Source organism: Streptomyces sp. NPDC028368 (assembly GCF_055565615.1).
Genome location: NZ_JBVHTY010000026.1, coordinates 1 through 54157 on the forward strand (window position 1 = coordinate 1; position 54157 = coordinate 54157).

A 54157-nucleotide genomic window follows, 5' to 3' on the forward strand; every position below is an offset into this window, starting at 1 on the left:
TCGGTCTGCTCCGCCGTCTTGACGTCGCGGCTCTTGGAGGCGTCGGCGGGCAGGACCTCGACCGTGGTGTCGGCCCGGTCGGCGGCGATGAACCGGATGTGTCCCGCGGGGATGTCGAGGACGGCCGAGATCGGGGTGGGGGTGGGGAACTTCTGCATCGTGCTCTCCTGCTTCCGCATCGTGCGCTCCTTCGGTGCGCTGTTTCTGATGATGGAAACGCTACGTTGCGTTCATGAGTTCGACAACGTACTCGTTGCGCGTAATCACCATTAATGCAGGTGAGAGCCGTGAATTCATTGCAATGGTCTTGAGCTTAATGCAACAATCTCCACCCGTTCGTTGCAATGAATTGGAGGTGAACGCTATGCTGGAGACATCAGGGGCCACGTATGGAGGTCTCGGCGTGCTCCCGTCCGGGCCGGTCAGGGCACCGTCCTTGCCGTAGCGCAGCATGGTGTTCGCCGAGTTCCGGTTCTCCACCACCTGCAGCCCGCCGTGGATCTCCCAGCGGGTCGGGTGGGTCATCGTCCGGGCGGTACAGCCGGATGCTGCCGATGTTCTTCAGCCGGGGCAGCAGCCGGAAGTTCAGCGGCTCGGTGAAGGCGAACCTGACCACGGACGCGCCGTGCGTGTCGACGGAGTGCGACTCGATCCCGGCGTCGGTGCAGTGCCGCGGCAGCCCCTCGATCATCGCCGCGACCTCGGACGACGAGCAGGACTTCAGCTGGGAGTAGATGGCGCCACGCCGCCCCTGAGAGGGAAAAGGGCCTCGGCACAAGCCGCAGACGATGAGGGTGAGTGAGAACAGGCGGGGTGGCGACGCAGGGCACCGCCTCACCACCCCGGCGGCGCCGGGAAGGCTTAGGCCAGCATGTTCGCGACGAGGTCGGCGGCGCGCGAGGTGCCGCCCTCGGCCCGTGCATCGGCACGTAACCGTGCCGAGCAGGCCGCCGAACAGTTCATGAACGCCGACCGGCTCGTGGAACTGCGCGTGGCCCGCCGCATCGACACCGGCACGGCGATCATCGGGACGCCTGCCAGCAGTCCTTCGCCGAAGCAGCCCATACCGGTGTGGGTGACGAAGGCGTTCGCCTGCTCCAGGATCGCCCGCTGCGGGACCCAGGAGTGCATCTCGATGTTGGGCGGGATGTCGCCGAGTTCCCGCGGGAGGGCCGGAGAAGGCGTCCACGTCGGTGGTGGACACTCCGCAGTCGGCGAGCCACGGCGCGAACTTCGCCCGGTAGGCGTCGGCGCCCGGCAGTTGCCGCAACTGTGCCGCGACGTCCTGGTCGTAGCCGTCCCAGGCCACGAACGTCGGCGACAGCTGCATGAGGGGCCGGTCCTGCGATTCGGCGAGGGCGCGCGCGGCGTGGGCGCCGATGTACGTGCCGATGCACCCGCACGGGAACTCCCGTGCCTCTCCTATACCTCAGGGGTGTCCGGGGCAGCGGCTTCGAGATCGGCGATGCTGCCCGACATGATTGTCCGCACGTGGTCGGTGATGTGCTCCGCGGGCCAGTCCCACCAGGCCACCGCCAGCAGCCGGGTGATGTCCTGGTCGCTGTAGCGGGTGCGGATGAGGCGGGCAGGGTTGCCGCCGACGATCCCGTAGTCGGGCACGTCTGTGGTGACCACGGCGCCGGAGCCGATGATCGCGCCGTGTCCGATCCGTACGCCGGGCATGATCGTCGTGCTGTGGCCGAACCAGACATCGTTGCCGACGATGGTGTCCCCTCGGTTCGGCAGGCCGGTGAGCAGGTCGAAGTGTTCGGACCACGAGCCGCCCATGGTGGGGAAGGGGAACGTCGACGGGCCGTCCATGCGGTGGTTGGCGCCGTTCATGATGAACCGCACTCCCGTGCCCAGCGCGCAGAACTTGCCGATGACCAGCTTCTCCGGCCCGTAGTGGTAGAGCACGTTGCGCGTCTCGAACGCCGTCGCATCATCGGGGTCGTCGTAGTAGGAGTACTCCCCGACCTCGATCAGCGGGGACTTCACCAGCGGCCTGAGCAGCACCACCCGCGGCTGCGCGGGCATCGGATGGAGGACCGTCGGGTCGGCAGGCACAGGCATGGCGAGTGATTCCTTCTGGATTGCGTGTCAGTATCCGCTCCATGATCGCGGTACTGCGCCTGCCAGGGCACCGATTTACGCCTGCAAGAACAGGAGCCTGGGTGCCCGTGGCGGGCGGGTGCGTCCGACGGGCAGGTTCCGGTCCGGACGCGGCGGGTTGGGGCGGGCGTCTCGCCGCGACATCGGGCCTGCTGGGCGGCCGTCACTGATGCGGGATGTCGATGCCGGCTGCGCGCAGGTTCGCCTCAACCAGCGCGTTCAACCGGGCGATGGACGGCTCCTGGTCTTCCCGATGGTGGTTGACCAGTCCGTACCGGGCGGCGGCGTCGGATTGGTTCTGAGACCCGGTCGGCATCGCCAGCCGCGCGCGGTCGGCCAGCAAATTGTCGGCCAGCTCGGACGCCAGCTCCTCGATCCGCGGGTCGTCGGGATCCCAGGACCTCGCATCCAGACCGCGCTTGGTCAGCTCGACGAGCTCGGGATCGTCAAGTCCGTGTTCGAGCCGGGTCAGGAAACTGTCGAAGACCTCCGGAACCAGCGCCCGGGCCAGCACCAGAGCCTCCCGTTGAGTGGCCACGTACTCGGGGCTGAAGCCGAGATCGGCGAGTCGGTCCAAGACCGCGCAGGCCCGGTCGGGCAGCAGGGCCCGGTCGCCATCGGCGAGCCGCTGCAGCGTGTCACGCCGCGCGGTCAACTCCTCGATCCGTTCGGTGAGCTGCCGCTCGACGTCGGCGAGCGTGGCGGCGAACAGCGCGGCGTCGGCACCGAGCAGGGGACCGGTCTCGGCCAGCGGCACCCCGGCGGCGGCCAGCGTCCGGACCTGCACCAGCCGCAGCAGCTCGGCCGATCCGTACCGCCGGTAGCCGGAGCTGTCGCGTTCCGGCTCCTCGACCAGGCCGAGCTTGTGGTAGTGCCGCACCGTCTTCACCGTGACGCCGACGAACTGCGCCGCCTGCCCGATCGTGAGTCCGTTCCTCATTTGCTCAGTCTGCCTTGTGCTCGAGCTCGGCGACTGCGCACACCGCAGCCGAGCAGGTGGACGGGCCACGCCGGGCTCGTTGAGCTCAGCGTGGCCCTGGGTCGCGTTCTGCCTGATGTACGACCGGAGGGGGTTGGCCCTCGATACGTACGGTCACGGGTGCTCAGTCCGTCGGCCGAGCCGGATCGGCCTGCACACCGCCGAACACCTCGTTGAGGAGCCTTTGCTGGGCGTTCTGGAATGCTGCTGCGATGGACAGGTCGGCGTCGTCCACGCAGTTGAGCGCGGCGGTCAGGGTCTTGCTGCCGTCGGGTGTGCTGTACATCAGCGCCGCGTGGCCCACGGCGGCTCCGTTGTGGGAGATGACGGTGCCGCCGCCGTCCGTGCTCACCACGAACACTCCCAGGCCGTAGTCCATGTTCGGGATGCCCGTCGGGTGCGGGGTGCACATCTCTTCCAGCAGCGGGGCCGGCAGGAGCTTGCCGCCCATCAGCGCGGAGATGAACGTCTGAAGGTCCTGGATGGTCGAGATCATGTCACCGCCGGCGGAGATCCAGGAGGGGTTCTGGCGGGTGATGTCGACCGTCTTCCGCTTGCCGGCGTCCTCATACCGGTAGTACGCGTGGGCGTGCGGCTCGGGGATCTCCGGTGAGGCGTCCGGCACCACGGTGCCCGTCAGGCCGAGCGGCCCCAGGATCCGCTTCTGCGTCTCCTCGGCGACCGAGCGGCCGGTGACCCTCTCGATCAGCAGCCTGGCCAGCACGTAGTTGGTGTTGGAATAGCTCCAACCTGTCCCCGGCTCGAACCGCGCCGGCTTGGACAGCGCCAACTCCACCAGTTCCTGCGGCCGGTAGGTCTTGAACCGGTTGTTCATCCACTCCTTGCCCGCGGGGCCGTAGGGCATGGGGATTCCCAGCACCATCGTCCCGTCGTCGTAGACCTCGCCGGTGAAGTTGAACACCCCGCTGGTGTGCTGCAGCAGCATCCGCACGGTGATCCGCTCGTCCAGCCCGAACTCGGGCAGGTACTCCGCCGCCGGGGTGTCCAGCCCGATCGTGCCCTCGGCCACCAGTTGCAGCACCAGGGTCGCGGTGAAGGTCTTGGTGTTGCTGCCGATCCGGACGTGCCCGTTGGTCGGCGGCTTCGCGGTCCCGCCCAGCTCGGCCGCCCCGGCGCTGCCGCCCCACTCGCCCCGCTCGTCGTGCACGCGCAGCGACACCCCGGTGAAACCGGAATCGATGATCTCCTCGATGGCCTTCTGTAGCTCCGGGCGATCCTGCCCGGTAGCAGCCGTCGGCGCGGCCCCGCTGTCCGCGGTGGCCGCCCCGGCGGCGCCGAGGGCGGCGGTGATCTTGCGGGCCATCTCGGCCGTGGTGGTGCTGGGCTTGTCCGGGTGGACCTGGGCGGCTTCGATGGCGAGGAGGATGGTGCTGCGGAAGTTGTCGGCTTCTGCCGGGGCGTGCTTGCCGAGCAGCTTCATGGCTGCGGTCAGGGCCGGCAGTACCCGGTCGGCGAGTTCGGCGACGGTCTTGCCCTTCGGTTCGATGTCCTTGGCCTTCGCGGCGAGCACGTGCCCGACCAGGCCGGTCGCCGACGTCAGGGCGATGGAGGCGTTCGTGGCGGCCTTGCGGGGCGAGCCGGAGGCGGCGGCCATCAGCGACAGGGCGCCGTACGCGGCGGTCCGCAGGGTGCTCTTGTCCTGGTCGGAAAGGGTGATGGGCATGGTGGTGTGCTCCTTCAAATCTGCTGTGCCGGGTCGGCGTCGTGCCGCTGCGGCGAGCATTCACCCTGACCCAAGGTCAACCTCAACTGTGATCTAGCTCACAGCTCCTTCTTGGAGGGTTGGGACGGCTTCGGGAGCGGGGCGCCGTCCCCGTCGGGTGGGAGTGGTGCTGACCATGACGAATTCGACCGCTGCGCACGCAACATGGAGCAGTCGGCGGCGTTCGCCGAGTTCCTTGCCCGTCAGCCCCCGGTCGGCGAGTAGTAGGGGCTGTGGCTGGTGCTGGTTCCGTGCACCGGCCTGCCGTCGCGGGGCGGGCCGTCGGCAGGTTCGGCGGGGTTGTGGACGCCCAGTCGCAGCGACAGGGCTTGTTCGGTACGAGGCTGCCCGGCCACGGGGACGACCGCGAACGCGGCGTGCTTGCCGGGCCCTGCCGCGTCGAACGACCCGTGCAGGATCCGCAGGGCCACCTCGGACTGCCGCCTGCTGGGTGATGCCCCGTATTGGGCCGGCGAGTCTTTCACCGACGATGCGGCGGGTGCCCGGATCGAGGTGCTGAGCGCCGACGGGTACGGCGAAACCGCGCGCATCACCAGTCAGTCTTGGCCTGACGCGGGCGGTTGTGCCCGGTTCCCTTCTCCGGGGGCCGGGCACAACTGTGCTCAGGCCGCTTCAGGATGCATCGGGGAAGTGGCAAGCCACCTGCCGTGCCTCGCCCGGCACGGTGTTCGCAGGGAGGGCGCCTCGACGGATTCAGATCCGGGACCGGTCTGGCCTCCTCCCGCCCTGATCGTCACCCCAACGCGCAAGCCTCGGTTGCTCACGCCTGTGGCTCGCGTGCCGCCGCCACGATCGTTTCCAGGGTCGAGGCATGCCGTTGAAATGCCTGCCGCCCGTGTGCGGTGAGCCGGAGGTGGGTGTGGTGTCCCGTGCGGTTCCGCGTTTTTGCGCACTTCCACGTAGCCGGTGTCCGCTAACGCGGCGACCCGTTTGGACAGGGCTGAGTCGCTGGTGCCGACGGTGTCCCGTACGAAGCCGAATTCCCCCCAGTCGGCCGGAGCCGGCAGTGCGACGACCGAGAGCCGGGCCTGAACGTGCAGGAATTCATCGAAGTCCGGGTCCATCCATCAGCCCTGGTCGTCCCTCTTGATGATCCGCTTGACGATCGGGCGGGTCGCATACGTGGCCGGCAGCGTCGCAAGGGCGGTGACAGCTGCGGCGGCCATGGAGGGATGTGGCAGATGAATCAAGCGGGCGGCAATCACTGCCGCGATGAGGACCGCGACAACAACTGCCGTCGGCCACACAGTGAACAGCACCTCCGCGCGGGATTGCTTCCTGCGTACGCGGGCCTGGCGGTATTGCACGAGCAGTCCGCCCGCGAGCAGTCCGGGATCGCTCTTGATACGGCGCAGGAGGAACGGCGCGAGTAACTGGTCACGGCAGGTCAACCATGGTCGATCTCACCGATACTGACTGTTCCATTGGTCCAACCGGGGCCGGGGCCGGGACCGGGGCTGGTGTCGGCGGGTTGTCGGCGGTGGACGGTGGCCTGCCGGTGAGCTGTCGGTGTGCTGTCGATGGCTGCCGGGACATTGGAGCTGGCTGGCGCCGGCTCAACGGCACCAGCCACCAGCATCGCATCGTCCCGGCTTACTGGAACGGCGCTCCAGGTGTGACCTGCCGGGTGTCCGCCCAGCGGTCCACGATCAGGAAGGAAGCCCCCATGACCACTGACGTCACGATCATCGGCGCCGGGCTCGGCGGCCTCACGCTCGCCCGCGTCCTGCACATCCACGGAATACCGGCCACGGTCTACGAGGCGGAGCCCTCCCCGGCTGCGCGTTCGCAGGGCGGGATGCTCGACATCCACGACTACAACGGGCAACTCGCCCTAGAGGAAGCCGACTTGATGGACGAGTTCCGCGGCCTCATCCTGGAGGGCCGCCAGGCAATGCGGGTCCTCGACCCGGACGGGACCGTCCTGTTCGACAAGGCCGACGACGGCACGGGTGGACGCCCCGAGGTGCAACGCGGCGAGCTGCGACAGATCCTGCTCGACTCACTGCCCGTCGACACCGTCCGGTGGGGGCGCAAGGTCAGCAGCACCCGTGCCCTCGGCGAGGGCCACCACGAGGTGACGTTCGTAGGTGGCGGCACCATCGTCACGAGCCTGCTGGTCGGCGCGGACGGCGCGTGGTCACGGGTCCGGCCGCTGCTCTCCACCGCCACACCCGAGTACGTCGGCAAGTCGGTCGTCGAGACCTACCTGTTCGACGCCGACACCCAGCACCCCGCCGCCGCGAAAGCGGTCGGCGGCGGGTCGATGATCGCGCCCACGCCGGGCAGGGAGATCTTCGCTCACCGGGAAAGGGACGACACCCTGCACGCCTACGTGGGGCTGTCCGAGCCGCAGGACTGGTTCGCCGCCATCGATTTCACCGATGCCGCCGTGGCCACCGCGAGGGTCGCGCAGGAGTGCGACGGCTGGGCGCCGGAGCTCACCGCGCTGATCACAGACGGCGACATCGCGCCGGTCCTGCGCCCCCTCTACGCTCTGCCGACCGGGCACCGGTGGGACCGGGTACCAGGGGTGACTCTGGTCGGCGACGCCGCCCACCTCGCGGCCCCGAACGGCGAAGGCGCCAACCTGGCCATGCTCGACGGCGCCGAACTCGGCAGGGCCCTCGCCGCGCACCCAGACGACATCGAGGCCGCGCTCACCGAGTACGAGCAGGCCATGTTCCCCCGCAGCAGCGAGGCTGCCGGCTTCCGGGATCATTGTGTTGGGAGTTCTTAGTCGCGGCCGGTTGTTCGTGCTTGGTTTGCGTCCCTGGCCCCGGTCGTCGTTGTCACAGCGATGCTGGTTGCGGCGAGGACGGTGATAGCGGTGGCGAAGATGATGGCCGCGGTGTTGAGGGTGGTGGCCGTGACGAGGAGGCCGACGCCGATGGCGGGAACGGCCAGGCCGAGGTAGGCGGCGACGAAGTAGCTGGAGACCAGTTCGCCGGCGCGGCCCGGTGGGGCTTGGCCCACCACCATGGCGAGCCCGGAGCGGAAGGCCACCCCGCCGCCGGCGCCGGCCACCGCCGCACCGAGGAGGAAGAGGAGGAGGGAGGCGGCGGGCAGGGCGGCGACGATAGCGGCCAGACCGAGCGGGACGACCACCATGCCGCAGAGGGCACCGGCGCGTGGTGTCAGGCGGACGGCTGCGAGTTGGGCCAGGCCGGCCGAGCCGAAGGCGCAGAAAACAACCGTTCCGGCCATGACGGGACTGGTGTTGTGCAGCCCCTCGGCCAGGAACTTGCCCGCGAGGGCGGCCAGCAGGCCCAGTACGGCGAAGGAGCCGAAGACGGCAACGGCGGCTGCCGTGAAGGTGGGGCGGGCGGCGACGGGGATGGACAGGCGTTGGGGACGGAGGCGGGCAGGCTCCGTCCCCCCGGTGCGTACGGTCTCGGGGAGGGCGAGGATGAGGGCGCCGGGCAGGAGGAGCGCGGCCAGCGCGGCGTACGGGGTGACCAGGGGGTGGGGGACATGGGCCACGAGCAGGCCGGAGAGCAGAGGGCCGACGCCGAGGCCGGCCATGTTGGTGACGGCGGCGATGAGAGCGGCGCGGGCCGGGCGGGGGTGCAGTTCGCCGAGGTAGGCGGTGGCCGCTCCGGTGGTGAGGCCGACGGAGATGCCGGAGAGGATGCGGCCGGTCAGCAGGCCGGGGAGGGTGGGGAAGGCCGCGAAGACGACGCAGCTGAGCAGGCCGATCGCGACGGCGGGGACGAGTACCTTGCGGCGGCCGACCTGGTCGGAGAGGCCGCCGGCGAGGAGCAGAGGTATGAGGATGCCGAGGGCGTAGGCGGCGAAGACCAGAGCCACCAGGAGCGGGGAGAGGCCCAGGCGTTGGGCGTAGAGCCTGTACAGGGGGGTGGGGAGGGTGCCGCCGAGCATGACGGTGAAGAGGAGGTAGGTGACGACGAGGAGGGCCGCGTAAGGGGGTTTGCATGGTGCGGGGGGTGCGGGGGCGTGGGCGGTAGTCGGGGTTTGCATCGTCATGAAGCGGTTCCTGGTGGCTGGGCTGGGCTGGGCTGGGCTGGGCTGGGCCGGGCTGGGCCGGGCTGGGTGATGTGGTGAGGGGACGGATCACACGAGGTGCCGTCCGCCGTCCACCATCAGCACCTCGCCCGTGGTGTACGCGGCGTGAGCCACCGCGTAGACCGCCTCGGCGACATCATCGGGTGTGCCGACCCGGCGCTGAGGGGTGTGGGCGGTGATCCAGTCCCTCGAGCCCTCCCACGCCTCTGGGGCCTCGTCGTACCAAGGGGTGTCCACGAGACCGGGCGCCACCGCATTGACCCTGATGTCGGGGCCGAGGGTGGCGGCGAGGAGCCGCGTCATATGGTCGACGGCGGCCTTGCTGACGGCGTAGGGGATCGAACTGCCCATGGCTCGGCTGCCGGAGACCGAGGATATGTTGACGATCGAGCCGGCCCCGGTGGCCTTCAGATGCGGGACGGCGGCGGTGGTCACCTGCCAGGTGCCGATGACGTTGACGTCGAAGATGTCCCGCCAGACCGCGCCGTTGGCGGCGTCCAGATCGCTGAGCGGAATGAAGCGGGTCCGGCCGGCGTTGTTGACCAGGATGTCGAGTCGGCCGAACTGGTCGATCGCCGTGTCGACGAGTCGCTGGGCGTCGACCGGGTTGGAGATGTCGCCCTGGACGTAGACCGCGTCAGGCAGCGTGGCCGCAAGTGCCTCTCCGGTTTCGACGGATGAGGCCGAGTTGACGACCACACGCAGTCCGGCATCCGCCATACGACGGGCCACGGCAGCACCGATCCCGGAAGACGAACCGGTGACAAGGGCGACGCGTTCTTCACTCACACGGACCTCCACACAACTGGCTTCTGAAGCAGGTGCCTTCGACATCCTGGGTCGCCGTCCGGCTGCGTGTAGGGATCAGCGCCGGCGGCCCATGGAGTGGCGCCAGAGTATCATTCTATGGAATTTAACTTCCATGATACGGAATGCGAATGAAGTAGGGAAGGGGATCCGGTGCGGCCTGCCGCGACATTGACGCCCTCGGCCGCTGCACGGCCCTGATCGACTCATCTCTTCCAAGTGGGCTGACCCCCGCGCCGCCAGAAGAGCCACCCGCTGGGAGGTAGTGCGCTGCGGCCGCCTGAGGGTGGCTCGGGGGTCCGGGGCTGGAGGTGTGGCGCGAGGCGTGAGGGAACGACTCAGTGCAGCTCGGCGCCGATGAACGGACGGGCGCAGGCGGTATGCCGCTACGTGGCCCTGGAGTTCGGTTTCCCGCCCCGCGCACCAGGGGGCTGCCCTAGGGTCGCCAGAATGGATCAGGCGGCTGCAGGACTCGTAGGTGCGGCTATTGGTGTCTCCGGAACGGCGCTGACCGCGTTCGTTTGATGGCCCGCTCGACGGTGTTGCGGTCGCGGTCGCGATAGAGGTCGGTGTCGTGGGTGACGGGCCTGCCGCCCCGGCTGCCCGTCTTCTTCGATCAGCGGACGATGCACTCGTTCAGTGTGCGCGTCCGTGGACGCGGACGATCCGCCACGCGCTCACCGAGGCGCGGGGCTGATGGCGTCGGCCCGGCAGGCTCCGCAGATCTGTGCGGGGCCGCCTTCCGTACGCACCAGGGCAGCGGCGGCGGCGACGAAGGCGCGGATGCGGGCGTTGTCCGCCACTGTCCGCCATACCGCACCGAACTCGGCGGGTGGCGCGTCCGGATAGCGGACAAAGGCGATCGTCGGACGGGTCTGGTACACCGCTGTCTGGCTCGGGACGGGATGGACGCCATGGCCGGCGCCGACCCGGGCCAGCGTCTCCTGGAGCGAGCCGGCCGGCAGCACGCTCTCGCCGGCGAGGTCGCCTTCGCCGACCGCGTCGCGGCGGGCCAGCCGGTGGCGGGCGGGAACGGCGAGCATCACGGCGTCGGATATCAGCACCGGCCCGGCCGTCAAGTCCGTTTCGCTGACGGGGAATCGGACGATCGCCAGATCGGCCTCGCCGGACCGGAGGGGCCCATACGGATCCCCTTCGGGGACCTCAAGGAGTCGGACCTCGCACTCGGGGTTGCCGGCGCGCAAGGCGGCCTGGACGGAGAGCACCAAGTCACCCTGGAGCGCCCCGGAGAAGCCCACACGCAGCGGCCCGGCAGTACCCCGGCCGGCCTCGGTCGCACGCGCGATGCCTTCCTGGATACGTACGAACGCCGGGCCGATGTCGTCCCGGAGGCGACGGCCTACCGGGGTGAGGGCGACCCGCCGGCTGGTCCGCTCGAACAGCGCGGTGCCGAACCGCCGCTCCAGCTTCTTGATGGTCTGGCTGACCCGGGCCTGCGAGACGAGCAGCCGCTCGGCGGTGCGCGCGAAGTGCAGTTCCTCGGCGAGGGTCAGGAAGATCTCGATCTCACGGCTTTCCATAACCCTCAGGTTATCGATCGTTGCGGGGTTCGGCATTGTTCGGAAGTCGTCGCACGAGCAGGGTTGATGACGTCACCTCCGGAGGTCCCGCCCGGAGGCAGTATCCAGAAGTCATGAGGAATGGAGCACACCATGGCACAGCCGCTCATCGTCATCACCGGCGCCGGTTCGGGCATCGGCGCGGCCACCGCACGCGCCTTCGCCGACCGCGGTCACCCGCTCCTGCTGCTCGGCCGTCGCCTCGACCGGCTCACCGGCCTGGGCCTGCCCCGCGCGCTGGCGCGGGCGGTGGACGTCACCGACCGCTCCGCGGTGGCGGCCGCGGTCGCCGAGGCTGAGGCTGCCTTCGGACCCGCCGACGCGATCGTGAACAACGCCGGGACGATGCTGCTCGGCGAGGTCGCCGCCCAACCGGCCCAGGAATGGGACCAGATGGTGGACGTGAACGTGCGCGGCCTGCTCAACGGCATCGCCGCGGTACTGCCCGGCATGGTCGACCGCGGAAAGGGCACGGTGATCAACATTGGCTCGGTGGCAGGTCTCAAGAGCTACCCGAAGCACACCGTCTACAGCGGCACCAAAGCCGCGGTGCACACGATCTCGGAGAGCCTGCGCGAGGAGGTCGCCGCGCACGGAGTGCGGGTGGTGACCATCGCCCCGGGAGCGGTCCGTACGGACCTGCTGTCGCACACCACCGACGAGGCCGCCAAGGCCGATTACCAGGCGTTCAAGGATGCCGTGGAACTGCCGACGGCCGATGAGATCGCGGAGGCGATCCGTTGGGTCTACGAGCAACCACAGCGGATCACCGTCCGCGAACTGGTACTGGCCGCGACCGGACAGGCCGCGTGACAGGCCAGGAGGGGATCCGCCGAGCGTGCGGCGCAAACTCCCCGTGGGTATGCCGCACCCTCAGCCAGGGATAGGGACTGTCTTCAGGCGTGCGGTGGGCTGTGCGATCGTCCAACGCGTAGGTAATGAGTGGGGAATGGTGTTGTCATGTTCAGTCAACGCGCGTAGCGCTCGGGTCGGGGTCCGCGGTTTGCTGGAGTGTCTCTCCAACCCCCCACACTTCTGGAGACCTTCATGCGCCGTGCCGTCCTCGGCCCCGCCACCGCTCTCGCCTTCGTCGGCCTCACCGCCGCTCCCGCGCTCGCCGAACCGCCCGCCCCGCCCAGCCAGTCGACCGCCCGTGCCGAACTCGCCGCCCTCACCGTCGCCGCCCCGCACTCCATGGACGGCTACGCCCGCGACAAGTTCGACATATGGGCCAAGCAGCCCGACGGCTGTACCACCCGCCAGGACGTCCTTGCCCGCGACGGTAAAGACGTCGTCGACGGGCCCAGCAAGTGCCAGCCGACAAGCGGAAAGTGGTACTCCGTCTACGACGACACCACCGTCACCAACGTCGCCCAGGCCACCATCGACCACATGGTCCCCCTCGCCGAAGCCTGGCGCTCCGGTGCCGACACCTGGACCGCCGACCAGCGCAAAGCCTTCGGCAACGACCTCAAAGACCCCCAGCTCGTCATCGCCTCCGAGTCCTCCAACAGCTCCAAGAGCGACAGCGGCCCGGCCGACTGGAAGCCGACCAACCACGCCTTCTGGTGCACCTACGCCGAGGACTACACCCACGTGAAGTCCGTCTTCAAACTCACCACCACCGACAGTGAGAAGACAGCCCTGGCCTCCATGCTCGACACCTGCACCAACTAGGCCCTGTCCTGGTTGGGATCTAGATCTACGGCTTCTGCCCCCTCTTCACGGTTGGGCAACCCCCGCTTGAGGAGACAGCTCAACGCCTGCTATCGAGGGCGACTGGAACCGGGATCTCCGGGCCGCGGCATGCTCTTGCCGCGGCCCGGCGCGCAGCCGACACCACCGGGCCGGGAAGGTCGGCCCGGAGGGGGCGCTGGTGGATGATCAGCCGAAGTTGGGAGCCGGGGCCGTGGCGTTGAGCGCCGTCACGATCGTCTCCTCCTCGTACCTGAAGTGGGACTCCAGCTGGTTCGCCAGCCGCTCCAGGTCGGCGCGCAGCTGTACGGGGTCGGTTTCACCGGGTACGAAGCTGTCGACGAGCTGCTGGATGTCGTCCTGCAGCCGCGCCACCACCTTGTGCTCCTCGCCGAGCTGCGCCAGCGCCGGAGCGAGTGCGGGGAACTGCTTGGCCAGCATCGGGAACATGGCCATGTCCTCGCCGCCGTGGTGCTTCTTCAGCGCCCCGCAGAAGTTGAGGCAGTGGGTGCGCATCTGCTGGGCGAGGTCCGGCGGCGTCCGCTCGATCGTGTCCGCGCCGCCCTCGATCACCTGGTCCGCCTGGGCGCGGAGCGTCTCGAGCTCCTTGCGCAGCCAGTCGTGCACCTCGACGATCCAGTCGCCCATGCCTTTGACCCGCTCCTCGCCGGCCTTGGGGCCGATCCGGTGCAGTACGACGACCGGGATCTCCCGGGTTGTCTTGGCCTGGTGGTCGGCGTACCCGGGTGCCTCGATGATCACGCGGTCGAAGAGCTTGTCACGCTCCTGGCCCGGCGGGATGGCGGCGATCGCCTGATAGGTGTCGGTGCCCGTCTCGACCGTCACGATCGGGTTCTTGCGGATGTTGTGGTGCCACGCCGGGTGTTTGTCGGCGCCATATGCGGACGCGACGACGATGCCTTTTCCGTCGAATTCGAGATACCCCAGGACGCTCTCCCGGCGCAGGCCGCTCTTGGCTCCGACGGTCGTCAGCACGGCCAGCGTCCAGCCCTCGAACATGCCGCTCATCTTCCCGTTGTTCGCCCGAAACTCGGCGATGACCTGACGCTGGAACTCATTGACGTCGAAGCCCGCCCAGGTCTCGGCCTGCTCTTCCCAGGTCTCGGCCTGTTCCTTGCTCATGCACTGCCTTTCCGTGTCGATTGATCGCGAAGGAGGGCCACGTCATGCCACGTAACCGGAAATCGACACAGAAATACCCCGCATGCCTACGCAGTGAAGATGGGCGCAGCAATCCCAGGAAAGAGATTGACAAGCTGCGAGAGACGGACCGTGCCGATCTCTGTAATGGCTGAGTAGCCGCTACCTCCATGCGTAGGCCCATACGGGGCTCATTCAGACCGTAACACCGTCCCCGCTGATCGAGCAACGTCACCTCGGCGGGTGCAACCGGGAGCCGATGGACCGAAGTTGGGCCCGATCTCGAGTCAGCCCCTGGAGATCACCCGGTGGGCCGGAGACTGCGGATCCAGTGGGGCCGCACAGGCGATGAAGGCCGTTTCGCTCAGGTGGCAGCGAGGAACAAAGCCGCGTTCACCAGCTGAATGGCTTTGTTCACGAGTTCCGGCTGTGGCCCAGCTTCTGTGGAGCTGCGCCGGCCACCACTTCCGCTCCACCCGCGAAGCCGACAAAGACCCCGGCCTGGACATGCCGTGCCTCGAGGAGTGGCGGAAAGAGCACACCGCCCTCCCCGCGGACTTCGCCCTCACCCCAACCGAAACGGCGAGGTTGAACTCCGGCTCATGTCGACCCCTCACGAGCCCGGCCCCGCCCCCACGGCCACCCGCGTCCCTCTCGACGCCCCCCGCGGTCTCCGTGCGGGGTCCGCCGTCACCGCCATGGTCGGCGTGCTTGCCATGGTCGGCGGCGTAGCGCTCGGCGGGGCCTGGATCGTGGCCTTCGTCATCGGCCTGCCTATCGCCGTCTTCGGGCTCGGCTTGCTCCGCTACGACTGGGTGCACCGGAACGACCCGAGCTCGTTCGTGAGCATTGATGCCACCGGCTTGTGGCTCACCAACAGAGCCGGCCAGAACGTCATCGCCTGGCACTCCCTCGCCGGCGTCGGCCTGCACTGGAGCCCGGCGAACGGGTCGGCGAGCTACACCCTCGAACTGTGCCCGGGCGGCCCCATCGACCGCGACGACCCGGTCCTGTGGCCCATGGTCCGCGACGACGAGCCCCTGCGCCCCGACCTGCCCCGACTGCGCTACCGCCTCGGCGCCAACGGCGATTGACGAGCGCCTCTTGCCGAGGCGGTCCAACGGTACGCACCCCACCTGTGGTTCGGCGAGACCGAGCGCGAGCGGGGCTATGGGGGCCTGCCCGACGCCAGGGGGCACCGGGAGCGCAGCGGCGTCCGTACGCGCTGAGTTGTGGCCTGATGGAGCTGTGCCCCGGTGGGGGGAGGGCGGTTGCTGAGGTCCTGGAGGAGCCGCAGTCGGCCCCCGCCTTGCGCACTGGTCGCGTCGTGAGCGAGGCGATCCCATGCCCGGTAAGTGCGGCGCGCGCCTCCTTGGCGGTCGCCATGCCGCCCGTTGGCTGGGCCTGCGCCGGGTCGGCCGGGAGCGGGAAGGAACGGAGAGCCGGCGCGTACCGGAAGTCCTAAGAGGGCATCCGATGTCGGTAGTTGGTGTTCTGGGATGCTCTTGTGGCTGCTGGTGATGATGGTCGTTGCACGCCGTGTGAGTGCTCGTCGTCCGTATCGCAGTGACATATCCGATGCCCGATGGGCCCTGATCGAGCCCGTCCTCACAAAATGGCGCGCACGGCGGACCGGGCCGGGCACGGCTGCTCGGGTGCACGACTTACGGGAGATCGCGAACGCGATCCTGTACGTCAACCGGACGGGCATCCCATGCGAGTACCTGCCGCACGACTTCCCGCCGTACAAGACCGTCTACGACTACAACGCGAAGTGGGAGGCGGACGGGACCACACGGCGGGTTCACGCCCTCCTGTCGGACAGGACCCGCCGGGTGCAAGGACGCACGGCTGCCCCGTCCGTAGCCGTGCTGGATGCCCAGAGCGTGAAGACCTCTTCCAATTCCAACGTCGCCGAGACCGACCAGGGCATCGACGCGGGCAAGAAGACATCCGATGCGAAGAAGGAGTCAAGGGACGCAAGCGCCAGGTGGCGACCGACACCCTTGGTCTTCTTCTCGCTGTGATCGTGACAGCCGCATCGGTGCAGGACTCAGTCGGCGGAAGGCACCTCCTCGACCAGGTCGCTTCTTCGCATCCGGAGGTCGCGAAGGTCTGGGTGGCCGGTGGCTATCAGAGGTCCGTAATCAATCACGGGGCCAGGCCGGGAATCGATGTCGAGGTGGTGAAGCGGCCCTCTGTGTCCGGGTTCCAGCCCCTTCCAAGACGGTGGGTCAATTGAGCGGACGTTCGGCTGGCTCATGCGGCATCGCCGGCTAGTCCGTGACTACGAAGCCCTGCTTCAGCGTTCCCGGGCAATGATCCACCGGGCTATGGCTAACACAATGAGCCGAAATCTCACCGGATAATCCACACGAAGCCGGCGAACCGGAACGGGAGAAGCGGTCATCACGGCCTGAATAGTGATCAGATGCCCTCTTGGCGCTTCAGTTGGCGAGTTGAGTGTTGTGGTTGGCGAGCGAGCTGATCTCGCCCCCGAAACGCAAGCTCTCGCCGCCCGAATCGACCGAGACGCCGCAGCCCAACCCAACCGGGGTCATAGCGCATGAGCACACAAGGCTCACGTGTCGGGGTGTCGTTAAGGCTCCGTGTCAGGACGGGGCGAGGATGCAGAACTCGTTGCCCTCCGGGTCGGCGAGGACCGTCCACGGCCCTTTGCCCTGGCCCACGTGGGCGAGCGTCGCACCGAGAGCCTTCAGGCGCGCGACCAACTCCGCCTGATAGCTCGCAGAGGTGGTGGCGAGATCGAGGTGCACACGGTTTCTTGTTGCCGTCTTCTCACTTCATTGCAATGTCTTCCGCTGTGCGAGGGTCAACTCGTGCCGCGATTTCGCCGGTCTCGATCTTGGTGACAGTTAGCGTGGCGAGGTGACAGCTGTCTCGGCTCGGCACAGTGAGCCGCACATGGCCGTGGGCTGCTAGGTTGCGCCTAGGCGAACGTGTGTACGGAGGTAGTGCTGTGATCGGGCTGGGAGCAATAGCGGGGATCGCGGTGGTGGAGCTCGGCATGGTGCTGACGCCGGGGCCGAACATGATCTACCTGGTCTCCCGCTCGATCGCCCAGGGCCGCCGGGCGGGGTTGATCTCGCTGGCCGGGGTCTTCCTCGGCTTCCTGGTCTACCTCTTCGCGGTGTCCGCCGGTATCGCCACAGTTTTCGCGCTGGTGCCGGAGATCTACCTGGCGATCAAGCTGGCCGGAGCGGGCTACCTGCTCTGGCTGGCCTGGAAGGCCGTCCGGCCGGGCGGCCGATCCGCCGTCGCGGCCCAGGAGTTGGCGCAGGACGGGGCCCGCAAGCTCTTCCTGATGGGCTTCCTCACCTGCCTGCTCAATCCCAAGGTGGCCATCCTCTACATCTCGCTGCTGCCGCAGTTCGTAGACCCGGCGCGTGGCCATGTCGGCCTGCAGGGGCTGCTGTTGGGGCTGACCCAGATCGCGGTGGGGGTCGCCGGCAACGCGTTCTTCATCGTGACAGCCGGCTCCGTCGCCGGGTTCTTCGCCCGGCACCCGCTCTGGCAGCGCCTGCACCGCTATGCGATGGGCACCGCGCTGGCGGGCTTCGCCGTCAGGATCGCCACCGAACGAACGGGCGCGGCGGTCGCCCTGCGCTGACAGCTGACAGCTGACAGCTGGGCGCTGAGGGCGCCCACCGCAGTTCAGCTGACCGATCGTCTGGGACATCCGGGACGACATCCACGAGGCGTTCCTCAAATTGGCCTGCTGCGTGATCACCTACCGACGCGTCCGAACCTTGTGTTGGCTCCTCTACGTCGCAGCGTCATCACTGGGGTGATGAGACCAGCATCAGGTCTGAACGGAAGTGCTTGACAGGGAAGTCGAGCGCGCCTGCGAGCCAGTCCGCCGCGGAGCGGACCCGGCCGACCTGCCGGCGGACGGTCTCGCGCTCGTCGTCCGTGAACTCCTGGCCCAGCAGCTGCGGGACCAGCCGCCCAAGGGTCGCCACGAAGCTGTGGCAGGAGCCGACCAGGTCGAGACACTCGATAGCCCCCACAACCCAGATCATCCAGCCGTACTCATCTCACGGCCAGGTATCAAAAACACCTACTCAACTGGGATCGCGGGGATCCAGATGCTTCTGCAGGAACGAGATCTCCGCCTTGACGGCCTGTTCGTGCGATTCGAGGAACGGGGCGTAATGGCGGCCTGACAGATGGACTACCTCGGACTGAGGCGCGTTCCGGGCCGCCCGGACGGCGGGGCCGGGGAGCACGCTCTGGTCCTGGTCGCAGACGACCACCAGCAGCGGGCACCGTATCCGGGAGGCATGGCGGCCGGGCTGGTACACGCCGATCTGCAGGGCGATTCGTGCGGCGACCGTCTGCTCCCAGTTCGTGTGGCGACGGTCGGGATCGAGGGCCCGGTCGCCGTCCATGGCGTCGGGCGTGGTGAGCGAGGCGACCGCGCCGCGCGGTCCGGCGGTCGGGACCAGCAGCGGCGGACGACCGACGAGGCCCCCGAGCGCGTCCGCGACGCCCCGGCCGAAGAGCCGCAGCAGCGCGAGGGGCGTCATGGAGCGCAGCGCGTGGGGAGCGACCGCGCGGCCGTCGACCAGCGGGGTCTGTGCGATCGCGCAGGCCAGTCGCGGGTGGTCGGCCGCGACACGGAAGACGTGGCCGCCCGCGAGCGAGAAGCCCCAGACCGAGATCCTGTCCGGGTCGACGTCGGGCAGGCCGGCCGCGCACTCGATCGCGGCGTGCCAGTCGGCGACCTGCTCGTCGAAGCGAACGATCTGGCGCGGCGTGCCCCCGCTCTCCCCGAACCGCCGGTGGTCGAAGGCGAGGACGGCGAAACCGGCATCGTTGAACCGTGCGGCGAACAGGTCCGAGGCGGGTTCCTTCGTCACCGAGGTTCCGCCGGCCATGATCACGCAGCCGCCGTTGGACCCCGGATAGTGCCAGGCGGCGCACGAGGTGTCGCCGCTGGCGAAGCGTACTTTTTCCCGTTGCTTGAATGCGGGCACATGGACCTCCGTGGTGGATCCGTCGTTCTCGGGGTGCTGTGAAAACCGCGGGCCTGCGGCGTTGTCGCACCGCAGGCCCCCTTCTCCGGGCCGCCGGTTGCGGCCCTGGAGGTGCTGACGGTCAGCTGATCAGGCTGGGGAACCAGATACGCGGGTCGAGGATCATCGGGTGCTCCTTCCGTGGCTCGGGTCCGCCGACGTACGTCAGGGACGGGGCGGAGTGGATGACATCCATACTTGGGGCGTTGTCCCCGGAACGGGCGCCGCAGGGCGACGGAATGGGCGAAACTTGCCTTCATGGCGCGCGCATCGGCGAATTCCGTACTGAGCCTCATAGATCAGCGGCTGGTGGCCGCGTTGCAGTGGGACGGCCGCCTCACCGCAGAGCGGGCGGCCCACGTGCTGGGACTCAGCCCCGCCACCGTGCGCCGCCGCCTGCACGCGCTAGGCACCGACGGCACCATGCGCGTGGTGGTCTCACCGGTGGCGCGACCGCGCAACGGGGGCTCGGCCGGGGCCCTGTTCCTGCGCATCCGGGTCCTGCGGGGAAAGCTCGACACGATCGTGGCCGCGCTCGCGGCGCGCGAGGACATCCCGTTCATCGACGTCACCACCTCGGGTGACGAGATCTTCGCGGTCGCCCGCACCGAGCCGGGTTCACGCGACCCGTTGGTCTTCCGCCAGCTGCCCTCCACTCAGGCGGTGACGTCCCTGGAGAGCGCCACGATCCTGCACGTCTTCCGGCTCACCTCCGAGTGGCGTCACCAAGTGCTGACCGCGCCCGAACGCGCGGCCCTGAGCCCGGCCGAACCGGCCCCCGAAGCGACCGCTTCCGGTTCCCCGGGCCCGTACGGCGTCGACACCGATGCCCTGGAACAGTCCCTCATCGACGCCCTCACACCCGACGCGCGCCTGACCGCGGCGGCCCTGGCCGCGCGTACCGGCCACCCGGAGAGCACGGTGCGCCGACGCCTCGCCCAACTGGCCGCCCAGGGCCGTCTGATCACCCAGGTCCTGGTCGATCCACGCCGCCTCGGGCTGCCCATCGAGGCCAAACTCCTGCTGCACGTGGCCCCCGACCATCTGGCCGCCGCCGGGCAGGCGCTGGCCGACCACCCCTCGGTGCACGGCGCGTTCGCGACGTCGGGACCCTCGAACCTGCACGCGGCCGCGTACTTCCCGGACCTGACGGCCCTCTACGGCTTCCTCTCCCGCGATCTGGTCGGCCTGGGCATCACCCACGTCGAGACGGCCATCGTCAGCCGCGCCGCCAAACGCACTCCCGCGCCGGTCCAACCGGTCCCGTCGAGGTGAGGGCACCGCTGTGCCGACGGGTCGGCTGGGGCACTCCAGCCGGTACCAAGGGCCAGGCGGACCACCTGAGGATCGTCCTGACAGAAATCGTGCCACGCGCCCGCATAGGCGGGCAGGTCCTCCGTGGTGATCGGTACCGCGCAGGCGACCACACCCCGTCCAAGAGCTACCACTGACAACTACTGAACATAACCGCTGCTCATGATCACGCGGAAATGACTCGAACGGTGCTCATGATCACGCGGAATTGCTCACGAAACCGCGGTACCCAGAACTACTTCCGTCGCGGTCTCACGGAACCCACAAGGGCGTGCAGTGGTTTGACGAGTTCGGGGTGGTCGCCGCGGGAGGCGGAAGTGTCGGTCCGCTCGTGGTGAGGCTCGCGAAGTGGCAGTCGCCGTGCGCGGTGGCCCAGGCGATCTCTGCCGGTGCCCGAACGCCTGCGTAGTGGGGGAGTGCACGGTCGAATCCACTTCCGAAGCCAGGCACGGCCTAAGGGCTGTCCCGTAATCCCTGGCGGGAAGTTGACTCACAGCTAACAAAGTTGTCGACCAGGCGCTAACGACTATCGAACGAGATTCCGGGATCCTTAACCCACGGGAGTTCGACGTGAAGATCCGTCGAACGGAATCCGCGGGGGCAAGTGCGTAGAAAAGGAAAAGGGCCCGTAGTAGAGCGGGCCATGATGGGGGCGGCGTGAGGGACCCCGCCAGAGACCGTGTCGCACAGAGCGTCCGGCCGCTGCACGACCACGACGAGAGGCATGTCGATACCCTTCGCCGCGGACACGGCCACAACGTCGCCTTGGCTCAGCTCGTCGGCGGCCTGGACCGCCTCACGGAAACCTCCCCGGCTGCCCACCCCTGAGACCAGGCAGCCAGCGCCTCTCGAGTGAGAGTCGGCCGCGCTCGTATTGATCACATCTGTCGTCACGTTGTCGGACGCCTGACCACCCGTGCCGGCCTCACGGCGGCCGCCCTGATCGGAGTCGGCACCGGTCTGATCACTCCGCTGGGCTTCGCCGCCCTCGCGGCGAGCACCCCCGAGGAACGGATGGGCCAGACCATGGGCTCCGCCGAACTCGGCCGCGAACTCGGCGACGGAGGACCCCTCCTCGTCGCAGGCTTCGCGACCGTCACCACGCTCACGTACGGCTACGCGACCTTGGCGATCCTGATCACCGTCGGCCCGCTCTCGCTCTCGCCACCCGGCGCCGAGTCGCCAAGATCTAACGGCGGCGAGGCTGCTCAACGGCGCGTCATTCGGCCGTGGTTCCAAACAGGGCCAAGACCTCGCGGAGAGTCTGCTCGAAGAGGGGTTCGGGGTCGGCGAGGGCGAAGTCCAGGTGCCCGAAGGCCTCCATCGAGACGATCCCGTACAGCCGTACCCATGCCTCGACGAACACGCGCAGCACCGAGAGAGGGACGTCCTCGGTCAGGTGCTCGCGCAGTTCTTCCAGCTGCTCCAGCCAGTCCGTGCCGCTCTGCCCATCGGCAGGATCTGGGATGGCGCCTTCCCTCCACAGCTGGGTCATGAGGCCGAGGAAGACGCCGCCGAAGCGCCAGCTCGCCTCGTGGGAGGGATCCTCGGGCGCGGTGCCGGCGTCTGCCACGGGTTTGCCGAACAGGAGGCTGAACTCGCGGCGGTGCGCCAGGACCCAGGTGCGCAGCTCGCGGGCGGCGGCGCCGAGTTTCTGTCCGGTCGGCGCGGCGGGGTCGCTGTCGCGTGCGGCCTCCAGGGCGCCCGCCAGATCGAGGTAGAGGTCGGCGACCACGGCCTGGACGAGGGCGCGGTGGTCGGGAAAGTACCGGTAGAGGCTGGGCGCGGCCATGCCGAGCTCCCGTGCCGTGGCCCGCAGCGTGAGCGCGCCTGGCCCTTCCGCGGCGAGCAGAGCCCTGGCCGTGCGGACGATCTCCGCCGCGGTCTGCTCGCGCATGCGGGCACGTCGGGTGGGCGGCTGATCGGCCATGCGGCAGCTCCTGCTCTCCTGCGTGCGGCGGGCCGTATCCCGGACCACCCTTGACTTCGCTAACACTGTTAGCTGTAGCTTACCCCGTAAGCGAACGCCGTTAGCTATTTTGCAGAGGGGCTCTCACATGCCGTACATGATCATCCTGGGGTATTCGTTCTCACCGCAGTGGCTGGCGCTGGACCGAGCCGAGCGACGCCGCCTGAAAGACGTCCACATCGGGCCGATCGCGGAGCGGTACGCGAACCGGGTGCGGATGCGGTTCTTCGACGCGGAGGCGTTCCAGACCCAGTTCAGCGACTTCGCCCTGCTGGAGACCGAAGACCTGCAGGCGTACTACTTCCTCATCGAGGAACTGCGGGACACCCCGCTCATCAGCCAGGGGTACCTGACGATCAAGGGCATCTTCCTCGGCGTCGAGGACGGTCACCAGGCGTACGAGAAGACCCTGTCCGGAGGCGGTGCATGAGCGCCGGCACCGGCATTCGCTCGGGGTTGGGGCACCAGGATTTCGCAGCCGGGGAGCAAAACTGCGGCTACGGCCGCTTCGTGGTCCAGGCGGTCGCCACCGAGATCCGCCGCGGCGGCACCTGCCTGACGGCTTGCCGGCATCCCGGCAGCGAAGGCTCCGAAGACTTCTACCTCGGACTTGCATTCCGGCTGATGGGAGAGATGGGAGGGGACCGGCGCGTCGGCGAACTGGAACTTTCCTAGACTTTGATCCGTCGGACAGAACCTGGTGCTGGATTCCTCAAAGGCAGTAAGTTCTGCTGCCACACGCGTATTCGGCCGCCCGCCCGCGCAGGCCAGAATGATGCGCCCTCGCTCCGCGAGACGGGCCCCCGCCGCCCCGCCGCCCAGCGCAACAGCTCGGCCAAGCTCGTCCAACTCCTCAGCGGACAGCTTGACTTCGACAGCACGCGGCCCCGGCGACATGGCAACACACCACAGATTTAAGACCGCGATTTCCGGCGCATCACACTGGTCGTGTGGGGTGAGCACGCTGGGGGTTGTATGGCCATAGCGACCGGGGCGGGGGAGCCGTGGAGTTCAGGGCTCCGCAGTTTCACGGCCTCGACAGCCCGTCCGTTGGGCTGATGCGCCGTCTGGAATCGCCTCACGGGCTTCTGGAAAGGAAGTGTGGAGTCCGCAGCCGGGGCCTGTACCTTCGAATACCGTCCCGTTGTGGACCAGTTGACTTCTTCAGATCCGTCGCACATAGGCCCGTACCGCCTGATCGCCCGTCTGGGTGACGGTGGCAAGTCGTGAACATAGCCAGGGGACCGTGCCCCGCCCGGTCATCATGCCGCTTTACCGGTGTCATCGAAGTTAGTCGGTCGCGGCGCCTTGACCTGCGGTGACTTCGTTCGACGACACAACGGCCGAGCGTCGCGCGATGGGCCGAACTGACGCGATGGGCCGGACGGATACGAACCGCTACGAACGCGATACCGATGCGGCCGGCCTCGCTGTTTGTGGCGGCGCCACCGACGCTCCGCAGCCACACTGAGATTCGTCACGCTGAGATGCGTCACCCTGAGTTGAATGCTGTTGAGTCACAGGCTGTGGGCGATGGGGTGTAGCGGTTCGTACAGCGGGAGTTCGGCGCCGCTGGGGAGCCGGATTGCAGTCAGTTTGCCCCAGCGCTGTTCGCTGACCGGGCGGGTGATCTCGACTCCCTGCGCGCGGAACTCGCCGAGCTGGGAATCAAGGTCGTCGCACATCAGGAAGAACTCGTGCTGGGGCGGGCCGTCGGTCGGGTGCACGGCTACCTCGGCCGGGGGCAGCTTGAAGATGAGCCAGCCGCCGCCCGCGTCGACGCCGGGAAAGTTGAGGACATCACGGATGAAGGCGCGGTCCGCCTCGGCGTCCTGACTGTAGAGGATGACATGTGCACCGCTGATCATGGCCGGCTCCTGCCCGTCGACGTGCTGGCGGTCGTTTCCCCGGCATCCTGGCACGCTCAGATCCAGGAAGACCTCGGCTGCATTCGATGACACGACGATTGAGTTGCATGACGACAGACACCGCTGGTGCGCAGCGAGCTGGTCGGGATCATCTCGGTCCGCCCGATCAAGGTCGGCGAGGACGCGCTCACCAGGATCGCAGAGCTCGCGAACATCGCTGCGGCCGCCGGCGCTGACGAGGTCGTGCTCGCCTGGGAGACCCACGATGTCGCCACCGCCTGCAACCTGCCAGTCGTCGGTCCGGCCCCGTGCCTGAACATGGTCGCCGCCACCCCAGGCGACAACGTCCTGCATCAGTTCCCCTCCGCCGAGCGGCTCCTGGCGCGCAGCCCCGAGGGCTGGGCGTCGGTCGCCCGCGACTGGCGGCCCGCCCCCGCGCCGCAGCCCGACGGTGAGCTGGTGCCGCCCATCCAGGTCGCGGTGAACTTCGCCTTCACTCCGATCGAGCTGGACCATCCCGACCCGTTCGGTGTCGCCGTCGTGCTGAGGGAAGAGGACGGCTACAGCGTGCGCCTGACCGAAGCGTTCGCCCACTGAGCCCGCCGTGGCACGGAGCCTTGACGGCGACGCGCCCCGCCGGAAGCGGGACGCAGACGAACGGATCTACGTGGAGACCACCAACCTCGTCATCGGCGCACAGCACAGGAGAAGCTCGCCCGACGCCGGCGGCTGGAACCGCATCTGGCACGCCGAGTGGGCGGTGAGCTGGCTGTCCTTACCCGCCGGACGCTGCTCAGGCCCAGGTGCGGGAGCACAGCACCAGGCGGTAGCCGTCCGGGTCGGCGATCGTCACACCGTGCTCGTCCCAGTACGGGTTGTGTGCCGGAACACGGGCACCGCCGGCCGCCACCAGGCGGTCGATCAGCAACTCGTCTGCCGACTTGCCCAGGTAGAGGACAAACAGGTCGTCCACCGTCGGGGTCGGCTCCAGCGGATTCTCGGGGTCGTGGGTCAGCTCGAAATGCCAGGCGGCGCCTGGCGGGCCGACCATGAGCAGCTCGTGCTCGCCCGGCACGCGCTCGGTCGAGCGCCAGAGGATGGTCAGGCCGAGGCCGTCCACGTAGAAGCGTTCGGCGGCGGCGAGGTTCCGCGAGGGCCGGGTCACCCGGACATGGATGGTGGAGTCGATCACCCCGACGCCTCCAGGGCAGCCCGCCAGACGGGGCTGTCGATGTAGTGGTTGTCGAACCGCTCGGCCGAGGCGGCGATCTCCTTCGCGTCGACCTCGCCGCGCATCACCTGGCCGAGCAGGCGCAGGTAGTCGAACCGGCCCATGCCCGGCGTGAACACAAACAGCACGTCCGCCTCGCAGCCGGGTGCCGCGGCGAAGGCGTGCGGGTATGGGGCGGCACGGCCAGGAAGTCGCCCGCCTCCAGGACGGTGACCTCCTCACCCACCCGCACCTGGAGGGATCCACCGATCACGAAGAACAGTTCCGTCGCCTTGGTGTGGAAGTGGGCGGGTGCCCCCAGGGCTCCCTTGGCGAACGTGGACCGGTAGCCGGTGAAGCCGTCGGCGGTGCTGTCCGAGTCGGCAAGCAGCGTCATCGCACTGCTGGGATCGGCACAGGTCTCGGCCTCGGCATGACGGGTCAGCACCGGCCGTCCGCCGGTCACTGCGAACGTCATATCGTGCCCTTTCTGGGGGATAGGGGAGTTGTGCAGGGAGTTGAGAGGGCCGTGAGGTCAGGGATCAGGTCGGCCCTTGTGCGGTTCTGCAGGCCGGATGTCAACCGAAGATCACGGCGGGTTCGCCCGTGTACCAGGTGTTGTCGATGCGAAGCCGACGGATGACCCAGCGGTCGCCGTCGCGGACCAGGTCGACGTCGTAGGGGTTCTTCAGCAGCGCGTGCGTGGCGGGGTCAGCGATAAGCAGGTGCTGGGCTTCCACCAGGGCGGTGAGCCGGGCGGTTTCGCCATCGATGGTGATCCGCGTGTTGGTGATCTGGTGTGTGGTGTCCACCCGGCCGGTGAACATGGCCAGAATGGTGGTGACGATGGTGTCGCGCCCAGACATCAGCGGCGGCTTGGCCCCCCACTTGGAGGCGGCCGGGCGGAAGTCCAACTCGGCGTCGGCGGCGAAGGCCGAGGCGAACAGCTCCTTGTCCTTGAGGTCCTGGCCCAGGCCGAAGCGGTAGAGCGCGTCGGTGATCTCCGTCCGGTCCCTGAGTTCCGCGACGGCCGCGGCGGTGTCGTGCGCCGGGGTGGTCAGGGCGCGGTCGTCGGCGACGTACATGATGTTCTCCTGCACAGGTGAGGTGGCCTTTCAACGCCTCTGATCCTGCCGCGGTCCGGATAGGGCATCAATGCGCACCTGCGCAACGATCGTGAAGCCTCGATTAACGATGGAAGGTTGCGGGGATGCTGGAGCGACACGAACTGGAGGCGTTCCTGACGCTCGCCGAGGAGCTGCACTTCGGCCGCACCGCCGAGCGGCTGCACGTCTCCACGGCCCGGGTCAGCCAGACCATCGCCAAACTGGAGCGCCGCATCGGCGTCCCGTTGTTCAACCGCACCAGCCGCCGGGTGGAGCTGTCCCTGGTGGGACGACAGCTATATGAAGAGACACGCCCCGCCTGGTCCCGGATCACCGACGCGTTCAAACGGGCCGTCGAGGCCGGGCGGGGTCTGACCGGGCTGCTCCGGGTCGCCTTCACCGGGCCGGCGGCGGGCCAGCTGCTGGTCGGAGCCACGCAGGCGTTCCGCACCCGGCACCCCGACTGCGAGGTCCAGATCAAAGAGGCACACCTGCCGGAAGTCCTGCCGTGGCTGCGCAGCGGCGAGGTGGACATCGCGCTGACCTGCCATCCGATGCGCGAGGAGGGCATCATCATGGGGCCGGTCCTGGTACGGGAGGCACGCATGCTCGCCGTGCCGACAGAGCATCCGTTCGCCCGCCATGCAACCGTCTCCGTCGAGGATCTGGCTCGCGTGACCGTGCTGCAGATTCCCGAGACGCTGCCGGAATCCTTGCGCGAGGACCGCGCGCCGCGCTGGACCCCCGCTGGGAGACCGATCGCACTCGGTCCGTCGGCCATGACGTTCAACGAGACGCTGACGCAAGTTGGCGCCGGGGAGGGGGCCTTCGTCGTCGGCGCCCACACAAGGCGCTACTTCGCCCGCCCCGACGTCGTCTACGTCCCCTTCGAGGACGCCGCGCCAGTGGACTGGGGCCTGGTATGGCCCGCCGACGGTGCGACATCCCGCGTTCGTGCCTTCAGCGAGGCAGCACTCAACCTGGTGCAGGGACCTGCACCAACCCCCTGAACAAGCTACCGACGAAGTGCGGCTCGTGAGGTGACGGAATGCCGGTCGCCGTGTCAGGAGCTGTGCGAGAACCTCCCGCCCCTGATCTCTCGCAGTGAGGGTTGAGCGTTGTCAGCGAAGGTTGGTGACCGCTAGGTTTTCGCACCGAAGGTTGCGTGATCGCTGAGGACTGGCTGTCTGGGGAGACGGCGGGGGAACCGGTACGCACGTACGGCGAGCCCGTACTCAACGTCTTTGACCTGGACTTGTTCGACGGCGAGCGGCGTCGCCGTACAGCGTTGGGTGCCCGGGTGGGAAGTCCGGTTCGACGACGTGCCGCCGGCACGCGGGTTCCGCTGGAACAAGGGCGACCGCAGCTTCCCGGGCTGGTACTACGCGGTGACGGCCGGTGGCCATGTGGGTTGTGAGTCGTGGCTGGAGCGAGACCGGCAGACTCTGCTGGACTTCGCCCCGGAGGTGGTGGGGATCGCCTCCCAGCCGTTCTGGCTGCACTGGCGCGAAGGTGAAGTGAAGCGACGGCACGCTGAGCACACAAGGCTCACGTGTCGGGGTGTCGTTATGGCTCCGCGTCAGGACAGGGCGAGGACGCAGAACTCGTGGCCCTCCGGGTCGGACAGGCACGTCCACGGAACGTTGCCCTGGCCGAGGTCGAGGTCGGTGGCGCCGAGGGCGCGCAGCCGGGCCACCTCCGCGGCCTTGTCGTCACCCGGGTACGGCAGCAGGTCAAGATGGACGCGGTCCGGCACGGTCTTCACGCCGGGCGTGCGGAGGAACTCCAGATACGGGCCGACGCCCTTGGCCGAGCGCAACACCGCATGCTCGTCGGTCACCTCGTGCAGTGCCCAGTCCATCGCCTCACCCCAGAACCGGGCCATGGCCCGCGGATCCACACAGTCGACCACCACCGCGGCGATCGGTCCGGTGTCCCGGTAGACCTCCCGCGGCTCCAGCACGCAGAACTCGTTGCCCTCTGGGTCTCCCGTCACGCCTGACTAGCAGCTCTGTAAGCGACTGCTAGAGGGGGACCGTGTGACGGTCATGACGGAGACGGTGCAGCTCAGGGGCGTATCTGCGCTGCGCCTTTCGGTACTGACGGATGAGACGACCAGCCCGGAGCGCCAGCGGGAGGCGAACGCTTCGGCTGCTGCGGCGCTGGGTATCGAGCTGGGCGGCCGGGAGGCCGTGGACCTGGGCGTATCGGCATCCAAAACGACGCCGTTCGAGCGGCCGGAGCTGGGTGTGTGGCTGGGCCGCCCGGAGGAGTACGACGCGCTGGTGTTCTGGCGCTTCGACCGGGCCATCCGGTCCATGGCCGACATGCACGAGCTGGCCAAATGGGCGCGTGAATACCGCAAGATGCTGGTTTTCGCGGAAGGCGTCGGCGGCGGGCGGCTGACCTTCGATTTCCGCAACCCGATGGACCCAACAGCAGAGCTGATGATGCTCATGCTGGCGTTCGCCGCCCAGGTGGAGGCGACCAGCATCAAGGAGCGGGTCCTTGGCGCGCAGGCAGCGATGCGCACCATGCCGTTGCGGTGGCGAGGCTCGCGCCCGCACTACGGATACACGCCCGCACCGCTGGAGGGTGGGGGCTGGACGCTGGTCCCGGACACCGAACCACATGAGGCTACGGGCCCGGCCCCGGTCGCCGTGCTGGAGCGGATCATCCGGGAGCTGATGGGCGACCCGGCCAACGACGTACCGGGCAAGACCGTGAGCGCGATTGCCGCCGACCTGAACGCCGACGGCATCCCCTCCCCGCGTGACTACTGGGCGCTGCGCAAGGGCCGCACCACGGGCGGGAAGACGGGCGGCGCAAAGGGCCAGAAGGCGATCACGCGGGAGCGGTTCAAGTGGTCCCCCAACATGATCACCAAGCTGCTGCGGTCGCCTGCGCTGCTGGGCTGGAAGATGCACCAGGGCAACCCCGTCCGCGACAGTGAGGGGCGCCCGGTCATGGTGACAGCGGATCCGATCCTCACTCGCGAGGAGTACGACGCGGTTGGCGCGCTGCTGGATGCCCGCGCGGTCGATAACCGGGAGCGCAAGGACACGAACGCGCTCTTGCTCGGGGTGATCCACTGTGTGGAGTGCGAGGGCCGGATGTACCTCAACAAGCAGGCCAGCAAGGCCAACCAGCAGCCCACCTACAAGTGCAACGCACACGCGCGCGGGGAAATCTGCCAGGCACCCGCCAACGTTCGCGGGGATTGGGTGGATGAGTACGCGGAGCGGGAATTCCTGGCCCTGCTCGGCGGACTGCACGTGACGACCGTGATCGAGACCCCGGGCTACGACCCCGAGCCGGAACACGCCGCGACACTGGCGGAATTCGAGGAGCACCAGAGGCAGAAGGGACGGCAGAAGTCCAAGGCTGCCCAGGAAGCATGGCAGCGCCGCGCCGACGCGCTGGACGCCCGGCTTGCGGAGCTGGAGGCCACGCCAAAGAGGGAGCCGCGCCGCGAGCGGATCGACACCGGGCGCACGTACGCCGACAACTGGCGGGCCGCCGACACAGCAGGCAAGCGCCGCCTGCTCCTCGCCGCTGGCGCACACCTGACCGTGAAGCGCGGGACACGGGGCGGCTGGCGCAGGCTGGACGAATCCCGTGTGGACTTCGCGCTCACCGAGCCGTTCCATAGCGATGCTGCCGACGCGTTGGCGGCCAGCTACGCCGACGCCGCATAAGCCAGCCTGCTGGCGCCTGTTGGGCCCGTTCCTCTGCGGAGGAGCGGGCCCTTGTCGTGTCCGGCCACGGGTCGCGTCACGCCTTCCGTAACGGCTCCCAGACAACAGCGCTGAACGCACGCGCGGAGACGTCACGCCCCCCAGTGAATGGCTCCGGCACCCGCCAGCGACACGAAGGACCCACTCATGCCCACCCCAACCGAGCAAGCCCACGCCCGCATCACAGCGTTGATCGCATGGGTGCAAGAGATGATCGACGATCTGAATACCGACGGTGAGATCCCCGTGGACTATTCAACCTTCAGGGATCCCTACCCGCAGGACGGACAGGGCACCAGCCGGCCCAGCAATGCAGCCCAGAAGACCCACCGACGCACTGGCCGGGACGCCTACCGCGCCGCCCTGGCCGCCAAGTACGACGGTGACGCATGAGGACGCCCGTGGAAGCCCTGGCCGCGCTCACCCTCAAAGACGGAACGGACGTGGACCGCGCGGAGTTCATCGCCGGTCGCGTGCGCGGAAGGCTGATCTACGTGGATGGGCCCGGCTGGTACGCGTGGGACGGCCGCCACTGGGTCAACGACTCCACTCGCGACGCCGTGGCCCGTGGCATGGCACACAAGGTGTCGGACAGTCTCCTGGCCGACGCGCTGGACGGGGGCGGTGACGCGTACCTGGATGCGGCCCGGGCACTGCGCATGTCGCGCTGCATCACGGCCGCGCTCACCGAATTGCAATCGATGCCAGGAATTCGCCGACACGTGGAGGACCTGGACACGGATCCATACTTGCTCGCCTTCCGCAACGGCACCGTGGATCTGAGAACGGGTGTATTGCACCCGCATGATTCAGCACACCTCATTACGCGTCTGGTGAATGTGCGGTACCACCCCGACGCCAAATGCTCGGAATGGCTGACGTTCCTGGAATCGAGTCAGCCAGGCGACCCTGAAATGCACACCTTTCTCCAGCGGCTTGCCGGATATGCCATCACCGGCGACACGCGGGAAGAATGCCTGGCGTTCTTCTATGGCTCCGGTCGCAACGGGAAGGGCGTGTTCACCGAAACCTTGGGAAAGGTGTTCTCCGCCATCACCACGGCTCAGGAGTCGGAGTTCTGGGAGAAGCAACGCCACGGCCGCAACGGCTCATTGGTCGCCAAGCTGCACGGCGCGCGAATCGTGTTGTCGAGTGAGATGACAGACGCTCGCCTGGATGAAGCATTCATCAAGCTGTTCACCGCCGCTGACCTGCTCACCGCCAACCAGAAGTACAAGCCGGCGTACGACTTCACGCCTACCTCATTGCTCATCATGTCCGGCAATGACAAGCCCACCATCCGGGGCACCGATGACGGGATTTGGCGTCGCTTCCGATGCGTCCCATGGGACGAATCCTTCGTAGGCCGTGAGGACATGGGCCTGAAACAGCGGCTCATGAACGAGGCGGAAGGCATCGCAGCCTGGGTCGTGCGCGGCGCTGTCGATTGGCACCGCCAGGGCTTGAACGAGCCTGAGCGCGTGACCCGGGCCACGGACGAATACCGCCAGGAAAGCGACCCGTTCGCCGACTGGGCCGAAGCCCACTTCATGAAGGCGCCGGGTGGTTTTGTGTCGAATGCTGAAATCAAGCAACGCGGCGAAGCGCAACACCCCCGGCTCCCTGGACGGGCCCAATCCTGGTCCAAGGCCATTGCCCGCCACTTCACCGCAGAGCTGGGAAAACAGGGAGGAAAACGCGGCGTGATCGGTGTACGCACCCTGGCGGCTGACATCTTCGGCCAGCCCGGCTGACGCCAAGAGAGCAGCGGAGCCAGGAAGCCAAGACACCTGAAGTGTCCTTTCCCTAAACCTTCTCCTGTGCGCGTATGGAGATGGTTACGGAAAACGGTCTCCAGAGCGTCCAAACGTCCACCTGACTCCTGGCGGAGCGCGCCCCTGGCGTCAGCGCCCGCCCGACAACCCCACATCACCAAGGCTCGCCCCTCCCGGCGGGCCTTTTTCATGCCCGGAGGCAACCGTGGCGATCGTGCCACCCCACCTGTATGAAGCCCTGGCCCGCCAAGCCGAGAAGGAATTCGGTGTCCCGCCCATCGCGCCGGAGACGGAACACGGCTACGACCCGGCGCCCCCGGACGACGCCTTGACGCGCGTCGCCTGGACGGGCCTTGGTGACGAGAGCACCAGCGAGATACGGGCGGGCCATCGTGCGACATCCGCCCGTGGCGACGACCTCCACGGCAGCGCCTTTCACGCCCTGCGCGGTACGGCCCCGAACCCGGCGGAGGGCCGGACCGGCGAGGAGATCCAACGGGCAGGCCGGGGACTGGACTTCGCCCAGCCATACCCGGAGGTGACGGTCCGGCGTGCGGACTCTGTGGAGTTGAGGGAGGGTACCGGAACATGTTCCGGAGCGGACGCTCCCGCCTGGGTGCTGAACCCCCACGGGTCTTTCTCCGTGCACGCGGCGATTGAGCGGGCGCGCGCCCGGCGGAAGATGACCGAAGCCCCCGCGCGCACGTATGAGACAGCGGGCGGAGTGGTCACCATCGAGAACGGCCGTAAGACCTACACGACCCAATGCGCAGAATGCCGCCATGGATTCACGGTGCAGCGTCCGGCATCCCAGAAGCGTAAATGGCCGACCGTGTGCGCCGGCTGCAAGACCGAGCGAAAGCGCAGGCTCGCGGCAGAGCGCGCCAAGCGATACCGGCAGCGCCAGTCAACCGGTGAAGCCAAGGCGCGTAACGCATGACTATTAGGTGTGGAGCGGGAGTTGAACGCCCTGGTAGTTGGCTCTCCCATCACGACCGAATCACAGGAAGGCGCTACATGAACGCAACACACGAGCGAATCAACCTCTACCGCCAGTGCCTGGCGGCCCTGACGGACCTGGTGTGGTCGGCAGCAGCCATCGACGCCGTACCGACCCGCGACTACTACGCGAGCAAGCGCCGGGAAATCACCCTGGAATTCAACGCCTTCATATCCGCATCCCGTGAGCGAGGGGAGCTGACGGAGGATGAGGTGAAGCACTCCAGCATTCCCATTACCAGCCTGGAGAGTGCACGTGCCTTCCATGCCTGAGCCCACGGAAGGCCCGGAGCAGGGCCCGCAGGAGCCCACGACGGAGAATCCCGCAACGCCCGTGGAGCCAGGCGCAGACGGCGACTCGGAGGCGCGTATTGCGGAGCTTACGCAGCGCATCACGGAACTGGAACGGGAGAAGAGCAAGCGGGATCGGGAGGACGCGATTACGGATCTTGCGCAGCGATTCCGATACATCACACCGGAGATGCTGAACGCGTTCGGCAACGTGTCCACTGAGGAGTTGGAAGAGCGGGCCCGTGTACTCAACACGGCCATACACGAACGAGAGAAGCCCCGGGGTTTGGGATCCGGCGGACTCGACCCGAACAATTCCAACGGGCGCCAGCCGGCCACCTGGGCGGGCGCATTCCAGCGGGCCCGTGAGCAACGCCGCAACGGACGCGGCGGAGTGACCCTATTCAGCGATTCGCGCGGCTCCGGCGAACTCTAGGAAAGGCAAGCCATCTTGAGCATGTTCACCACCGCACCCGGCGCGCACGCGTTCACGCCGGACGATTACGCGGATCTCATTATCCGGCCCGTGCAGGATTCGGCCGTGGCCTTTCAGGTCGCCACACCCGTGACCACCTCCGCCACACGTATGAACGTCCCGATCATTGAGGGGGATGCCGGAGCCGCCTGGCTAAACGAGGGAGACGAGATCCCGGCGGATGACGCGGCCCTTGGCGAAGACGTGGCCGTCCCCTCCAAGGTCGCCGGTCTCACGGTCGTGTCCTCCGAGTTGGCCGAGGATTCGAGCCCGGACGCACAGCAGATTGTGGGCGCGGGGCTGGCCCGCTCCATCGCCCGGCAGGTGGACGCGGCCCTGTTCGGCAACCTGCCCCACCCTGCCCCGCGTGGACTGGAGGCCCTGCCCGGCGTCACGCCCGTGGCGGCCCCGAAGAAGTGGGCAAACCTCGACCCCTTCGAGGAGGCCATCAGCCTTGCCGCCACGGAAGGGGCGACGCTGACGGCCTTCATCGCGCACCCCCGGGACGCGCTGGCCCTGGCGCTCCTCAAGCAAACGACGGGGAGCAACGTCCCCCTGTTGAGCCCGGACCCGACCCAGCCCACACGCAAGATCCTGTCCGGCGTCCCGCTCCACGTCTCACGCGCCGTGACCCCGGGCACCGTGTGGGGCCTGCCCAAGGACCGTGTTCTGGTCATCACTCGGCGGGAGGTGACAGTGGATGTGTCGGCGGACGCGTTCTTCACCTCGGACCGAGTGGCCGTACGTGCCACCCTGCGGGCCACTTTCAGTTATCCGCACCCGGCGGCCATCACCAAGGTCACGTTGACCGCGTAGCGCTCTGACCTGGGGGTATGCCCCCTCGCCCTTGGCTTCCGGATCGGAACCGTATAGCAGCTCGGATCGTGTACGGGTTCCATGGGCGTGAGTGATCAGGTTGTCCACCCTCTGGGGTGCCGCTCCGCCCTCCGAGTCACTAGGTCACAATATTGACCATGGACGCAGGACTCGCCGCCGTACTGGGGGCGGTAGTTGGTTCGTTTGCAACGATTGGCGCTGCATTCGCTACGGGGTGGTCTAGTCGCGAACAAGCGAAGATTCAGGCCCGGTCTGGGCACCGGTTGGAGCTGCGGACTTCGCAGGAAGAGGCATATCGCGGATTCATTGCAGCGATCTCCGCATGCGTAGACCACGCCACGCAGGTGCAAATGAAGCTGCATAGTGATGGTGGCCTGAATGACAAGTGGGACGAGATCATGGATCGCGTGAGTGATCAGCAGATCCGTGTACTCCTTGCAGGGCCGGAGGATGCGGCCGAGCGGGCCGATGAGGCGGCCGAGTGCTGCTACCGGCTCGCCATGATGGCAGGCAGTCTCTTTCATTTGTCTGCCGAGGAGCCTCATGCGCCCGGCAGTCGTGAGGAATTCCAGGAAGAGCAGGCTAGGCGTGACCACCGACGCGCGAACGTCTCAGGTTTTGGGAGGCTCCACTCATCATTGGGAGAGAAGCTGCGGGAGTTCACACTGTCGGCGCGAAATGCCTTGCATGATGACGGGGTGAGTCACGCTTAGTCGGAAAGAATAGGTGAACTGTACCGGGCCCCGTCCCGAAGCGATCCGACCAGCGCCGACGGCGCAACAAGGGCGACGGCCCGGAGCTGGCGAAGGCTCCCGGCGGCGCGGCCCCGGAGGTCCCGCCGGCTGCCGAGAACTGACGGGCGGGCGCAATGTGTTGCTTGAGGTGAAGATCAGGCCGCCCGCGTGGGCCGACTATCTGCCGCTTGCACATGAGTGCCCGGAATTCTCTGCCAGAAAGCCCCTCGCCCTCTACCCCAGGGCGAGGGGCCTTTCGTCTAGCTACTCGGGCCACTCATCGCAACGCGGGTGTACTCCCCTGCCGCCAGTCGTCCACACGCTTACGGATACTCGGGACCATTGGCAGCCCGTCGATTTCCAGGGGTGTGAACCATCGGACGTCCGTGGACTCGACCGATACAGTCAATGTCCCGTCAATCGGCCTGGCGAGGAAGCAAATTGAGAATTCCTGGCGTACTTCCCCGTCGTCGTAGGCGAAGACGTGTCGGGGGTTGGTGTAGGTGCCGATAATTCCGATCAGTTCAACATCTAGTCCAGTCTCCTCCCGCGTCTCTCTGACTGCGCACTCAGGGAGCGATTCCCCAAAGTTCATGGTCCCACCGGGCAATGCCCACATGTTGTTGTCGGCGCGCCGCTGGAGCAGAACGCGGCCGGCATCGTCTACGACGACCGTTGACGCGGCCGGTACCAGGCTGTTGGCTTCGGGGGCGTTCGGGTCATCCTCGTAATCGCGCCTAGCCATTGCTGTCATCTCCCCATACAGGCGTGCCGTTACTCCACAGTTCCTCAACGTGCGAAGCGAAGCGGTCAAACATTCCGTCGTCTTGGTAGCGGTGCAGATGGAGCGTAGGGGCATCATGCCCAACGCGATGTGGCAGGAGGGGGGTAACGATCATGTCGTCATCGAAGCGAAAGACGGACAAGTGAGCGTGTCCGCCGCTGTACCGGGCTTCAATTCCCGACTGACCCTTGATCTTCTCCAGTTCGGAGAGAGTGACACGGATACGCGTGGAGAGTGTCAGCGGTACGTCTTCGTCTTGCTCCCGAGAGCGGGTCAACTCGCTGTCGGGGTCGCCAATGATGAAGCGCACTCGGCACCCTTGCGCGGCTTTGCGGCGCAGCGCGGTTCCGAATCGGGATTGTTCAAGCCATAGAAAGTAGTTGGTGTAGCCGGCGAAGGTCAGTTCCCGCTCCGCTTTGGTGATCAATGAACGCCACAGGGTCGCGGGACACCCGGACCGGTACGGGTATACCGAGACAACTTCACGGTCGGGGCCAACCTTGATTGCCTTCTTTGCTGCCGCTGGCCACAACACGGATTCCTCCTCTCCAAGTTGCTCGCAGATGATCCAGCGATGCCGGGCACGGGGCACTCTGCCGTGCTCAGTGATCCACCGGCCAACGGTCTTGACGTCTACCCCGCATCGCTCGGCCAACTGACGGTCTGCGACATGTGCTTGAGCCATGGCACGTCGTAGCGCTTCGTTCAAGGCTTCCCCCTGGGACGTTAGGGACGAATTCCACGGTAGAGCTTCTCCGTGCCTAACGGTCACCGAACGGAGTAGGAACGCCCCTCACAAGGCGAAACGCTTGTGGCATGACCGAGCCGACGAGATACTCCGCCGCACCAGTTGAGCTGCCGTTGCGGTTGGAACTGGAGCCCGTGCCCGTTGATGGCTGTGACGTGTGCGCGGCGCTGGCGGAGGAGCGCCAGGCGGCGCGTTTGGTGGGGAACAGCTCGAAGATCTCTGACTGCACTGTGGAGATCAGGAAACACCCGCATCCGGCGAGGAAGCGGGGGCACCGGTGAGCGTGGTCGAGACGCCGTCGGCGCCTGAGCCGTGGGAGCCGTACGCCGGTTCTCCCGAGGGCTGGTGGACGGAGTACGGCGGACGGCTGGACATGCGCTCTGGAGTCGTCCACTTTCCCCCGGGAGCGCCATTACCGCCGTGCCAGTTCCGGTGTGCCAACTGCCGCGCCAAGGGCCGTCAGTAGCCCCGTTGCCCTGAGCGCTCAGAGCAACGGCGCGGCATCTCCCGTTGGGAACCAGCGCGACCACGGCAGACGTGCCATGGCTCCCGCCCCGTCCGCCCCTTGAATGGGGTGCCGCTTCGGCGGTGAGGGATGCCGCATCAGCCCCGTCCGGCGACGGCGAGCAAGACAGCCGGGCGGGGCTTCCTGCCGTCCCGTTCGGGCCGTATCCTCAGAACCGCTAGTTAGGCGCGTTCGGATCGGCGAGGACCGTCCACGGCACTTTGCCCTGGCCGACGTGGGCGGGCGTCGCTCCGAGAGCCTTCAGGCGCGCGACCAACTCCGCCTGATGGGCCGCAGAGGTGGTGGCGAGATCGAGGTGCACACGGTTCTTGGTTGTCGTCTTGGGTTCCGGGACGGGAACGACGTCGATGCAGACGGCGACCGGGTCCGGCCAAACGAGGCCGCCGACGGGGCCAACGTACGTGGTCACGCCGGGGCTGTAAGCACTCCAGCCGAGCGCCTCCGCCCAGAACCGGCCGACCGCCGAGGCATCAAGAGCCTTTATGTTCACCTGAACAGGTCGCAGTGCCATGCCGGCGATCCTATGCGCCCACTCTTCAAGACATCCGCACCGTCGCCAAACAGGGATCAACTCTCTGACCAACGCAATGGTCAGCTCGCCAACTAGTGCGCTCAGCCCTGCCAGGTGAACTGCTCACCCGGCAGATGAAGTGCTAAGTCACAGTCAGCCCCCTACGACACCACGAGTTCAACCTCGGTACGGTCGACACGGCGGCCAGACATGAGTCCTTTCCGCACACGACCTGGGCGGAAGCCCGCCTGTCTGGCCACCTATCGGCCGGCGTCACACACGTCGGGCCAGCCACCCGCGCAGCCGAAGCAGAGCTTCAGGAGTTGGGCCCGCGCTCCCTGTGAGAGCGCGTGATCTTCCAGTCGCTGCCGGACCAGCGCAGCGTGAGGGTGAGGGTGAAACAACTGGTCGTTCGGTCGCGGCGGGCGGCCCATGCGGCCCGCCGCGGGCGGTCAGACGGTCAGCCGGTGGCGGGGTAGGCGATCAGTGCGTGGTGCTCGGCCTGGTCAAGGGCAACGCCGGTGTACTCGTGGACGGCGAGCGGGGCGGCGCCCGGAGAGGTGCTGCGGCCGGGTTGACGGCGTAGATGGTGCTGTGTTCGCCGTTGGTCACGCTGATCACGGCGGTGCTCTTTGTGGTGGCGGCCATGCGGGTCTGGGTGGCGGGTTGGCCTGCCCAGCTGGGCAGGCCGTCGAGGTCGAGCGTCCAGGTGGTCTTGTTGGTGGTGGTGTCCATGGCGTCCAGCTCGATGCCGGCCGGGCTCGGGGTGGTGCCCTTGCCCGGGAATTCGACCAGGCAGGGGACGAGTGCCTGTCGGTCGTCCTGGGCGCAGGGCTTTCAGGAGTTGGCCGGGGGGTATCCGGAGGGTTCTCCTTCGCTGAGGTGTTCGATGGTGGTGGCGATCGCGGCGCGTACACCCGTCGGCGGCGCCTCAGCCGGCCCGGGGACGATCGGCGCCGCCGTGATCGTGGACACCTACTGGCGCGCCAGCCCGTGGCGGTCGGCCCAGGCGTTGATCGCCGTGGCCAGCTCCTCGGGGCGGTCCTCCGGGGTGTGGTGGCCGGCGAGGCCGTGGCGGGAGACCTCCAGGCCCGTGATGTTTTCCTCGCACCAGGCCACGGCTCCTTGGTCGGTCATGGCGCCCGGGCCCGGCTCGAACGCGGCGAGCAGCTTGGGGACGTCGGGGCTGGCGGCCAGCCAGGCGTCGTAGTGCTCGATGCGGGCCACGACCTCGGCGGGCTCGGCGTCCAGCGGCATCATGCGCGTCCACGCCAGTACCGGGCGGCGGCTGTGTGGGGTCGGGAAGGGGCGGCGGTAGACCTCGAGGTCGGCAGTGGCGAGCGGGGTGGCGAGCGTGTCCGGGAGTCCCTCGATGAACAGCGACTTCTCCAGGATCATCTCCTCGCCCACCCCGGGGGTGCGCAGCAGGGTGAACAACTCCCGTCCGGCCGCCGGGAATTCGTCGCCGACCAGAGGCTTGATGATCGTCTCGGTGAAGGCGAGGCCACGGACGGTGCCCGGGAGGCGGGCGGCGCGGTCGAAGGCGAGCGCGCCGCCCCAGTCGTGGCCGACGAGGACGGCCTCGGTAAGGCCGAGGGCGTCGAACCAGGCGTCGAGGTAGCGGGCGTGGTCGTCGAAGGAGTAGGCGAGGTCGGGCTTGCCGGAGTCGCCCATGCCGATGAGGTCGGGGGCCAGAAGGCGGCGGCCGGGCGCGGCCACCCGCGGCAGGACGTTCCGCCACAGGTGGGAGGAGGTGGGGTTGCCGTGGAGGAAGACGAACGGCAGCCCATTGGGGTCGCCGGACTCGCGGTAGTGGAGGGTGGAGTCGAGGACGGGGAGGATGGGCATGGCGGTGTCACTTCGCTTTCCGTACGGGGGATTCAGAGGTTGAGGCTCAGGACGCGGTCGACGGCGATCTCGACAACGACCAGGTCCAGCGGGGCGGGCGGGGCCGCGCGGTAGCGGACGGTGTAGCGGCGGACCGCCTCGGCCAGGCGCGCGGGCGCGTCGGTGACGGCGGCCCGGCCTTCGAGGGTGACCCAGCGGAAGCCGTCCGCCTGGCAGAGCGCGACACGGGCCGCCGGGCCGCCTGCCGCCACGTTCCGGGCCTTGCGGGCCCCTGCCCGGGTGGTCACCCGGACCAGGCCGGTGGCAGCGTCGAAGGTGAAGCGGACGGGGGTGACGTGCGGGGTGCCGTCGGGACGGAGGGTGGTGAGGGAGGCCGTGTGGGGGTGAGTGAGGAACGCCCGTGTGGTGGCCGGGAGTTCGATGGTCGCCTGGCTCACTTCTTCTTCACGCCCTCGTTCCAGATCAGCTTGGCGATGTTCGGCTGCACGGCCGTGGTGATGACGCCCATGGCCGTACGGACGTACCGCCGCTCCTCCAGCTCGCGCAGCATGCTCGCGGCGAGGTCGGCACGGGCGGTGAAGACGCCGTCTGCACTGGTCTCGGCGGTGTGGTAGTCCGTGACGACGGGGTGCTCGAAGAGGCCCGAGGGCCGGACGAGGGTCCAGTCAAGGCCCGTCTGACGGATCACGTCCTCCATGCGGCGCATGTCCTCGTGGAGCGTGCGGCCGAGACGCCGGTTCACCAGCGGGTCGAGCACATGGTTGAAGAAGTGCGCGCCGGTGGGACGCCAGTTCGGGTCGGCGATGCTGGAGCTGACAGCGAGCAGCCGCTTGATGCCGTGACGGGCCATGGCCCCGGCGATGACGGTGGCGCTCGCCGAGTACATGGTGATGGTCTCCTTGCTGAAGCGGGCGCCCAGCGCGGAGAGGACGGCGTCCGTGCCGTCGATCGCGGCGTCGACGGCCGCCGGGTCGGTGGCGTCGGCGACGGCTACGGTGAGGCCGGGCCGCGCGGGGAGGGAGCCGGGGCGGCGGGTCACGGCGACGACCTCGTGGCCGGCGGCGAGGGCCTGGTCGGTGAGGTGGCGGCCGGTCGGTCCGTTGGCGCCGAAGACTGCGATACGCATGGTGTCGGGTCATCCCTTCGTGTGGTTTCCGGAATGCCCTTGACTGTGCCGATCACGAATCGCAGGCTCAACGCTGATGAATAACGACGCCCCTGTCCCCGCCCGCACCCGAGGCCGCCCCCGTGGCAACCCGCCGACCCGCGAGTCGATCGTCTCGGCGGCCCGTGCGCTGTTCCTGGAGCGCGGCTACCGGAACACCACCCTGCGCGCGGTGGCCGGGGCCGCCGGGGTCGACCCGGCGCTGATCGCCTACCACTTCGGGTCGAAGAAGGGCCTGTTCGCGGACGTGATGCAGTTCCAGTGCGCCAATGCGCTGGCGGTGGACGACGTCCTCGGCGGCGACCCGGCCACCCTCCCCGACCGCCTGATCGACGCGGTGACGGACCTGTGGGAGGACGCGGACTTTCGGCAGCTGACCACCCGGGGCGAGGAGGCCGCCGAGGTGATCCGCGAATACCTGGAACGCGAGCTGCTGGCCCGGCTTGTTGAATTTCTCGGCGGCCGGGACGCGACCGCCCGCGCCACGGCCGTGGTGACGATCCTCGGCGGCCTCATCTACACCCGCTACCTCAACCCCCTCCCCACCCCCGCCGCTCTCACCCCGTCCGAGGCCCGGCACATCCTCACCCCGGCGCTCCGCGCGGCGCTGACCCCCCGGCCGCGCACCGCGGCATCCACCACAGCAGGCCGTCGGGGCTAGGGTCTGTTGCGAAAGTGGATCTTGGTCGTGAATGATCCACGTTCTATGGGGCGTGGTGATCGACTCCACTGTCTGCCGGGCCCACCAGCACGCGTCCGGAGCAGTGAAAAGGGGGACCTGCAGACGGAGCCGCCCGGCGGCATCGCCGTCGAGCCGGCCGACCACGGCCTTGGACGCTCCCGCGGCGGGCTGACGACCAAGATCCACCTTGCCGTCGAGCAGGGGCAGAAGCCGCTGTCGGTACTGATCACGGCCGGGCAGCGAGGCGACTCTCCCCAGTTCGAGTCGGTCATGGACGCAATCCGGGTGCCGCGGATCGGTCCTGCTCGGCCCCGCAGGAGACCGGCCCGGGTGCGGGCCGACCAGGCGTACGACTCCCGCCGCAACCGGGCCTACCTGCGAAGACGCGGTATCAAGGCGACCATTCCGGCCCCGGCGGACCGAGCCCGTAACCGACAGAAACTCGGCTCCCGAGGTGGTCGGCCGCCGAAGTTCGACAAGGCCGACTCCGCGAACGCCACGCGGTCGAGTGCGGGATCAACCGCCTCAAGCGTCACCGGGCCGTGGCCACGAGATACGACAAGCTTGCCGTCCGCTACGAGGCAACCGTGCTGGTGGCAGTCCTCAACGAGTGGCTGTGACCAGCGGTTTTGCCGTCGACCTCAGTCTGTAGGTGTCGGCACGGCGCAGGCGTCGGCGATAGCCCGGGTGTCCCAGTAGAACGGACGGACCTCGGTGATCCGCCCGTCCTTGACCGTGATCGTTTGCAGGATCGGGAAGCTGAGTTCAAGGCCGGTCGCACGAGCGCGAGCACGAACCTGTGTGAGCACGACTGCAGTTTCACCGGTGGCAAGGAACTCCTGCTCCACCATGTCGAACGACTCCCACACCTCTCCCATCATGAGGAAGAACTGCGTCATGCCGTTGTGCCCACGCCAAGTGCCTCCATAGGGCAGGGAAGTTGCTTGATGCAGCTCGACATCCGGCGCGAAGAAGGGGGCGAGCAGGTCGAACGAAGCCTCGCCAGGGCCTCCTGCCGCCAAGTACTCCGCCTCAGCCGCATATATGCCGGTGAGGACTGTCACTGAGTCCGTAGTGTATGACGTCGTCATACCACCAGCATGATCACCACAGGAGGATCTTGCCGGCGGCATTCAGACATCGTCGTGCGGTGCGGTCTGCACTTTCGCAACACGCACTAGTGCGGCCCCGGCCCCCAGCTTGCGATCACGTCACGTCCTTGCGGAATGGCGAGGTCGAGCAGGCCGGGGAAGCGGGCATCGAGGTCGTCGCGGCGTAGCCGGTTCAACCGCCGGGTCCCCTCGTCCCGTTGATGGATTATCCCAGCTTCCCGCATGACCTTGAAGTGGCCGCTCTGGGTGGACTTGCTGACCGGCAACGCGAACGTCGTGCACGCCAATTCACCGTCGGGTTCGACCTCCGCGAGGCGGGCGACGATGGCCAGCCGTACCGGATCGCCCAGGGCGGCCGACACGGCGGTGAAGCGCAGTTGCGCGCGGTCAGGGTGCACAAGCTCGGTTGCGGTACGGCTCGCCATGTCTCCAGAGTACCAACATGTTCGGGGTCTCCGAACATCTGCTATGTTCGGCATCTCCGAACATGATTTGTGGAGGAACGGATGCCGCTCGATCGCCCGACCGCCGCGCACCGCAGTCGACCATCACGCCTCGGCCTCCGCGCCAAGCGTTCCGACCCGCCGCGCGTGGCCCCTGCCGAACCGTCTGCTGCAAAGGGGCGTTGGAAGTTCTGGGCTACGGCCTACGCGCTGCTGATCCTGTTGGCCGGCACGAACTTGCCGACGCCGCTATACAGGGGCTACGAGGTGAGGTTCGGGTTCTCGCCGCTGGTCGTCACGCTGATCTTCGCCGTGTACGTGGCCGTGCTGATCCCCTCCCTGCTGATGGCCGGCCCGCTGTCGGATGCAGTCGGCCGCCGCGGCGTGCTGCTGCCCGCGGTGGCACTGGCCGCACTGGGATCGCTCGTCTTCGCCCTGGCCTCGGGCACGGGGTGGCTGTTCGCCGCCCGCGCACTGCAGGGCCTCGCGCTCGGCGCGGCCTCGGGGCCATTGACCGCAGCGCTGACAGAGCTGGAGCCCACCGGCAACCGCCGCAAGGCAGCGCTGGTCTCGACCGTGGCTTCCGTGGGCGGACTCGGCCTTGGGCCCGTGCTGGCCGGGCTGCTTGCCCAGTACGCCCCGGCACCGGATGTTCTGCCGTTCGCGGTGGAGATCGTGCTACTGGTTCCGGCGGCTGCCGCCATCACGGCACTGCCGGCAGCATCTTCCAGGACCCGGTGGCGCCCCCGCCGCCCCAAGATTCCCGCCGTGATGCGGGCCACCTTTGCTGCCAGCGGGGCGGTGAGCTTCCTCGCGTTCGCTGTGGTCGGGCTCTTCCTCGCCCTCATCCCCACCTACGTCGCCACTCTTTCAGGCAGCAAGAACCTGCTTCTGGGCGGTGCAGCCGTGGCACTGATGCTGCTCTGCTCCGCACTCGCCCAACTTCTCGGCTACGGCAAGCGGGCCCGAACTCTGGAGCTTGTGGGCCTCCCTCTCCTGGCCACGGGACTAGTACTGCTGGCCCTCGCAGGCGGCCTGTCCTCGCCGGCACTGCTGCTCGTCGCGACGATGATCGGCGGCACCGGCCAGGGACTTGCATTCCTCGGCGGTCTCACCGCGGTCAACCAGACCGCCCCCACCGATCGCCACGCCGACGTCCTGTCCAGCTTCTACGTGATCGTCTACCTCGGCGTCGGCCTTCCGGTCATCGGCGTCGGCTTCCTCACCACCGTGGCCGGACTTCTTGTCTCCGTGCAGTACTTCGCCGTCGCCGTCGCCGTGCTCTGCGTGGTGATGCTGCTTGTCCTCACCCGAGCGCACCACCGCAACTCGGCCACCGCGTCAACGGCTCCCATCGATACCGCGGCCAACTGAAGCCACGCCGCGGACCCCTCTGTCCTTCGGGAGAACCATGGATGCCACCGAACTTCAGGCCGCCTACACCGAGCTGCTCACCGCAGCGGAAGCGATCAGAGACACCGCTGCCCTGACGGCGGACGCACAGTCAGTGGTCGACTGGACCCTGAGCCACCTCGCGCTCAGCGACCACATCCTCGTCACCGCAGCACGCGAGGTCCTCAAAGGACTGTCTTCCGTCACGATCGACAACCGCGCCGCCATGGACAGCGCCGCCATCGCCTCACTGGTCGCCTCCAGCACCCACGCCCGCCGTGTCGACCTGGTGCGCCGCTACGCAGTCGACCTCACCGCCGCCATCAAGGTGATCCCCGACCACGCCGCCGCCACACCCGTCCAGCTTCGCCTGGTCAGTCGCGACGGCCAACCGGTCCCCGACCAGCACATGCCCTGGGACGACCTGATCTGTCTCCGCGCAACCGAGCATCTCCCCGGACACTCCGCGCGGCTCAGAGCTCTCTCCTCCACCGAGTAGCCCTCTGGTCGTTCCCAGCCCACCCATGTCGGTGCCGTCGATCTGGAGGCGAGGGCCGCCGACCATGAGCCGAACCGTGCATAGTGATGTGATCTACGGTCGCCATACTGGGACTTCGCGCACCACACAACGGGAGCCAGAGCCCGTTCTCGTGAACAGAGTCACGAAATTGGCCCAGGCTGCGATCCACCTGGCCACGGAATACCGCAAGGTTGGAATGTTGCTCCCCGCCAACTGGGGCCTCCCAGTGGACTGCGGCCCGACGCCAGGCCTACGCCAACGACCTCGACGCCGAACGCTCCCTCGACGCCGTCACCGCGAAGACCAACCGCTCCAAAGCCGACCAGGACCCGTCCGAGTGGATGCCGCCGGCCGCCGAGGCCCGCTGCACCTACCTCGCCGACCGGGTCGCCACCAAACTCCGCTGGAACCTCACCGTCGACCACACCGAACGCAACGCCCTGCGCGACCTCGCCACCACCTGCCCCGACACCGCCCTCGAGTACGAGCCGGTGTAGCCACAGCCGTGGCTCCCGCATGCCTCGCCGGATAAGTCTCGACGCCGGCCTGTCGCGTCGCGTGGCCGCGCTGGTCACCCGATCGAATGCTATGGATCGCGATAGTGCGACTCACGGGGAAACCTGGTGCTCGCCCGACACCCCGGTCCAACGGAGGTCCCCATGCGTATCCGAACTGCACTCGCGGCCGTCGCCCTGGCGACTGCCGCACTCCTGGGCGGCGCAGGTGCCGCATCCGCCGATGATGACCCTACCGCCCTCGGAGTGAACCTCCTTTGCGGCACGGGGATCCTTGCTCATTGCTAGGACTGATTCGCAGCCACCCGCGCCCCTTGCCATGAGCTTGGCTAGCTAGGGGCGCGGGTGCAGGTTGGAGCCCACAGCGATCGTCCGCACGCTGATCCAGAAGAAGCGATCTGGTGACCCGAGTCGGAAGTTCTCTCGTAGATCCACGCGCGGCGCTTCGCGGCACAACTGCCGCTCGTAGCATCGACGCCAGCGCCGGGATGCTGGCGTTGGCCAGGCGGCGGCTCGGGGACGACGCGGCCCTGCACGTGGTCGACCTGAGCGACCGTCTGCCGTTCGCCGAGGGCGCGTTCGACGACGTGGTCGCGTCGCTGGTGCTGCACTACCTGGAGGACTGGGGGCCGACACTGGCCGAGTTGCGGCGCGTGCTCAGGCCCGGCGGCCGGCTGATCGCGTCGGTGGACCACCCCTTCGTGGCCTACACGATCCAGGATCCTCGGCCCGACTACTTCGCGACCACCAGCTATACCTTCGACTGGCCGTTCAACGGGCAGTCCGTCCCGATGAGGTTCTGGCGCAAGCCATTGCACGCGATGACCGATGCCTTTACCACTGCCGGCTTCCGTATTGCCGTCATCAGCGAGCCGCAGCCCGACCCGGCCGCCCGTGAACTGTTCCCCGGCGGCTTCCATGACCTTTCGACCAAAACCTGCTTCCTGTTCTTCGTCGTCGAGGTACCGCCTTCGGCCGTCGGCCACCGGCTCGGACGACTAGCCAGTCGCGGATTACGAGCGGGGCCAGGTCGGACGGCGCCTCCGCCGGAGGTCGGTTAGCCCCGGGTAGCGCCCTGCGGACAGAGCACCCGCACGGGGGTCCCGATGCGCCGGGCCGTGCTGACCGACATCCGCGCAGGCGTCTACTACCTGCGCAGTCCGGGCCTGGAGGAGTGGCCCGCCAAGGACCCAGACGCTCCGAGGGTGCGCGGCCGCGCGCATCACGTCCGACGGGCACTTCCGGTGAGCGGCGCGCACGCCTGCCGGCGGCCCGACCGCCCCGTCGCGCTGCACGCCATCCTCGGGATGGGAGCCCCGGCTGCGGTCCTCAGCGGCGCTGCGGACGCCCGCAGCGCCCCACCCCAAGCGCTCGGTGTCGGACACCGCGGGTGAGACCGTGATGGCCAGCCCCGAGGCCGGGGATGGCCTCCATCGGGCCCCACTCTGTCGACTTCGACGGGTGTTCGTTCTCACCGAAGCCAGTCGCGTCTCACTTGATCCAGTCGACGCGGATCGTCAGAGATGCAGGTTTGGCCGTAGCCGGCCGGCCCCCCGCAAAGGCTGACGCCATCATCCTGCCGTAACGCGGTCACTTGGCGGCCACCGCCGGAATCGCCAACGGTGTCCGCCAGAAGATGCCATCTCCTATGATCTGGCCTGCTGCGATGTGGAAACCCCGAACCCGCCCTCGCCGCCACGGATCTGCACGTGGTGATGTGCTGTGTGATGTGCACTTTTACCTGTACGCGGTGCTGAGCTGCACTGTTCATGGGGAGTCGAACCCCCGCGTTGCTCTTCACGCGCCAGGAGTGGGCCGGAAAACCGCCGGCCCTCGGTGTGTGCACGCCTCCGAAACGGCTACCTGCTCCACATCGTTATGCTCTGCTGCGACTGCTCAGTCCAGCAGATCGGCCTCCCAGTTCGTACGCTGGATCCGCACATCGATCTCGCGGATCTCCCGTGCGAGGAGATCTGCTTGACCGCGCAGTTCCGCGACCGGAAGCGCGGAGAGCACCATCAGCTCGGATCGAAGCTGGCGACCGTATCCCCGCTCGCCCGTACCCGCTGCCGCATCCGCCGCCGCGGTGACCACCGAGTGACGCAGCCGCAGCACATCCCGGCGTGCGAGCGCGTCGGTGAGTGTGCCGTCCTGGCCCATCTCCACTGCGGCATTGGTTCGGTTGATCCGCCGGATCAGCGTCTCAAGGGCATCCAGCACCTCACTGGCCTCGGCCAGCAACTGGGCTGCATCCTCGGCGGGCGTCTCACCCTCCTGATAACGCGCACTGCCAATGACGCGGGCTCGCAGCTGTTCTACACGACGCGTCGCCTCCGCACGTTCTGCGAGGGCCTCAGCAAGCTTCACTGTTTCCACTTCCCGTCCGTCGTGAGCCTCGCACAAGTATACGGACGTAGAACCGCTCAAACGCACCAGAGTTTTCGATCCGCCGGAGCCTGGACCGGGCACTCGGTGCACACTTCTGCAAGATGCACCCCAGCTGGTACAGCCACCCGGCACCCCCCCAGTGCGATCACCCGCACGACTGGGTTCACTGAGACAGAAGGCGAAACGACCAGGTTCGCTGAGAAGACGACTCGATTGGACGAGAGTGGTCAACGGGCCACACGGTTTCGTAAGAGCTGCCGGTAGCTTCCGGCGAAAAGACAACGCTGAGCGGTTGGCCTTGGAGGGCCGCGCGTCAGGGGGAGACGGCCCTTGAGGGGCAACGGCCGGAAATCTGGCGCCAAGCCGGTGTTCGCAGGTCAACGTCCTGCCCGTTGTAGGCCGGGTAGACCCTCGACAAAAGTTCTCCCTCGGCGCTCACGACGACCCCTGGTCCTCGAATCGCCGGCCCGGCCCGGCTCGTCCGCGGTTGCCGTCACAAGCTCAACAGCAGGTCCCGGACCGCGGCGGGCTGGGAGAGGAACGGGTGGTGGCCGGCGTCGAGTTCAACGGCGTGGCCGGCCCGGCGGGCGAACTCGCGCTGTAGGCGCGGCGGAGTGCCGCGGTCCTGGGCGCAGATGAGGTACGTCGAGGGCACCTGCTGCCATGCGGCCGCCCCGACCGGCTGCCCGGTCACCTGCACGCTCTGCCGGGCGAGGTGGTCCGCCGCCTGCGCCTGGATCTCGGGGTCGCAGTCCTGCAGGAATGTGTCCACGAGCAGCTCGGGGCGAACCCCGAAGGTGCCGACGTCGGGGTCGACGTCGAGGAACGGGGCGGGGCTGCCGTCCCCGAACTCCGACAGGCTCTGCCCGATCTCGGGCAGGTAGCTGGAGACCATCACCAAGTGGCGTACCGACCTGACACCCGCGGCGGCTTCCGCGGTAATGATGCCGCCGTAGCTGTGGGCGACCACAACGGTCGGCTCGTCGCTGTCCAGCAGCGCCTGCCGCACCGCCGCGACGTCCTCGGAAAACCCCGGACCGCCGGCGCCTCCGGGCAGGCCCGCCTCGCCGCAGCTCGGCAGCGCCGGGGCCACGCTCAGCACCCCTCGCTCCTGCAGCAGCTCGTCGGTGCGGTGCCACCACCACGACCCGTCCCGCACGCACGCCCCATGCACGAACACGACCCTCATCGCTACCTCCACGTCGACCTTGGACTTCGGCGGCACCATCGCCCCCTCACCACGCGGAGCACTCCGATGCTCCCACCGCGAGCCCTGAAGCGTTGTCAGAGCCCGCAGACATCACCCTCCAGCGAAACCGGGCGCTCTCCACGCTGAGCAACAACCGCTCTCAGATCCCACGTGCCGAGCCAGGCCACAGCCCCGCCGAGGGCCCGTCCCCTCATTCGGTTCACTCTCCGGGTGAAGGCCGTGGCCGGATCGTCATCGCCAAGTGGGCCGGTGCCGCTCGCAGGCGGTCAGGACGATTGGACGGACGGCGGCAACGGGCATACAGACGGGCCGATCACGAGAAGTGGATCACGACGGGCCGTAGTCTGCGGTCCTCGGTCCTTGGTCCTTGGTCCTTGGCCCTTGGTCCTTGGTCCTGCGGGCGTCGGGCAGGATGGCGGCCATGTCCACGACCTCTGCTTCAGCGGTACTCAACAAAGGAGGGTCTCGGCTTTGGTGAGTTCCAAGCTCGCCTGCCACAGGCGCAGTCGCGCCGCGCTGTCGTATGCCTGGGAGTGAGCGCGTGTGTCGCGGGTGCGGTCGTAGAAGCGTCCAGTGGTAGTGGCGAGTGCCGGATCGGTGACGAGCCGGCGGGTGGCAGTCACCCCTTGTTCCAGCGTGTCGATGTTGTATCCGATCTCGGTGAGGACGATCTTGGTCGGCATATAGGTGGCGGGGTGCAGGCTGTTGACCGTGACCTCGTCGGCGGGCAGGCGTGCGGCGAGTTCGAAGCCGGACATGATCTGGGCGAGCTTGCTCTGGCCGTAGGCTCGGACGCCGTCGTAGTCGCGCTCCAGCATGAGATTCTCGAAGTCGAGCTGGTGCTGGCCGATGGAGGCGACGTTGATGATGCGGGCCGGCGCTGACGCGCGCAGCAACGGCAGGAGTTCGAGGGTGAGCAGAAAGCCGGCGAGGTAGTTGACGGCGAAGCGCAGCTCGTGGCCGTCGGCGCTGGTGCGGCGGGTGCGGCCGTCCGGTTGCCCGCCGCCGATGCCGGCGTTGTTCACCAGGACGTCGAGTCGGTCCACTGATGCGCGAATATGAGCGGACATGCGGCGTACCTGGCCGAGGTCTGTGAGATCCGCGGTCACGGTCCGGGGCCTGGGTACGCCGCGGGCCGCGAACTGGTCTGCGATGCGGCCGAGTTTGGCCTGGTTGCGGCCGTGCAGGATCAGGTCGACGCCGTCGGCTGCCAGGCATTCGGCCAGGGCCAGGCCGAGGCCGTCGGTGGCGCCGGTGATGAGGATGGTGCGGGAAAGCGTCATTGCTGGTCTCCCAGGTCGATCGCTGTGTTGGTCGGGGGTTGTGCGGCCTGCGCGAGGGTGGCCGTGAGGTCCTCGACGAGGTCGTCGTCCATGGGCTGGCGCGTGGCCAGGAGGTGGTACCACAAGGTGCCGAACACGATGTCCAGGACGGTGGACCCAGCAGGACGGGGCGGCAGGTCGCCCCGCCTCCGGGCCCGATCGAGGACCACCTGGAGCGCATCGCGCCGACGCTGCAGAAACGAGCTGCGGAAGAGTTGGCCGAACTCCTCGTTGATCTGGGCCTCCGCCATCAGGACGCGCAGGATGTCGACGACGCGCTGCTGGCGGCCGAGCCGGAATGTGTCCTCCAGGAAGGCTCGCACGTCGTCGGCATAGGAGCCGTGGTCGACGTTCGTGATGTACAGATCGGCCTTCACTGCGAGCGCTTCGAGGAGAACGTGGGCCTTGGAGGGCCACCAGCGGTAGATCGTCTGTTTGCCGCATCCGGCGCGGTTGGCGATCCCTTCGATCGTCAGGCCCGCGTAGCCGACCTCGCCGACCAGTTCGAACGCCGCGACCAGGATCGCCATTCGGCTCTCCTCGCTTCGCTTGCGTCCAGGGCGTGACTCCGAAGGGGCGTGTTTGTCCATGACCGTGGAGGCTAGCTCAATTCGAGACGCAGCGGTTCGAAATTAGGAGATGTCATGTCCCAGCGGACTGCCCTCGTAGTCGGAGGAACGTCCGGCATCGGGCTCGCAACGGCCCGCCTGCTCCAGACACGTGGAGCCACGGTGCACATCGCCGGCCGCAGCAAGGAGCGCCTTGACGCCTTTGCCGTCACCGACGCAGGACTGGTCGGGCACCGGGCCGACGCCGGAAGCCCTGACGAGATGAGCGCCCTCGCCGAGGCGACCGGCCGCATCGTCTGGCTGGTCCTGGCGGCCGGCCGCATCGACTGGCTGGTCCTGGCGGCCGGTGCAAGCGAGGGACCGGGGCCGCTAGCCGATCTCGACCTGACGATGCTGCGACGCGCGTTCGAGGCCAAGTTCTGGCCGCACGTCACCACGATCCAGGCGGTCCTACCGCAACTCACACCGGACGGGTCGATCACCCTGCTCAGTGCCATCACCGCGCGGACCGGCATACCGGGAACCGTCGGCATCGCCGCCCTCAACGGCGCCGTCGAGACCCTGGTCAGGCCGCGGGCTTGCGATGCTGAGCAGTAGGAGTCCCTCCTCTGAGAGGAAAACCAGTGGTCCTCACACAGCGCCACTCCCCGCTGCGGACAGCACCCTTTTCCTGATCCGCCTGGAGTACCACGTTCGTACTCCACATCTGCGCCGCGATCACAGCAGCGCCGGCGAATGCGACGAGCAGGTAGGTCATGCGTCGAATACTCATGATCACCTACCCCGAAGAGCGCGAGAACGGTTACGCGCTGGCCGTCAACGCCCCGGTCCTTGCCCGTGCTTGCCGCATCCGACGCCAGTGCCGAGACCAGCACGCCGACGAGCAGAACACCGCCGTGACCTTCGCGGCTGGCATCAGCGGACTTCCGCACCCGCGACACAGCCGCGGCCCCGTGTCGCCGTCCGTGACCACGAACAACCCCAGCCGGGGCACCCCGTTCCTGGCCATGCGGCCACCGTAAGGCGAAGGCCCGATGTCCGCCCGGCCGTTGCGCGCGGCGGTCAGCAGTAGGGGGGTTGGTTGGTCAGGGACGCTGCCACCCGCATCCACACGCCGAACAGCCGATAAAGACTGGGCAGAGTGCCTTGTGCCTGGACGGTCCGGGCATCTGCCGAGGTGACGCCCGGGATTCCCAGGAGAGTCGAGGCAACTGAAGCCGACTGCCAGCGGACCGTGAGGGTGGAGGGGGCCGCCGCGACCTCTGACACCTTCGGCACTGTGGAGAGACTGACAGCGACCGCTTTCTCGATGGCCGCACGTGCTTCGTCCGCCGGTCGTAGATCTGCCGCGAATCGGTCCCGTGCATACTTCACGGCCACGGTCGTCACCGAGGCGTCCCATCCGGTCATCTCTGTGCAGGCACAGTCGTCACCGGTGAGGACCGCCACCGGAACCCCGATGGCGGCCGCGGTGGCGTGGGCCAGACCGATCTCACCTACAGGCCGGCCGTCCAGCCATATGTCTTCGATCTCGTGCCCCATGAAGCTGTGGCTCAGTACGCCGAGCGCACCGGCCCGTGAGTGGTAGCCGACGAAGACCGCGGCGTCGTGCTCGGGGGCGAGGCCTTCGAGCATGAGCATCTGTTTCGGCTTGCCGCGGATGAGGCGGGCCGCCGGATGCAGCGACTCGGGCAGGATGTTGCGCATCGGGCCGTGGGCGTCGTTGACGGTGATGTCGGTGGCACCGGCCGCGACGGCGCCGCGGATGGCGGCGTTGACGTCCTCGGCCATCATCAGCCGTCCACGCTCGTAGTCCCGGCCGCCGGGCTGGACATCGTCGGCATCCACCAGCCCGGTGACGCCCTCCATATCCACACTGATGTAGATCCGCACCGCGCAGTCTCCTCAAGCTTGATCGTTTGAGGAGACGCCCGCCGCTCTTGCTCTGGTTCCTTCACCGGCTGTAGCCGAGCCCGGCCTCCCCGGCCTCCCCGGCATCCGGACGGACGTGACCCGGATGCTCTGCGCCGCGCGGATCGAGCGTAATCATGCCGATCATCGCTCCGTCGAGATCGATCACGAAGAGGCCAGGGCGCCGCCCGGGCACCTCAGGCACCGCGCGCTCGAGCTCATCACGCGGTCGAGGGCCACCGATGTAGGTGCCCACCTCTGGCGATGCGAACAACTCGATGAACGCCGCACGGTCCCGGGCCTCGGACTCGCGGAGCACGAGCCGTTCGGTCCTTATCGGGACAGGTGGCCAGGCGACGGGTCCGAGTTCAGTCATGGCGGGCAAACTATCGCAGGCCCGTGAGAGTGATTTGAAAGAAGGCCTGAGCTTCCGACCTGAAACAAAGCGCCGTCCACTTGGTCATGCAAGGCTCAGACACGGCTTCTCATGACGGCCGAACGAAGCGGCATACCCGCCGACCTGAACGCGATCGAGGCCGCCCTCGGCCGCATGGTGTACCGCGCCGGACACCTTGAGGCGGTAGTTCGGTACACGGGCGGACGGCCGGCCGCCACGGACAAGCAGCGCGAAGCTCTCGACGGCGTGCCGGCGGGCGCACTCGTAAAGGAGGCTAAGCTTGTTCCTTATCTACCAAGACCTTCCGGTGCTCGCCGATGGCCTTGGGAGTTCGGGGCGTTTGACGGTCTTGCCCCTGGCCTGGGGCTATAAGCGGTCCACTACTGTCGCCAGCAGGGGCCGGGGCGGCCCCGATGCCACGGCTGTGGTCCCGCTCCCTCTGCCGTTCCTCAGCCCAGTGACAGGTCGCCCTGATCGTCCTTGATCTTCACCTTGACCCAGGCATGGCCGCTGCTGCTGCCGTCGCCGACGCCGTCGACGTTGCACTCGAACTCCCGGCCCGCCTCGACGGGGATGGAAGCGGGGCAGCTGACATCGTCGATGGTCGGGGGCTTGGCGAAGTCGGCGGATTTGACGTTGTTGAGCACGGCCCGCGC

At 67.9% G+C, this 54157-nt stretch carries 57 protein-coding genes and 11 pseudogenes (1 of these 68 cut by a window edge); 29 read left to right on the forward strand and 39 right to left on the reverse strand.

From position 1 onward, the window contains the following. The 10 genes and pseudogenes from ACZ4S3_RS37585 to ACZ4S3_RS37630 all read right to left on the reverse strand — a co-directional run. Positions 1-158, reverse strand: a pseudogene (locus tag ACZ4S3_RS37585) (DUF4097 family beta strand repeat-containing protein); the annotation flags it as partial. Between the two features lie 61 nt (positions 159-219). Further along, on the reverse strand, positions 220-525 hold the full coding sequence (locus ACZ4S3_RS37590) for a hypothetical protein (RefSeq protein WP_467943130.1): 306 nt from the start codon (positions 523-525) through the stop codon (positions 220-222). A gap of 4 nt (positions 526-529) precedes the next feature. Beyond that, a pseudogene (locus tag ACZ4S3_RS37595) lies at positions 530-736 on the reverse strand (Tn3 family transposase); the annotation flags it as partial. Between the two features lie 125 nt (positions 737-861). Beyond that, positions 862-1381 (reverse strand): annotated as a pseudogene (locus ACZ4S3_RS37600) (nucleotide disphospho-sugar-binding domain-containing protein); the annotation flags it as partial. Positions 1382-1422: 41 nt separating this feature from the next. Further along, complete coding sequence (locus ACZ4S3_RS37605; RefSeq protein WP_467942998.1) at positions 1423-2073, reverse strand: CatB-related O-acetyltransferase; 651 nt, start codon at positions 2071-2073, stop codon at positions 1423-1425. Positions 2074-2275: 202 nt separating this feature from the next. Further along, positions 2276-3052, reverse strand: a complete 777-nt coding sequence (locus ACZ4S3_RS37610) for a MerR family transcriptional regulator (RefSeq protein ID WP_467943000.1) — start codon at positions 3050-3052, stop codon at positions 2276-2278. A 163-nt stretch (positions 3053-3215) separates the two neighbouring features. Next, a complete protein-coding gene (locus tag ACZ4S3_RS37615; RefSeq protein ID WP_467943122.1) occupies positions 3216-4415 on the reverse strand; it encodes a serine hydrolase domain-containing protein in 1200 nt (399 codons plus the stop codon). Between the two features lie 602 nt (positions 4416-5017). Continuing rightward, positions 5018-5245 (reverse strand): hypothetical protein, encoded by a 228-nt coding sequence (locus ACZ4S3_RS37620; protein WP_467943002.1) that lies wholly within the window; start codon positions 5243-5245, stop codon positions 5018-5020. A 192-nt stretch (positions 5246-5437) separates the two neighbouring features. Then, positions 5438-5899: a transcriptional regulator gene (locus ACZ4S3_RS37625; RefSeq protein ID WP_467943004.1), complete on the reverse strand. Its 462-nt coding sequence runs from the start codon at positions 5897-5899 to the stop codon at positions 5438-5440. Positions 5900-5902: 3 nt separating this feature from the next. Continuing rightward, a complete protein-coding gene (locus tag ACZ4S3_RS37630; protein ID WP_467943006.1) occupies positions 5903-6226 on the reverse strand; it encodes a hypothetical protein in 324 nt (107 codons plus the stop codon). Between the two features lie 275 nt (positions 6227-6501). Here ACZ4S3_RS37630 and ACZ4S3_RS37635 point away from each other — a divergent pair, with 275 nt between their 5' ends. Next, complete coding sequence (locus ACZ4S3_RS37635) at positions 6502-7575, forward strand: FAD-dependent oxidoreductase (RefSeq protein WP_467943007.1); 1074 nt, start codon at positions 6502-6504, stop codon at positions 7573-7575. On the opposite strand, the gene ACZ4S3_RS37640 is transcribed toward ACZ4S3_RS37635, so the two are convergent. The 3 genes from ACZ4S3_RS37640 to ACZ4S3_RS37650 form a co-directional block, all read right to left on the reverse strand. Next, positions 7572-8822, reverse strand: a complete 1251-nt coding sequence (locus ACZ4S3_RS37640; protein WP_467943009.1) for an MFS transporter — start codon at positions 8820-8822, stop codon at positions 7572-7574. The genes ACZ4S3_RS37635 and ACZ4S3_RS37640 overlap by 4 nt on opposite strands. Positions 8823-8909: 87 nt before the next feature. Then, entirely contained in the window at positions 8910-9650 is a 741-nt protein-coding gene (locus ACZ4S3_RS37645) for an SDR family NAD(P)-dependent oxidoreductase (RefSeq protein WP_467943011.1), read from the reverse strand. A gap of 695 nt (positions 9651-10345) precedes the next feature. Next, on the reverse strand, positions 10346-11209 hold the full coding sequence (locus tag ACZ4S3_RS37650) for a LysR family transcriptional regulator (protein WP_467943013.1): 864 nt from the start codon (positions 11207-11209) through the stop codon (positions 10346-10348). 132 nt (positions 11210-11341) lie between these two features. Here ACZ4S3_RS37650 and ACZ4S3_RS37655 point away from each other — a divergent pair, with 132 nt between their 5' ends. Then, positions 11342-12061, forward strand: a complete 720-nt coding sequence (locus tag ACZ4S3_RS37655) for an SDR family oxidoreductase (protein WP_467943015.1) — start codon at positions 11342-11344, stop codon at positions 12059-12061. Between the two features lie 234 nt (positions 12062-12295). Beyond that, the gene (locus tag ACZ4S3_RS37660) at positions 12296-12925 is read left to right on the forward strand and encodes a GmrSD restriction endonuclease domain-containing protein (RefSeq protein ID WP_467943017.1); all 630 of its coding nucleotides are present in this window, start codon (positions 12296-12298) and stop codon (positions 12923-12925) included. A 207-nt stretch (positions 12926-13132) separates the two neighbouring features. Here ACZ4S3_RS37660 and ACZ4S3_RS37665 read toward each other — a convergent pair whose 3' ends face one another. Further along, positions 13133-14086 (reverse strand): nitroreductase/quinone reductase family protein, encoded by a 954-nt coding sequence (locus ACZ4S3_RS37665; protein ID WP_467943019.1) that lies wholly within the window; start codon positions 14084-14086, stop codon positions 13133-13135. Between the two features lie 620 nt (positions 14087-14706). Between ACZ4S3_RS37665 and ACZ4S3_RS37670 the strand changes: the two genes are divergently transcribed. Together ACZ4S3_RS37670 and ACZ4S3_RS37675 are read left to right on the forward strand one after the other, a co-directional pair. After that, positions 14707-15198 carry a hypothetical protein gene (locus tag ACZ4S3_RS37670; RefSeq protein ID WP_467943021.1) on the forward strand — a complete coding sequence of 164 codons (492 nt, stop codon included), beginning with the start codon at positions 14707-14709 and terminating at the stop codon, positions 15196-15198. 447 nt (positions 15199-15645) lie between these two features. Beyond that, positions 15646-16473: pseudogene (locus ACZ4S3_RS37675) on the forward strand (IS5 family transposase). Between the two features lie 249 nt (positions 16474-16722). On the opposite strand, the pseudogene ACZ4S3_RS37680 reads toward ACZ4S3_RS37675, so the two are convergent. Further along, positions 16723-16902, reverse strand: a pseudogene (locus ACZ4S3_RS37680) (VOC family protein); the annotation flags it as partial. Between the two features lie 182 nt (positions 16903-17084). On the opposite strand from ACZ4S3_RS37680, the gene ACZ4S3_RS37685 reads away from it, so the two are divergent. After that, on the forward strand, positions 17085-17735 hold the full coding sequence (locus ACZ4S3_RS37685) for a LysE family translocator (protein ID WP_467943022.1): 651 nt from the start codon (positions 17085-17087) through the stop codon (positions 17733-17735). A gap of 169 nt (positions 17736-17904) precedes the next feature. On the opposite strand, the gene ACZ4S3_RS37690 is transcribed toward ACZ4S3_RS37685, so the two are convergent. Together ACZ4S3_RS37690 and ACZ4S3_RS37695 are read right to left on the reverse strand one after the other, a co-directional pair. Further along, complete coding sequence (locus tag ACZ4S3_RS37690) at positions 17905-18135, reverse strand: DUF6192 family protein (RefSeq protein ID WP_467943024.1); 231 nt, start codon at positions 18133-18135, stop codon at positions 17905-17907. A 54-nt stretch (positions 18136-18189) separates the two neighbouring features. Continuing rightward, complete coding sequence (locus ACZ4S3_RS37695; RefSeq protein WP_467943026.1) at positions 18190-19104, reverse strand: alpha/beta hydrolase; 915 nt, start codon at positions 19102-19104, stop codon at positions 18190-18192. 297 nt (positions 19105-19401) lie between these two features. On the opposite strand from ACZ4S3_RS37695, the gene ACZ4S3_RS37700 reads away from it, so the two are divergent. Continuing rightward, positions 19402-20418, forward strand: coding sequence for an Lrp/AsnC family transcriptional regulator (locus ACZ4S3_RS37700; protein WP_467943028.1), 1017 nt, complete (start codon positions 19402-19404; stop codon positions 20416-20418). 1258 nt (positions 20419-21676) lie between these two features. On the opposite strand, the gene ACZ4S3_RS37705 is transcribed toward ACZ4S3_RS37700, so the two are convergent. Further along, on the reverse strand, positions 21677-22387 hold the full coding sequence (locus ACZ4S3_RS37705; RefSeq protein ID WP_467943030.1) for a TetR/AcrR family transcriptional regulator: 711 nt from the start codon (positions 22385-22387) through the stop codon (positions 21677-21679). Positions 22388-22514: 127 nt separating this feature from the next. Here ACZ4S3_RS37705 and ACZ4S3_RS37710 point away from each other — a divergent pair, with 127 nt between their 5' ends. Together ACZ4S3_RS37710 and ACZ4S3_RS37715 are read left to right on the forward strand one after the other, a co-directional pair. Continuing rightward, the gene (locus ACZ4S3_RS37710; RefSeq protein WP_467943032.1) at positions 22515-22856 is read left to right on the forward strand and encodes a darcynin family protein; all 342 of its coding nucleotides are present in this window, start codon (positions 22515-22517) and stop codon (positions 22854-22856) included. After that, positions 22853-23101: a hypothetical protein gene (locus ACZ4S3_RS37715; RefSeq protein WP_467943034.1), complete on the forward strand. Its 249-nt coding sequence runs from the start codon at positions 22853-22855 to the stop codon at positions 23099-23101. The genes ACZ4S3_RS37710 and ACZ4S3_RS37715 overlap by 4 nt, the downstream gene beginning before the upstream one ends. An 842-nt stretch (positions 23102-23943) precedes the next feature. Here ACZ4S3_RS37715 and ACZ4S3_RS37720 read toward each other — a convergent pair. Continuing rightward, complete coding sequence (locus tag ACZ4S3_RS37720) at positions 23944-24294, reverse strand: VOC family protein (RefSeq protein ID WP_467943036.1); 351 nt, start codon at positions 24292-24294, stop codon at positions 23944-23946. A 126-nt stretch (positions 24295-24420) separates the two neighbouring features. Between ACZ4S3_RS37720 and ACZ4S3_RS37725 the strand changes: the two genes are divergently transcribed. Next, entirely contained in the window at positions 24421-24891 is a 471-nt protein-coding gene (locus ACZ4S3_RS37725) for a hypothetical protein (protein WP_467943038.1), read from the forward strand. Positions 24892-25087: 196 nt separating this feature from the next. Here the strand turns inward: ACZ4S3_RS37725 and ACZ4S3_RS37730 are convergent, their stop codons facing one another. The 3 genes and pseudogenes from ACZ4S3_RS37730 to ACZ4S3_RS37740 form a co-directional block, all read right to left on the reverse strand. Continuing rightward, positions 25088-25486, reverse strand: coding sequence for a VOC family protein (locus ACZ4S3_RS37730; RefSeq protein ID WP_467943039.1), 399 nt, complete (start codon positions 25484-25486; stop codon positions 25088-25090). Beyond that, positions 25483-25982, reverse strand: a pseudogene (locus ACZ4S3_RS37735) (cupin domain-containing protein). The gene ACZ4S3_RS37730 and the pseudogene ACZ4S3_RS37735 overlap by 4 nt, the downstream one beginning before the upstream one ends. A gap of 100 nt (positions 25983-26082) precedes the next feature. Further along, positions 26083-26589 carry a nuclear transport factor 2 family protein gene (locus ACZ4S3_RS37740; RefSeq protein WP_467943041.1) on the reverse strand — a complete coding sequence of 169 codons (507 nt, stop codon included), beginning with the start codon at positions 26587-26589 and terminating at the stop codon, positions 26083-26085. 125 nt (positions 26590-26714) lie between these two features. Here ACZ4S3_RS37740 and ACZ4S3_RS37745 point away from each other — a divergent pair, with 125 nt between their 5' ends. Next, positions 26715-27620 carry a LysR family transcriptional regulator gene (locus tag ACZ4S3_RS37745; RefSeq protein WP_467943043.1) on the forward strand — a complete coding sequence of 302 codons (906 nt, stop codon included), beginning with the start codon at positions 26715-26717 and terminating at the stop codon, positions 27618-27620. Positions 27621-28189: 569 nt separating this feature from the next. Here ACZ4S3_RS37745 and ACZ4S3_RS37750 read toward each other — a convergent pair. Next, a pseudogene (locus ACZ4S3_RS37750) lies at positions 28190-28606 on the reverse strand (VOC family protein); the annotation flags it as partial. Positions 28607-28658: 52 nt separating this feature from the next. Here ACZ4S3_RS37750 and ACZ4S3_RS37755 point away from each other — a divergent pair. The 9 genes and pseudogenes from ACZ4S3_RS37755 to ACZ4S3_RS37795 all read left to right on the forward strand — a co-directional run. Then, on the forward strand, positions 28659-30308 hold the full coding sequence (locus tag ACZ4S3_RS37755) for a recombinase family protein (protein ID WP_467943123.1): 1650 nt from the start codon (positions 28659-28661) through the stop codon (positions 30306-30308). Between the two features lie 186 nt (positions 30309-30494). Beyond that, positions 30495-30740, forward strand: a complete 246-nt coding sequence (locus ACZ4S3_RS37760; RefSeq protein ID WP_467943045.1) for a hypothetical protein — start codon at positions 30495-30497, stop codon at positions 30738-30740. Positions 30741-30748: 8 nt separating this feature from the next. After that, positions 30749-32101 carry a DNA primase family protein gene (locus ACZ4S3_RS37765; protein WP_467943047.1) on the forward strand — a complete coding sequence of 451 codons (1353 nt, stop codon included), beginning with the start codon at positions 30749-30751 and terminating at the stop codon, positions 32099-32101. A gap of 226 nt (positions 32102-32327) precedes the next feature. Next, positions 32328-33062: a hypothetical protein gene (locus ACZ4S3_RS37770; protein ID WP_467943049.1), complete on the forward strand. Its 735-nt coding sequence runs from the start codon at positions 32328-32330 to the stop codon at positions 33060-33062. A 77-nt stretch (positions 33063-33139) separates the two neighbouring features. Continuing rightward, entirely contained in the window at positions 33140-33394 is a 255-nt protein-coding gene (locus ACZ4S3_RS37775) for a hypothetical protein (RefSeq protein ID WP_467943051.1), read from the forward strand. Beyond that, positions 33387-33848, forward strand: coding sequence for a hypothetical protein (locus ACZ4S3_RS37780; RefSeq protein ID WP_467943053.1), 462 nt, complete (start codon positions 33387-33389; stop codon positions 33846-33848). The genes ACZ4S3_RS37775 and ACZ4S3_RS37780 overlap by 8 nt, the downstream gene beginning before the upstream one ends. Positions 33849-33869: 21 nt before the next feature. Beyond that, a complete protein-coding gene (locus ACZ4S3_RS37785) occupies positions 33870-34703 on the forward strand; it encodes a phage major capsid protein (RefSeq protein ID WP_467943125.1) in 834 nt (277 codons plus the stop codon). 158 nt (positions 34704-34861) lie between these two features. Continuing rightward, positions 34862-35437 (forward strand): hypothetical protein, encoded by a 576-nt coding sequence (locus ACZ4S3_RS37790; protein WP_467943054.1) that lies wholly within the window; start codon positions 34862-34864, stop codon positions 35435-35437. A 35-nt stretch (positions 35438-35472) separates the two neighbouring features. After that, positions 35473-35580 (forward strand): annotated as a pseudogene (locus ACZ4S3_RS37795) (hypothetical protein); the annotation flags it as partial. A 155-nt stretch (positions 35581-35735) separates the two neighbouring features. Here the strand turns inward: ACZ4S3_RS37795 and ACZ4S3_RS37800 are convergent. From ACZ4S3_RS37800 to ACZ4S3_RS37830, 7 genes and pseudogenes are all read right to left on the reverse strand, one after another. Then, complete coding sequence (locus tag ACZ4S3_RS37800; RefSeq protein ID WP_467943056.1) at positions 35736-36203, reverse strand: NUDIX hydrolase; 468 nt, start codon at positions 36201-36203, stop codon at positions 35736-35738. Further along, entirely contained in the window at positions 36196-36777 is a 582-nt protein-coding gene (locus ACZ4S3_RS37805; RefSeq protein ID WP_467943057.1) for an XRE family transcriptional regulator, read from the reverse strand. The genes ACZ4S3_RS37800 and ACZ4S3_RS37805 overlap by 8 nt, the downstream gene beginning before the upstream one ends. 911 nt (positions 36778-37688) lie before the next feature. Beyond that, positions 37689-38027 (reverse strand): annotated as a pseudogene (locus ACZ4S3_RS37810) (VOC family protein); the annotation flags it as partial. Positions 38028-38510: 483 nt separating this feature from the next. Next, the gene (locus ACZ4S3_RS37815; RefSeq protein WP_467943058.1) at positions 38511-38762 is read right to left on the reverse strand and encodes a hypothetical protein; all 252 of its coding nucleotides are present in this window, start codon (positions 38760-38762) and stop codon (positions 38511-38513) included. Between the two features lie 240 nt (positions 38763-39002). Next, on the reverse strand, positions 39003-39875 hold the full coding sequence (locus ACZ4S3_RS37820) for a haloalkane dehalogenase (protein ID WP_467943059.1): 873 nt from the start codon (positions 39873-39875) through the stop codon (positions 39003-39005). 32 nt (positions 39876-39907) lie between these two features. After that, the gene (locus tag ACZ4S3_RS37825; protein WP_467943061.1) at positions 39908-40312 is read right to left on the reverse strand and encodes a pyridoxamine 5'-phosphate oxidase family protein; all 405 of its coding nucleotides are present in this window, start codon (positions 40310-40312) and stop codon (positions 39908-39910) included. Further along, positions 40309-41001 (reverse strand): NAD(P)-dependent oxidoreductase, encoded by a 693-nt coding sequence (locus tag ACZ4S3_RS37830; RefSeq protein WP_467943063.1) that lies wholly within the window; start codon positions 40999-41001, stop codon positions 40309-40311. Before ACZ4S3_RS37830 ends, ACZ4S3_RS37825 begins: the two co-directional genes overlap by 4 nt. A gap of 76 nt (positions 41002-41077) precedes the next feature. Between ACZ4S3_RS37830 and ACZ4S3_RS37835 the strand changes: the two genes are divergently transcribed. Both ACZ4S3_RS37835 and ACZ4S3_RS37840 read left to right on the forward strand, forming a co-directional pair. Then, on the forward strand, positions 41078-41701 hold the full coding sequence (locus tag ACZ4S3_RS37835; RefSeq protein ID WP_467943065.1) for a TetR/AcrR family transcriptional regulator: 624 nt from the start codon (positions 41078-41080) through the stop codon (positions 41699-41701). Between the two features lie 45 nt (positions 41702-41746). Continuing rightward, a complete protein-coding gene (locus ACZ4S3_RS37840; protein ID WP_467943067.1) occupies positions 41747-42421 on the forward strand; it encodes a transposase in 675 nt (224 codons plus the stop codon). Here ACZ4S3_RS37840 and ACZ4S3_RS37845 read toward each other — a convergent pair. Both ACZ4S3_RS37845 and ACZ4S3_RS37850 read right to left on the reverse strand, forming a co-directional pair. After that, positions 42364-42813, reverse strand: coding sequence for a nuclear transport factor 2 family protein (locus tag ACZ4S3_RS37845; RefSeq protein ID WP_467943069.1), 450 nt, complete (start codon positions 42811-42813; stop codon positions 42364-42366). The genes ACZ4S3_RS37840 and ACZ4S3_RS37845 overlap by 58 nt on opposite strands. Before the next feature lie 86 nt (positions 42814-42899). After that, positions 42900-43259, reverse strand: a complete 360-nt coding sequence (locus tag ACZ4S3_RS37850) for an ArsR/SmtB family transcription factor (RefSeq protein ID WP_467943071.1) — start codon at positions 43257-43259, stop codon at positions 42900-42902. 81 nt (positions 43260-43340) lie between these two features. On the opposite strand from ACZ4S3_RS37850, the gene ACZ4S3_RS37855 reads away from it, so the two are divergent. The 5 genes and pseudogenes from ACZ4S3_RS37855 (at position 43341) to ACZ4S3_RS37875 (ending at position 47098) form a co-directional block, all read left to right on the forward strand. Then, a complete protein-coding gene (locus ACZ4S3_RS37855) occupies positions 43341-44651 on the forward strand; it encodes an MFS transporter (RefSeq protein ID WP_467943073.1) in 1311 nt (436 codons plus the stop codon). A 37-nt stretch (positions 44652-44688) separates the two neighbouring features. Continuing rightward, the gene (locus ACZ4S3_RS37860) at positions 44689-45168 is read left to right on the forward strand and encodes a hypothetical protein (RefSeq protein ID WP_467943075.1); all 480 of its coding nucleotides are present in this window, start codon (positions 44689-44691) and stop codon (positions 45166-45168) included. Positions 45169-45347: 179 nt separating this feature from the next. Further along, positions 45348-45686, forward strand: coding sequence for a GmrSD restriction endonuclease domain-containing protein (locus ACZ4S3_RS37865; RefSeq protein ID WP_467943126.1), 339 nt, complete (start codon positions 45348-45350; stop codon positions 45684-45686). Between the two features lie 455 nt (positions 45687-46141). Next, positions 46142-46765, forward strand: a pseudogene (locus ACZ4S3_RS37870) (class I SAM-dependent methyltransferase); the annotation flags it as partial. Positions 46766-46810: 45 nt separating this feature from the next. Then, positions 46811-47098, forward strand: a complete 288-nt coding sequence (locus ACZ4S3_RS37875; RefSeq protein WP_467943077.1) for a hypothetical protein — start codon at positions 46811-46813, stop codon at positions 47096-47098. Between the two features lie 502 nt (positions 47099-47600). On the opposite strand, the gene ACZ4S3_RS37880 is transcribed toward ACZ4S3_RS37875, so the two are convergent. The 4 genes from ACZ4S3_RS37880 to ACZ4S3_RS37895 all read right to left on the reverse strand — a co-directional run bounded on the left by ACZ4S3_RS37880 (position 47601) and on the right by ACZ4S3_RS37895 (position 51154). Beyond that, a complete protein-coding gene (locus tag ACZ4S3_RS37880; RefSeq protein ID WP_467943127.1) occupies positions 47601-48071 on the reverse strand; it encodes a DIP1984 family protein in 471 nt (156 codons plus the stop codon). Between the two features lie 514 nt (positions 48072-48585). Further along, positions 48586-49281 carry an alpha/beta hydrolase gene (locus tag ACZ4S3_RS37885; RefSeq protein WP_467943079.1) on the reverse strand — a complete coding sequence of 232 codons (696 nt, stop codon included), beginning with the start codon at positions 49279-49281 and terminating at the stop codon, positions 48586-48588. Positions 49282-49751: 470 nt separating this feature from the next. Beyond that, positions 49752-50585 (reverse strand): SDR family NAD(P)-dependent oxidoreductase, encoded by an 834-nt coding sequence (locus tag ACZ4S3_RS37890; RefSeq protein WP_467943080.1) that lies wholly within the window; start codon positions 50583-50585, stop codon positions 49752-49754. Next, the gene (locus tag ACZ4S3_RS37895) at positions 50582-51154 is read right to left on the reverse strand and encodes a TetR/AcrR family transcriptional regulator (protein ID WP_467943082.1); all 573 of its coding nucleotides are present in this window, start codon (positions 51152-51154) and stop codon (positions 50582-50584) included. The genes ACZ4S3_RS37890 and ACZ4S3_RS37895 overlap by 4 nt, the downstream gene beginning before the upstream one ends. 114 nt (positions 51155-51268) lie before the next feature. On the opposite strand from ACZ4S3_RS37895, the gene ACZ4S3_RS37900 reads away from it, so the two are divergent. Then, positions 51269-51790, forward strand: coding sequence for an SDR family NAD(P)-dependent oxidoreductase (locus tag ACZ4S3_RS37900; RefSeq protein ID WP_467943084.1), 522 nt, complete (start codon positions 51269-51271; stop codon positions 51788-51790). Positions 51791-51948: 158 nt separating this feature from the next. Continuing rightward, positions 51949-52215 carry a hypothetical protein gene (locus ACZ4S3_RS37905; protein WP_467943086.1) on the forward strand — a complete coding sequence of 89 codons (267 nt, stop codon included), beginning with the start codon at positions 51949-51951 and terminating at the stop codon, positions 52213-52215. Positions 52216-52255: 40 nt separating this feature from the next. On the opposite strand, the gene ACZ4S3_RS37910 is transcribed toward ACZ4S3_RS37905, so the two are convergent. The 3 genes and pseudogenes from ACZ4S3_RS37910 to ACZ4S3_RS37920 all read right to left on the reverse strand — a co-directional run. Next, a complete protein-coding gene (locus tag ACZ4S3_RS37910; protein ID WP_467943088.1) occupies positions 52256-53086 on the reverse strand; it encodes a M55 family metallopeptidase in 831 nt (276 codons plus the stop codon). Positions 53087-53156: 70 nt separating this feature from the next. Further along, positions 53157-53480, reverse strand: a pseudogene (locus ACZ4S3_RS37915) (GNAT family N-acetyltransferase); the annotation flags it as partial. Between the two features lie 470 nt (positions 53481-53950). Next, positions 53951-54157: the 3' portion of a DUF4333 domain-containing protein gene (locus ACZ4S3_RS37920; protein WP_467943090.1), read on the reverse strand. 144 nt of this gene lie beyond the right edge of the window; only the last 207 of its 351 coding nucleotides appear in the window; its start codon lies off the right edge, out of view; it ends in the stop codon at positions 53951-53953.

Coding starts and splice junctions, on each gene's coding strand:
- ACZ4S3_RS37590 (WP_467943130.1), bottom strand. CDS start 525: ATGACCCACCCGACCCGCTGGGAGATCCACGGCGGGCTGCAGGTGGTG.
- ACZ4S3_RS37605 (WP_467942998.1), bottom strand. CDS start 2,073: ATGCCTGTGCCTGCCGACCCGACGGTCCTCCATCCGATGCCCGCGCAG.
- ACZ4S3_RS37610 (WP_467943000.1), bottom strand. CDS start 3,052: ATGAGGAACGGACTCACGATCGGGCAGGCGGCGCAGTTCGTCGGCGTC.
- ACZ4S3_RS37615 (WP_467943122.1), bottom strand. CDS start 4,415: ATGGCCCGCAAGATCACCGCCGCCCTCGGCGCCGCCGGGGCGGCCACC.
- ACZ4S3_RS37625 (WP_467943004.1), bottom strand. CDS start 5,899: ATGGACCCGGACTTCGATGAATTCCTGCACGTTCAGGCCCGGCTCTCG.
- ACZ4S3_RS37635 (WP_467943007.1), top strand. CDS start 6,502: ATGACCACTGACGTCACGATCATCGGCGCCGGGCTCGGCGGCCTCACG.
- ACZ4S3_RS37640 (WP_467943009.1), bottom strand. CDS start 8,822: ATGACGATGCAAACCCCGACTACCGCCCACGCCCCCGCACCCCCCGCA.
- ACZ4S3_RS37650 (WP_467943013.1), bottom strand. CDS start 11,209: ATGGAAAGCCGTGAGATCGAGATCTTCCTGACCCTCGCCGAGGAACTG.
- ACZ4S3_RS37655 (WP_467943015.1), top strand. CDS start 11,342: ATGGCACAGCCGCTCATCGTCATCACCGGCGCCGGTTCGGGCATCGGC.
- ACZ4S3_RS37660 (WP_467943017.1), top strand. CDS start 12,296: ATGCGCCGTGCCGTCCTCGGCCCCGCCACCGCTCTCGCCTTCGTCGGC.
- ACZ4S3_RS37665 (WP_467943019.1), bottom strand. CDS start 14,086: ATGAGCAAGGAACAGGCCGAGACCTGGGAAGAGCAGGCCGAGACCTGG.
- ACZ4S3_RS37670 (WP_467943021.1), top strand. CDS start 14,707: ATGTCGACCCCTCACGAGCCCGGCCCCGCCCCCACGGCCACCCGCGTC.
- ACZ4S3_RS37700 (WP_467943028.1), top strand. CDS start 19,402: ATGGCGCGCGCATCGGCGAATTCCGTACTGAGCCTCATAGATCAGCGG.
- ACZ4S3_RS37705 (WP_467943030.1), bottom strand. CDS start 22,387: ATGGCCGATCAGCCGCCCACCCGACGTGCCCGCATGCGCGAGCAGACC.
- ACZ4S3_RS37710 (WP_467943032.1), top strand. CDS start 22,515: ATGCCGTACATGATCATCCTGGGGTATTCGTTCTCACCGCAGTGGCTG.
- ACZ4S3_RS37715 (WP_467943034.1), top strand. CDS start 22,853: ATGAGCGCCGGCACCGGCATTCGCTCGGGGTTGGGGCACCAGGATTTC.
- ACZ4S3_RS37720 (WP_467943036.1), bottom strand. CDS start 24,294: ATGATCAGCGGTGCACATGTCATCCTCTACAGTCAGGACGCCGAGGCG.
- ACZ4S3_RS37740 (WP_467943041.1), bottom strand. CDS start 26,589: ATGTACGTCGCCGACGACCGCGCCCTGACCACCCCGGCGCACGACACC.
- ACZ4S3_RS37745 (WP_467943043.1), top strand. CDS start 26,715: ATGCTGGAGCGACACGAACTGGAGGCGTTCCTGACGCTCGCCGAGGAG.
- ACZ4S3_RS37755 (WP_467943123.1), top strand. CDS start 28,659: ATGACGGAGACGGTGCAGCTCAGGGGCGTATCTGCGCTGCGCCTTTCG.
- ACZ4S3_RS37760 (WP_467943045.1), top strand. CDS start 30,495: ATGCCCACCCCAACCGAGCAAGCCCACGCCCGCATCACAGCGTTGATC.
- ACZ4S3_RS37775 (WP_467943051.1), top strand. CDS start 33,140: ATGAACGCAACACACGAGCGAATCAACCTCTACCGCCAGTGCCTGGCG.
- ACZ4S3_RS37780 (WP_467943053.1), top strand. CDS start 33,387: ATGCCTGAGCCCACGGAAGGCCCGGAGCAGGGCCCGCAGGAGCCCACG.
- ACZ4S3_RS37785 (WP_467943125.1), top strand. CDS start 33,870: ATGTTCACCACCGCACCCGGCGCGCACGCGTTCACGCCGGACGATTAC.
- ACZ4S3_RS37790 (WP_467943054.1), top strand. CDS start 34,862: ATGGACGCAGGACTCGCCGCCGTACTGGGGGCGGTAGTTGGTTCGTTT.
- ACZ4S3_RS37800 (WP_467943056.1), bottom strand. CDS start 36,203: ATGGCTAGGCGCGATTACGAGGATGACCCGAACGCCCCCGAAGCCAAC.
- ACZ4S3_RS37815 (WP_467943058.1), bottom strand. CDS start 38,762: ATGGACACCACCACCAACAAGACCACCTGGACGCTCGACCTCGACGGC.
- ACZ4S3_RS37820 (WP_467943059.1), bottom strand. CDS start 39,875: ATGCCCATCCTCCCCGTCCTCGACTCCACCCTCCACTACCGCGAGTCC.
- ACZ4S3_RS37830 (WP_467943063.1), bottom strand. CDS start 41,001: ATGCGTATCGCAGTCTTCGGCGCCAACGGACCGACCGGCCGCCACCTC.
- ACZ4S3_RS37835 (WP_467943065.1), top strand. CDS start 41,078: ATGAATAACGACGCCCCTGTCCCCGCCCGCACCCGAGGCCGCCCCCGT.
- ACZ4S3_RS37840 (WP_467943067.1), top strand. CDS start 41,747: ATGGGGCGTGGTGATCGACTCCACTGTCTGCCGGGCCCACCAGCACGC.
- ACZ4S3_RS37845 (WP_467943069.1), bottom strand. CDS start 42,813: ATGACGACGTCATACACTACGGACTCAGTGACAGTCCTCACCGGCATA.
- ACZ4S3_RS37850 (WP_467943071.1), bottom strand. CDS start 43,259: ATGGCGAGCCGTACCGCAACCGAGCTTGTGCACCCTGACCGCGCGCAA.
- ACZ4S3_RS37855 (WP_467943073.1), top strand. CDS start 43,341: ATGCCGCTCGATCGCCCGACCGCCGCGCACCGCAGTCGACCATCACGC.
- ACZ4S3_RS37860 (WP_467943075.1), top strand. CDS start 44,689: ATGGATGCCACCGAACTTCAGGCCGCCTACACCGAGCTGCTCACCGCA.
- ACZ4S3_RS37875 (WP_467943077.1), top strand. CDS start 46,811: ATGCGCCGGGCCGTGCTGACCGACATCCGCGCAGGCGTCTACTACCTG.
- ACZ4S3_RS37885 (WP_467943079.1), bottom strand. CDS start 49,281: ATGAGGGTCGTGTTCGTGCATGGGGCGTGCGTGCGGGACGGGTCGTGG.
- ACZ4S3_RS37890 (WP_467943080.1), bottom strand. CDS start 50,585: ATGACGCTTTCCCGCACCATCCTCATCACCGGCGCCACCGACGGCCTC.
- ACZ4S3_RS37895 (WP_467943082.1), bottom strand. CDS start 51,154: ATGGCGATCCTGGTCGCGGCGTTCGAACTGGTCGGCGAGGTCGGCTAC.
- ACZ4S3_RS37900 (WP_467943084.1), top strand. CDS start 51,269: ATGTCCCAGCGGACTGCCCTCGTAGTCGGAGGAACGTCCGGCATCGGG.
- ACZ4S3_RS37905 (WP_467943086.1), top strand. CDS start 51,949: ATGCGTCGAATACTCATGATCACCTACCCCGAAGAGCGCGAGAACGGT.